This is a genomic window from Ectobacillus sp. JY-23 (genome assembly GCF_023022965.1).
Taxonomy (GTDB): Bacteria; Bacillota; Bacilli; order Bacillales; family Bacillaceae_G; genus Ectobacillus.
Genome location: NZ_CP095462.1, coordinates 400,528 through 458,198, shown reverse-complemented (window position 1 = coordinate 458,198; position 57,671 = coordinate 400,528). Strand labels below are relative to the sequence as shown.

Annotated in this window: 59 protein-coding genes and 1 pseudogene (2 of these 60 only partly in view); 44 read left to right on the top strand and 16 right to left on the bottom strand. The window is 40.1% G+C overall.

Going from position 1 to position 57,671, the window contains the following annotated elements; genetic code table 11:
• The 11 genes and pseudogenes from MUG87_RS02465 to MUG87_RS02415 form a co-directional block, all read left to right on the top strand.
• Window positions 1-301 carry the 3' portion of a site-specific integrase gene (locus tag MUG87_RS02465; protein ID WP_247087457.1) on the top strand. Its footprint begins 242 nt before the window's first position, so the window shows 301 of its 543 coding nt (coding positions 243-543); its start codon lies beyond the left edge, outside the window; the stop codon is at window positions 299-301.
• A gap of 133 nt (window positions 302-434) precedes the next feature.
• The gene (locus tag MUG87_RS02460; protein ID WP_247085208.1) at window positions 435-3,164 is read left to right on the top strand and encodes a GTPase domain-containing protein; all 2,730 of its coding nucleotides are present in this window, start codon (window positions 435-437) and stop codon (window positions 3,162-3,164) included.
• Window positions 3,165-3,303: 139 nt separating this feature from the next.
• Entirely contained in the window at window positions 3,304-4,164 is an 861-nt protein-coding gene (locus MUG87_RS02455; RefSeq protein ID WP_247085206.1) for a DegV family protein, read from the top strand.
• A gap of 123 nt (window positions 4,165-4,287) precedes the next feature.
• Window positions 4,288-4,896, top strand: coding sequence for a sigma-70 family RNA polymerase sigma factor (locus tag MUG87_RS02450; protein WP_247085204.1), 609 nt, complete (start codon window positions 4,288-4,290; stop codon window positions 4,894-4,896).
• Between the two features lie 13 nt (window positions 4,897-4,909).
• Window positions 4,910-5,265 (top strand): annotated as a pseudogene (locus MUG87_RS02445) (ATP-dependent Clp protease proteolytic subunit).
• Between the two features lie 139 nt (window positions 5,266-5,404).
• Window positions 5,405-7,162, top strand: coding sequence for an ATP-binding protein (locus MUG87_RS02440; RefSeq protein ID WP_247085202.1), 1,758 nt, complete (start codon window positions 5,405-5,407; stop codon window positions 7,160-7,162).
• The gene (locus MUG87_RS02435; RefSeq protein WP_247085200.1) at window positions 7,162-7,629 is read left to right on the top strand and encodes a GNAT family N-acetyltransferase; all 468 of its coding nucleotides are present in this window, start codon (window positions 7,162-7,164) and stop codon (window positions 7,627-7,629) included. The genes MUG87_RS02440 and MUG87_RS02435 overlap by 1 nt, the downstream gene beginning before the upstream one ends.
• A gap of 324 nt (window positions 7,630-7,953) precedes the next feature.
• Window positions 7,954-8,127 carry a hypothetical protein gene (locus MUG87_RS02430; RefSeq protein ID WP_247085198.1) on the top strand — a complete coding sequence of 58 codons (174 nt, stop codon included), beginning with the start codon at window positions 7,954-7,956 and terminating at the stop codon, window positions 8,125-8,127.
• Between the two features lie 85 nt (window positions 8,128-8,212).
• Complete coding sequence (gene sleB / locus MUG87_RS02425) at window positions 8,213-8,947, top strand: spore cortex-lytic enzyme (RefSeq protein WP_247085196.1); 735 nt, start codon at window positions 8,213-8,215, stop codon at window positions 8,945-8,947.
• 14 nt (window positions 8,948-8,961) lie between these two features.
• Window positions 8,962-10,305, top strand: coding sequence for a germination protein YpeB (gene ypeB / locus MUG87_RS02420; RefSeq protein WP_247085194.1), 1,344 nt, complete (start codon window positions 8,962-8,964; stop codon window positions 10,303-10,305).
• 15 nt (window positions 10,306-10,320) lie between these two features.
• Window positions 10,321-10,911 carry a YhcN/YlaJ family sporulation lipoprotein gene (locus MUG87_RS02415; protein WP_247085192.1) on the top strand — a complete coding sequence of 197 codons (591 nt, stop codon included), beginning with the start codon at window positions 10,321-10,323 and terminating at the stop codon, window positions 10,909-10,911.
• A 152-nt stretch (window positions 10,912-11,063) separates the two neighbouring features.
• Here the strand turns inward: MUG87_RS02415 and MUG87_RS02410 are convergent, their stop codons facing one another.
• Entirely contained in the window at window positions 11,064-11,204 is a 141-nt protein-coding gene (locus tag MUG87_RS02410) for a hypothetical protein (protein WP_247085190.1), read from the bottom strand.
• Between the two features lie 131 nt (window positions 11,205-11,335).
• Here MUG87_RS02410 and MUG87_RS02405 point away from each other — a divergent pair, with 131 nt between their 5' ends.
• From MUG87_RS02405 to MUG87_RS02380, 6 genes are all read left to right on the top strand, one after another.
• Window positions 11,336-11,701 (top strand): carboxymuconolactone decarboxylase family protein, encoded by a 366-nt coding sequence (locus tag MUG87_RS02405; protein ID WP_247085188.1) that lies wholly within the window; start codon window positions 11,336-11,338, stop codon window positions 11,699-11,701.
• Window positions 11,702-11,771: 70 nt separating this feature from the next.
• The gene (locus MUG87_RS02400; protein WP_247085186.1) at window positions 11,772-12,398 is read left to right on the top strand and encodes an NUDIX hydrolase; all 627 of its coding nucleotides are present in this window, start codon (window positions 11,772-11,774) and stop codon (window positions 12,396-12,398) included.
• Window positions 12,399-12,446: 48 nt separating this feature from the next.
• Window positions 12,447-12,860 (top strand): hypothetical protein, encoded by a 414-nt coding sequence (locus tag MUG87_RS02395; protein WP_247085184.1) that lies wholly within the window; start codon window positions 12,447-12,449, stop codon window positions 12,858-12,860.
• Between the two features lie 244 nt (window positions 12,861-13,104).
• Window positions 13,105-13,734, top strand: a complete 630-nt coding sequence (locus MUG87_RS02390) for a hypothetical protein (protein WP_247085182.1) — start codon at window positions 13,105-13,107, stop codon at window positions 13,732-13,734.
• Between the two features lie 221 nt (window positions 13,735-13,955).
• Window positions 13,956-15,767 (top strand): oligoendopeptidase F, encoded by a 1,812-nt coding sequence (gene pepF, locus MUG87_RS02385; protein WP_247085180.1) that lies wholly within the window; start codon window positions 13,956-13,958, stop codon window positions 15,765-15,767.
• A gap of 117 nt (window positions 15,768-15,884) precedes the next feature.
• Entirely contained in the window at window positions 15,885-16,085 is a 201-nt protein-coding gene (locus tag MUG87_RS02380; RefSeq protein ID WP_124564782.1) for an IDEAL domain-containing protein, read from the top strand.
• A gap of 131 nt (window positions 16,086-16,216) precedes the next feature.
• Here MUG87_RS02380 and MUG87_RS02375 read toward each other — a convergent pair.
• Together MUG87_RS02375 and MUG87_RS02370 are read right to left on the bottom strand one after the other, a co-directional pair.
• A protein-coding gene (locus tag MUG87_RS02375) for an IS1182 family transposase (RefSeq protein WP_247081727.1) occupies window positions 16,217-17,577 on the bottom strand; the annotation gives its coding sequence in 2 pieces (ribosomal slippage) (window positions 16,217-17,016 and window positions 17,016-17,577; 1,362 coding nt in all).
• A 129-nt stretch (window positions 17,578-17,706) separates the two neighbouring features.
• Window positions 17,707-17,865, bottom strand: coding sequence for a hypothetical protein (locus MUG87_RS02370; protein WP_247085178.1), 159 nt, complete (start codon window positions 17,863-17,865; stop codon window positions 17,707-17,709).
• 130 nt (window positions 17,866-17,995) lie between these two features.
• On the opposite strand from MUG87_RS02370, the gene MUG87_RS02365 reads away from it, so the two are divergent.
• From MUG87_RS02365 to MUG87_RS02345, 5 genes are all read left to right on the top strand, one after another.
• Window positions 17,996-18,838: a VOC family protein gene (locus MUG87_RS02365; protein WP_247085176.1), complete on the top strand. Its 843-nt coding sequence runs from the start codon at window positions 17,996-17,998 to the stop codon at window positions 18,836-18,838.
• A gap of 62 nt (window positions 18,839-18,900) precedes the next feature.
• A complete protein-coding gene (locus tag MUG87_RS02360) occupies window positions 18,901-19,212 on the top strand; it encodes an MGMT family protein (RefSeq protein ID WP_247085174.1) in 312 nt (103 codons plus the stop codon).
• Between the two features lie 63 nt (window positions 19,213-19,275).
• Window positions 19,276-19,524, top strand: coding sequence for a glutaredoxin domain-containing protein (locus MUG87_RS02355; protein ID WP_247085172.1), 249 nt, complete (start codon window positions 19,276-19,278; stop codon window positions 19,522-19,524).
• A 147-nt stretch (window positions 19,525-19,671) separates the two neighbouring features.
• A complete protein-coding gene (locus tag MUG87_RS02350) occupies window positions 19,672-21,069 on the top strand; it encodes an FAD-binding oxidoreductase (protein ID WP_247087455.1) in 1,398 nt (465 codons plus the stop codon).
• Entirely contained in the window at window positions 21,066-21,608 is a 543-nt protein-coding gene (locus tag MUG87_RS02345; RefSeq protein ID WP_247085171.1) for an MFS transporter, read from the top strand. The genes MUG87_RS02350 and MUG87_RS02345 overlap by 4 nt, the downstream gene beginning before the upstream one ends.
• A gap of 21 nt (window positions 21,609-21,629) precedes the next feature.
• Here the strand turns inward: MUG87_RS02345 and MUG87_RS02340 are convergent, their stop codons facing one another.
• Window positions 21,630-23,189 carry a flotillin lipid rafts scaffold protein FloT gene (locus MUG87_RS02340; protein WP_247085169.1) on the bottom strand — a complete coding sequence of 520 codons (1,560 nt, stop codon included), beginning with the start codon at window positions 23,187-23,189 and terminating at the stop codon, window positions 21,630-21,632.
• A gap of 1 nt (window position 23,190) precedes the next feature.
• The gene (locus MUG87_RS02335) at window positions 23,191-23,727 is read right to left on the bottom strand and encodes an NfeD family membrane protein (protein WP_247085167.1); all 537 of its coding nucleotides are present in this window, start codon (window positions 23,725-23,727) and stop codon (window positions 23,191-23,193) included.
• Between the two features lie 234 nt (window positions 23,728-23,961).
• Here MUG87_RS02335 and MUG87_RS02330 point away from each other — a divergent pair, with 234 nt between their 5' ends.
• The 6 genes from MUG87_RS02330 to MUG87_RS02305 all read left to right on the top strand — a co-directional run bounded on the left by MUG87_RS02330 (window position 23,962) and on the right by MUG87_RS02305 (window position 28,418).
• Entirely contained in the window at window positions 23,962-24,243 is a 282-nt protein-coding gene (locus MUG87_RS02330) for a hypothetical protein (RefSeq protein WP_247085165.1), read from the top strand.
• 76 nt (window positions 24,244-24,319) lie between these two features.
• Window positions 24,320-25,123: an adenosylmethionine decarboxylase gene (gene speD, locus MUG87_RS02325; RefSeq protein ID WP_247085163.1), complete on the top strand. Its 804-nt coding sequence runs from the start codon at window positions 24,320-24,322 to the stop codon at window positions 25,121-25,123.
• 131 nt (window positions 25,124-25,254) lie between these two features.
• Window positions 25,255-25,596 (top strand): PadR family transcriptional regulator, encoded by a 342-nt coding sequence (locus tag MUG87_RS02320; protein ID WP_124564790.1) that lies wholly within the window; start codon window positions 25,255-25,257, stop codon window positions 25,594-25,596.
• Window positions 25,583-26,227, top strand: a complete 645-nt coding sequence (locus tag MUG87_RS02315) for a hypothetical protein (protein ID WP_247085161.1) — start codon at window positions 25,583-25,585, stop codon at window positions 26,225-26,227. The genes MUG87_RS02320 and MUG87_RS02315 overlap by 14 nt, the downstream gene beginning before the upstream one ends.
• Window positions 26,228-26,289: 62 nt before the next feature.
• Entirely contained in the window at window positions 26,290-27,741 is a 1,452-nt protein-coding gene (locus MUG87_RS02310) for a DUF4153 domain-containing protein (protein WP_247085159.1), read from the top strand.
• A gap of 59 nt (window positions 27,742-27,800) precedes the next feature.
• Window positions 27,801-28,418, top strand: coding sequence for an NUDIX hydrolase (locus tag MUG87_RS02305; RefSeq protein ID WP_247085157.1), 618 nt, complete (start codon window positions 27,801-27,803; stop codon window positions 28,416-28,418).
• A gap of 46 nt (window positions 28,419-28,464) precedes the next feature.
• Here the strand turns inward: MUG87_RS02305 and MUG87_RS02300 are convergent, their stop codons facing one another.
• The 3 genes from MUG87_RS02300 to MUG87_RS02290 all read right to left on the bottom strand — a co-directional run bounded on the left by MUG87_RS02300 (window position 28,465) and on the right by MUG87_RS02290 (window position 31,800).
• Window positions 28,465-28,926, bottom strand: coding sequence for a hypothetical protein (locus MUG87_RS02300; RefSeq protein WP_247085155.1), 462 nt, complete (start codon window positions 28,924-28,926; stop codon window positions 28,465-28,467).
• Window positions 28,927-29,200: 274 nt separating this feature from the next.
• Complete coding sequence (locus tag MUG87_RS02295) at window positions 29,201-30,790, bottom strand: glycoside hydrolase family 55 protein (RefSeq protein ID WP_247085153.1); 1,590 nt, start codon at window positions 30,788-30,790, stop codon at window positions 29,201-29,203.
• 14 nt (window positions 30,791-30,804) lie between these two features.
• Window positions 30,805-31,800 (bottom strand): TetR/AcrR family transcriptional regulator, encoded by a 996-nt coding sequence (locus MUG87_RS02290; protein ID WP_247085152.1) that lies wholly within the window; start codon window positions 31,798-31,800, stop codon window positions 30,805-30,807.
• 135 nt (window positions 31,801-31,935) lie between these two features.
• Between MUG87_RS02290 and MUG87_RS02285 the strand changes: the two genes are divergently transcribed.
• The 3 genes from MUG87_RS02285 (at window position 31,936) to MUG87_RS02275 (ending at window position 36,868) form a co-directional block, all read left to right on the top strand.
• Window positions 31,936-35,022: an efflux RND transporter permease subunit gene (locus MUG87_RS02285; RefSeq protein ID WP_247085150.1), complete on the top strand. Its 3,087-nt coding sequence runs from the start codon at window positions 31,936-31,938 to the stop codon at window positions 35,020-35,022.
• 66 nt (window positions 35,023-35,088) lie between these two features.
• Window positions 35,089-36,015, top strand: coding sequence for a PD-(D/E)XK nuclease family protein (locus tag MUG87_RS02280; RefSeq protein WP_247085148.1), 927 nt, complete (start codon window positions 35,089-35,091; stop codon window positions 36,013-36,015).
• Between the two features lie 100 nt (window positions 36,016-36,115).
• Window positions 36,116-36,868 (top strand): exodeoxyribonuclease III, encoded by a 753-nt coding sequence (locus tag MUG87_RS02275; RefSeq protein ID WP_247085146.1) that lies wholly within the window; start codon window positions 36,116-36,118, stop codon window positions 36,866-36,868.
• Window positions 36,869-36,928: 60 nt separating this feature from the next.
• Here the strand turns inward: MUG87_RS02275 and MUG87_RS02270 are convergent, their stop codons facing one another.
• A complete protein-coding gene (locus MUG87_RS02270; protein ID WP_247085144.1) occupies window positions 36,929-37,480 on the bottom strand; it encodes a GNAT family N-acetyltransferase in 552 nt (183 codons plus the stop codon).
• Window positions 37,481-37,670: 190 nt separating this feature from the next.
• On the opposite strand from MUG87_RS02270, the gene MUG87_RS02265 reads away from it, so the two are divergent.
• A complete protein-coding gene (locus tag MUG87_RS02265) occupies window positions 37,671-38,819 on the top strand; it encodes an MFS transporter (protein ID WP_247085142.1) in 1,149 nt (382 codons plus the stop codon).
• Window positions 38,820-38,927: 108 nt separating this feature from the next.
• Window positions 38,928-39,407 (top strand): DinB family protein, encoded by a 480-nt coding sequence (locus MUG87_RS02260; protein ID WP_247085140.1) that lies wholly within the window; start codon window positions 38,928-38,930, stop codon window positions 39,405-39,407.
• A gap of 17 nt (window positions 39,408-39,424) precedes the next feature.
• Here MUG87_RS02260 and MUG87_RS02255 read toward each other — a convergent pair whose 3' ends face one another.
• Window positions 39,425-40,333, bottom strand: a complete 909-nt coding sequence (locus MUG87_RS02255) for a DMT family transporter (protein ID WP_247085138.1) — start codon at window positions 40,331-40,333, stop codon at window positions 39,425-39,427.
• Between the two features lie 129 nt (window positions 40,334-40,462).
• Between MUG87_RS02255 and MUG87_RS02250 the strand changes: the two genes are divergently transcribed.
• From MUG87_RS02250 to MUG87_RS02225, 6 genes are all read left to right on the top strand, one after another.
• Window positions 40,463-41,089: a peptidylprolyl isomerase gene (locus MUG87_RS02250; RefSeq protein ID WP_247085136.1), complete on the top strand. Its 627-nt coding sequence runs from the start codon at window positions 40,463-40,465 to the stop codon at window positions 41,087-41,089.
• Between the two features lie 119 nt (window positions 41,090-41,208).
• Window positions 41,209-41,904 (top strand): DUF3959 family protein, encoded by a 696-nt coding sequence (locus MUG87_RS02245; protein WP_247085133.1) that lies wholly within the window; start codon window positions 41,209-41,211, stop codon window positions 41,902-41,904.
• A gap of 111 nt (window positions 41,905-42,015) precedes the next feature.
• Window positions 42,016-42,294, top strand: a complete 279-nt coding sequence (locus tag MUG87_RS02240; protein WP_247087453.1) for an ArsR/SmtB family transcription factor — start codon at window positions 42,016-42,018, stop codon at window positions 42,292-42,294.
• Window positions 42,295-42,311: 17 nt separating this feature from the next.
• Window positions 42,312-43,229, top strand: coding sequence for an ABC transporter ATP-binding protein (locus tag MUG87_RS02235; protein ID WP_247085131.1), 918 nt, complete (start codon window positions 42,312-42,314; stop codon window positions 43,227-43,229).
• The gene (locus MUG87_RS02230) at window positions 43,226-44,317 is read left to right on the top strand and encodes an ABC transporter permease (protein WP_247085129.1); all 1,092 of its coding nucleotides are present in this window, start codon (window positions 43,226-43,228) and stop codon (window positions 44,315-44,317) included. Before MUG87_RS02235 ends, MUG87_RS02230 begins: the two co-directional genes overlap by 4 nt.
• Before the next feature lie 12 nt (window positions 44,318-44,329).
• Window positions 44,330-44,764, top strand: a complete 435-nt coding sequence (locus MUG87_RS02225) for a DUF6526 family protein (protein ID WP_247085127.1) — start codon at window positions 44,330-44,332, stop codon at window positions 44,762-44,764.
• A 42-nt stretch (window positions 44,765-44,806) separates the two neighbouring features.
• Here MUG87_RS02225 and MUG87_RS02220 read toward each other — a convergent pair whose 3' ends face one another.
• Window positions 44,807-45,115 (bottom strand): hypothetical protein, encoded by a 309-nt coding sequence (locus tag MUG87_RS02220; protein WP_247085125.1) that lies wholly within the window; start codon window positions 45,113-45,115, stop codon window positions 44,807-44,809.
• Window positions 45,116-45,311: 196 nt separating this feature from the next.
• On the opposite strand from MUG87_RS02220, the gene MUG87_RS02215 reads away from it, so the two are divergent.
• The 3 genes from MUG87_RS02215 to MUG87_RS02205 all read left to right on the top strand — a co-directional run bounded on the left by MUG87_RS02215 (window position 45,312) and on the right by MUG87_RS02205 (window position 48,394).
• The gene (locus tag MUG87_RS02215) at window positions 45,312-46,031 is read left to right on the top strand and encodes a YebC/PmpR family DNA-binding transcriptional regulator (RefSeq protein WP_247085123.1); all 720 of its coding nucleotides are present in this window, start codon (window positions 45,312-45,314) and stop codon (window positions 46,029-46,031) included.
• Between the two features lie 97 nt (window positions 46,032-46,128).
• Window positions 46,129-47,580, top strand: a complete 1,452-nt coding sequence (locus tag MUG87_RS02210) for an aminoacyl-histidine dipeptidase (RefSeq protein WP_247085121.1) — start codon at window positions 46,129-46,131, stop codon at window positions 47,578-47,580.
• 151 nt (window positions 47,581-47,731) lie between these two features.
• Window positions 47,732-48,394, top strand: coding sequence for a hypothetical protein (locus MUG87_RS02205; RefSeq protein ID WP_247085119.1), 663 nt, complete (start codon window positions 47,732-47,734; stop codon window positions 48,392-48,394).
• A 61-nt stretch (window positions 48,395-48,455) separates the two neighbouring features.
• Here MUG87_RS02205 and MUG87_RS02200 read toward each other — a convergent pair whose 3' ends face one another.
• Both MUG87_RS02200 and MUG87_RS02195 read right to left on the bottom strand, forming a co-directional pair.
• Window positions 48,456-48,617, bottom strand: a complete 162-nt coding sequence (locus MUG87_RS02200; RefSeq protein ID WP_247085117.1) for a hypothetical protein — start codon at window positions 48,615-48,617, stop codon at window positions 48,456-48,458.
• Window positions 48,618-48,717: 100 nt separating this feature from the next.
• The gene (locus tag MUG87_RS02195) at window positions 48,718-49,521 is read right to left on the bottom strand and encodes an alpha/beta fold hydrolase (protein ID WP_247085115.1); all 804 of its coding nucleotides are present in this window, start codon (window positions 49,519-49,521) and stop codon (window positions 48,718-48,720) included.
• Window positions 49,522-49,659: 138 nt separating this feature from the next.
• Here MUG87_RS02195 and MUG87_RS02190 point away from each other — a divergent pair, with 138 nt between their 5' ends.
• Window positions 49,660-51,111: a protein adenylyltransferase SelO gene (locus MUG87_RS02190; RefSeq protein ID WP_247085113.1), complete on the top strand. Its 1,452-nt coding sequence runs from the start codon at window positions 49,660-49,662 to the stop codon at window positions 51,109-51,111.
• A 113-nt stretch (window positions 51,112-51,224) separates the two neighbouring features.
• A complete protein-coding gene (locus MUG87_RS02185; protein ID WP_247085111.1) occupies window positions 51,225-52,898 on the top strand; it encodes an acyl-CoA dehydrogenase family protein in 1,674 nt (557 codons plus the stop codon).
• 1,235 nt (window positions 52,899-54,133) lie between these two features.
• Here MUG87_RS02185 and MUG87_RS02180 read toward each other — a convergent pair.
• From MUG87_RS02180 to MUG87_RS02170, 3 genes are all read right to left on the bottom strand, one after another.
• Complete coding sequence (locus tag MUG87_RS02180; RefSeq protein ID WP_124564697.1) at window positions 54,134-54,271, bottom strand: YjcZ family sporulation protein; 138 nt, start codon at window positions 54,269-54,271, stop codon at window positions 54,134-54,136.
• 254 nt (window positions 54,272-54,525) lie between these two features.
• Window positions 54,526-54,723 (bottom strand): hypothetical protein, encoded by a 198-nt coding sequence (locus MUG87_RS02175; RefSeq protein WP_247085109.1) that lies wholly within the window; start codon window positions 54,721-54,723, stop codon window positions 54,526-54,528.
• Between the two features lie 116 nt (window positions 54,724-54,839).
• Window positions 54,840-57,671, bottom strand: partial view of a tetratricopeptide repeat protein gene (locus MUG87_RS02170; protein ID WP_247085107.1) — the 3' portion only. Its footprint extends 1,308 nt past the window's final position; only the last 2,832 of its 4,140 coding nucleotides appear in the window; its start codon lies beyond the right edge, outside the window; the stop codon is at window positions 54,840-54,842.

Genomic DNA, 57,671 nt, shown 5'->3' with positions numbered 1-57,671 from the left:
CCTTGCATACACAAGACATATGGACGAAGAAGATTATTTGTTTCCCTCGCAAAAAACAGATTTGCCCTTACAGCGCGTGCAAGCATATAAAATTTTACGAGCGGCCGCAGAAGAAGTCGGGCTGTCACATATCGGGTCACATACGTGCCGGAAAACGTTTGGTTATTGGCATTATCAGATGTATCAAGACGTAGCACTTTTGCAAAATATATTGAATCACTCTCACCCCAGTATTACCCTTAAATATATTGGGATTAATCAAGAAATGATGGACAAAAGCTTGGAACGCTTTAGTTTATAGTAGGATTGTTTTGAAATTGAAACATAATTGCAATCTATTTGCGAAACTTTCCTGCTAGAATAGGAAGACAACCGATAGTATCATGTGTCGTTCGGTGAAAAAGAGAAAAATAGAAATTGTAGTGGGTGAAAATATGACTGAAAAACATTTTATTAATAAAGCGTTTTATGAAACGTTTATGGTAGATCAAGAAGGGAATCACCCCGTTGCCGTATTAGGGGAAGCATACTTTCATGAAACGGAGCTGGACAGTGAAAACCTGTCGCATATTCGCTATGCGCAGGGCGAAGTCTATTATCATTTTAAAGATTATGAAGCCGCCATTTATAAATGGGAAAAAGTAAATGGGACATTTGTAGCTTGGGCGCAAAAAAATATGGCTGATGCTTATTTTCAACTTGGGAACACAACAAAAGCAGAAGAGTTATACAAAAACGTACAAACTGATTCAGCTTCTTTAACATCAGAAATTGCACTGCAGTTGTTCTCTCTTTACTTAGAGCAAGAGCGGAAAGAACATGCATTTCGTGTAATTAAGGAAGCAGTGATACAAAATCCAGACTATCCGAACGTAACGTCGTTGGCTCGAACATTTTATGAAGAAGAGCAGGATTGGTCCAGTGCGATTGAACTGGCCGTAAATGAGATAATACGCACGAAATCAACCACATGGATGCAAGTGCTCATTGGATACATACAAAAGGGATTTACTAAAGACACAGAGCCAGGTTATTTCTCTGAAGTGCTGCGCGCTATATACGAAACAGATATATCACGTTTTCGTGAAATGGTATCGGCGCACTGGAACAGCTATAGCCAATCGCCGTACGATCTGCAATGGCTACAAGCGGTAAATAATTTATTTGGCGGAATTGGTTATGCAGAAACTGCTTGGGAAGAAATTTCTGACTTATATCGAAGCACATACAAGCGTTTAATCAGCGGTTCTTACTTCATTAAAGAGTTTGAGCACCTTGTGCCAGACTTATTGGGAAACTGGTTGAAAATTGCAAATCGAACGGATGCTTTGTTTGCGGCGGCAGCTGTGTTAGCTTGGGAAGGATTGTTTCCTTCTACCATAGAAGGAAACGATTTACAGCATGCGGAACATATTTTATATGACTACAAAGAGCAAAATACAGGACTTGAAGAAGGTTTGCATTTATTGGACACTGTATTAGAATGGGCTGAGCAAAACGAATTCCCGCTTGATGTTCGTGTGAGATGGATGATGGAGAAGCTTCTACATGCAGATAAGAGTCATGTTCTTGTAGCGTCTATAAGCGGAAGCGGAAAATCCTATTTCATTAATTCCATTCTTGGTGAACAAGTGCTTGGCGCCAACAGCCTAGGTACAGTGATCATTGAAGATGCACCTCACGTAGCTGTACAAGCAGTATCACAAGAGGGGCAAGCAGAAATGAATGTAGAGGAGTTCTATGAAATCACAGCTCACGGCAATGAGCAAGATGCAGCTTTTACATTCCAATTGCCATCTCCTTTTCTACAAAAATATGAGTTAGCTTTTATTGATACACCAGAATTTGCGAATCAACCAATTGAAACTAACCGTTTATTCCGCTACTTGCATTATGGAGATAGCTTGTTATTCGTGTTAAATGCGCATGAGCCCTTCACCGCGCGCGAACAAGAAATCGTATTAACGTTGCAAGAGCAAGCGCCAAACCTACCAATTCATTTCGTATTAAATAAATTGGATGGTATGCGCAGGGAAGATATAGCAAGGTTACTTGAAGATGTGCAAATGCGTGTACAGCCATATTTCCCGAATGCACGTGTATTCACTGCACACGCGAATGAGATTGGGACATACATGCAGGCACTCGCTCGCTCTGTACGTCCAGCAGAGCGCCGTACAAATCAAGTGCTAAGCGCGGTGCGCAACGTCTTAATTGATGTAATGGAACAACGAATCGCAGCAGAAAACAGTTTGATGGAATCCATTCACTGGAATGAAGATATGCTTGTCAAGTTAAACGGCTTTATCAATAATTTGACCGCATTAGAAGCAGAGAAATATAAAGTGATTTCATCCTCTTATCGCGACATCAAAGAAAATATTGCTGTTGATATGCGCCGTGATATTCCGGTGCTCTTACAAGGAGCTACTTCTCTCATCCATGATGAGCTAGATTTCCGCAATATTCATGTTACGTTAAATGACCAAATGAATGATATGGTACAGGATTATGTTACAGAAAAGGTATTACCGAAATTAACAGTTGCCCTTCGCAACTGGCTAGATGAAGTAAAGGAAGAATTGTCACAAAGTCAAACTTACTTATATGAAACAAGTGAAACATTCAATTCATTATATGAAGAAGAAAAAATGCAATTAACCTGTGACTTTAAGGTACTGGAAGATTGGCGCCGTGATACGGAACGTATGTTACGCCGCATCCGTATTGCTGACATTAACATTTTGCTTCGTTTTACACCTGGACAATTTTTGTTAAAGAGCGCTGGTAAACTATTTGGCGGATTCTCACAAAATAAGCAGCTGCTTGAAAACCAGTATCGCAAATATATAGAGAATGAAGATTATACAGAAGTGACACAGGAAGTAATTCGCATGTGCTTTGAGCAATTCACATTGTTTGAGCGCGCACTAGAAGAAGATGTATCTATGTTCTTCGCTGAACCATTCCGTATCTTGAAAGAAACAGTAGAAGAAACACATATGGACATTCAACAGCAACGTGATAAACATAGTGCGATGAAGGCGAATCCAGAAGTGTTCCAAGATCCGCTTAAGTTATTCCATTTGCGTCTGCGTCAGCAGGAAGTGATTCGCAATATGCGCTATGTAGCACAGATGCCGGAAGTAGAACCTATCGGTTAATGCATAAAAAGTCACCAAAAGGTGGCTTTTTATTGTTTAGAATGTTGTTTTTTATCTGCATGTATATAGATGATTTCCCAATTGCCGCATTTGCATATATAATAAAACATAAACATACATAACAAAGGCGGGGAAAGCAATGACAGTACAAATTATTACCGACAGCGGGGCGGATTTGCCAAAGGATTTATTGACGCAATATAATATCGATGTAATTCCGCTTCGCGTATATGATGAGCAAGATAAGGAGTTTCTTGATGGTGTGACGCTGGCACCTAAACAACTATTTGATGGTATGAGAGCTGGACAAGTATATAAAACATCACTTCCGTTTTATGAAACCATTCATCAAACATTTGTAACATATGCTGCGAAGAACATACCATGTCTGTATTTGGCCTTTTCTTCAGAGTTATCAGGTACTTATCAATCTGCAATGCTTGTAAAGCAAGATGTAGAAGAAGAGTATCCGGAAGCAACCATTTCTATTATAGACACAAAATGTGCTTCAACAGGACAAGGGCTTGTTGTACTAGAAGCTGCCAAGCTAGCGCAGCAAGGAAAAACAGTCGAAGAAATTCGTAATCATGTCGCATTTTTAACACAGCATGTAGAGCATATCTTTACAGTAGATGATTTGCAGACACTCGTGCGCGGCGGCCGCGTCAGTAAAGTGGCCGGCTTTATTGGAGGTCTCCTAAACATCAAACCTCTTCTTCATGTAGAGGAGGGCAAGCTTATTCCAATTGAGAAGATTCGCGGACGTAAGAAAGTATTGCAGCGCATGGTTGATGTAATGGCTGAACGAGGAATTGATTTGGAAAAACAAGTAATCGGAATTAGCCATGGCGATGATTTGGAAGCTGCACAAAAACTGCAAGAAATGATTCAAGAACGTTTTGGTTCGCAAACATTTGTCATTAACTCCATCGGAGCGGCAATCGGTGCACATGCAGGGCCGGGAACATTAGCTCTGTTTTTCTTAAATCAAACGAAATAACACGCATTCTCACACTCCAACATGAAGTCGTCTGGAGTGTTTTTTTACTTTTTTTCATATCATCGTAACTTTTTATACGTATCATACGTTTATATATTACAGGTAATAAGGGGAGTTGATAGCATGAATCATCAGCAAGAACAAACAAATGAAGAACGTTTGTTAGAATATTATCCAGCTTTGCACCGTTATTGCTGCCAGATGACCGGCAATGTGTGGGATGGAGAAGATGTATTACAAGATACAATGTCAAAAGCAATGCATACGTATGTACCGCAAGAAAATACCATTACCTTCTCACTGCTTTGCACGATGGCACGAAATACATGGCGTGATCAATTGCGTAAACACAAGAGAGCTGGTGCGTGGGAACAAGAGCCTTCTCATCAACCGTTGTTACAATATGCAGATTTGCAAACAGCCGCTGCTTTATTAGTAACACACTTTACGCCACAGCAAGCAGCTATGTTTGTGCTGAAAGAAAGCTTTCAATACAGCCTGCTTGATATTGCTACTATGTGCGGCACTACAGAAGGTGCAGTAAAATCCACATTGTTTCGTATGAGAAGTAAATTGCAGTTATTACAGAACGAAGAGGTAGTCGCACAAGATGATGCAATGGTAACCATATTCACACAATCGCTACTTCAACAAAACCCAGACCTGCTACGTAATATTGTTTCTCCTGCATTACAGCTCACCACACCAAACGCGCTTATGTGCGCAGCATAATAGGAGGATAGCTATGACAATTCCATATGTGATTGAACAAACAAAGCTAGGTGAACGTTCGTATGATATTTATTCTCGCCTTTTAAAAGACCGTATTATTATGATCAGCCATGAAAAGGTAAACGTATGGCATTGCCAAACAGCGAAATTATGATTCACCAACCGCTTGGGGGCGCAAGGGGGCAGGCGACTGAAATTGAAATCTCAGCCAAGCGTATTGTAAAGTTAAAGGCACACATTAATCAGATGATTGCCGAGCGCACAGGTCAGCCTGTAGAAAAAATTGCTCACGATACGGAGCGCGACTATTTTCTAAGTGCACAGGAAGCATTAGCGTACGGCATTATTGACAAGGTAATTGGAAAATAAAAAAGGCTTAATGGGAAAATCCTATGCACTTGAATAAATACACCTGCATACCGTATGTAGGTGTATTTTTAACTTTTCTCTTATGACATTTTCCCGTACAATCATAGTGAAAACCTATTTTAGAGAAAAGGATACATATATGAGCGAAATTACCAATCCTATTTTAATGTTCATTGCCATCATTTTAACGATCATTGCTTCTTTTACCGCCTTTGATTTATTACTACTAGTTAAAACCACACGACAAAACAAATTATTTTTATTTCTGGGTAGTGTTTTTTCTTTAGCAACAGGTATATGGATTACAAGCTTTTTTGGATTATTGGCGCGTAATATGAATGTGCTGCAATCCTACCACCTTAGTATTGTTGTGCTTTCTTGGTCTGTTGGCTGGGTTTTAACAGCCATTGCTTTGTATGTATTACATGTGCAGCAAACAACAAAGCTACGTATCACACTGATGAGTCTATTCATGACAGCGGCAGTACTTGCTGTTCATCTCATTAGCCTACATGGCATACAAGTACATGTAAGCTACAGTGCACTTATTTTCTTGTTATCAGCATTACTCATTTTAATTGCATTTTCGTTATCATTCTCGCTACTATTTTACGCCAAACTTCCGTATCAACATATTTGGTTAAAGCCATTAGCAGCTTCATTTGTAACAGTAGCAATTACGGAAAGTCATATTTTACTCATGCACACGGTCACTCTGCCTGAAAATGGCGAGCAGTTTATTATGGAAATGAATGCTGATTTATTGATGTATCTCATGCTGGTTGCATCTATTATCATCTTAGGTAGCCTTGTTGTTTCAACAACACTCATTAGCAAACGCCTCTCTACAAGTGATAGTGATTTACAAGATATTAAACTTGCACTCGATCAATCTTCTATTGTTGCCTTTACGAATGGAAAAGGTATCATCACAAGTGTAAATGATAAATTTTGCGAGATTTCCAAATACAGTAGAGAAGAACTTATCGGAAAAGATCATCGTATTTTAAACTCTGGCTATCACAGTAAGGAGTTCTTTCAGGATATGTGGAAAACCATTGGAGCGGGGCAGGTATGGAAGGGAGAAATTAGAAATCGCGCTAAGGATGGTACGTATTACTGGGTAGAAACAACAATCGTTCCTTTCATGAACCGTAAAGGAAAGCCATATCAATATCTGGCTATTCGAAATGATATCACAGAACGAAAGAAAGCAGAAGAGCAAGTAAGGCGACAAGATAAGCTCGCTGCAGTTGGACAAATGGCGGCCGGAATCGCTCATGAAATTCGCAATCCACTTACCTCTATGAAAGGATATGCAGAGTTTTTACAGCTAGATGAAGAAAATGAAGAGCGACGTGAGTATTTATCTATCATCCTAGATGAAGTAGAACGCATTAATGAAATTGTAGAAGATTTTCTTGTGTTAGCCAAACCGAAAGCTGTACAGCTTACAAGACAAAATATAATCCCGATTATTCATGAGGTATTAGCACTTATAGAAATGCAGGCGGAACATAAAGGTGTTGCACTTCATTTTGTATGCGAGCATGCACAAGTTATTGCACAATGTGATCGCACACGACTTAAGCAGGTGTTATTGAATTTGGTGAAAAATGGATTAGAAGCGATGCCAAATGGTGGAGATTTGTATGTGAGTCTACAGGTAGCCAAAGAGATTTGCATATCCATTCAAGATACAGGTATTGGAATGACGTCAGAGCAGCTCCAGCATATGGGCGATCCATTCTTTACGACAAAGAAAAATGGAAATGGACTTGGGCTTATGGTCAGCTTTAAAATTATTGAAAATCATCATGGACGTATTACAGTAACAAGTGAACGTGGGAAGGGTACTACGTTTCAAATTATTTTGCCGCCCGAAAGGAGCATGTGATGATTTGTTCGATGGATGTGTTGCACATAGAAACAGCCAAAGCATTGTGGAATCTGCAGCGCACTTCATATGCAGTAGAAGCAGAGCTCATTGGCTTTGATGAGATTCCATCGCTTCACGAATCACTAGAAGAACTACAAGCCTGCGGTGAAATATTTCTTGGTTACTATATAGAGGCACAACTCACAGGTGCAATTTCTTATACAGTTGAAAACCAAGAGCTTACCATTTGTCGTTTGGTTGTCCATCCTACGTATTTTAAAAAAGGCATTGCAACAAAACTCTTATCAAATCTCATCGAGAAGCAGCCATATCCGGTATATTATGTTTCTACTGCTCGCGATAATATACCGGCAATCTGTTTTTACAAAGCAAATGGATTTTTTTGGATAAACGATATCGAAGTAGCACCTAATTTCTATATTAGTTGTTTTAAAAAGGATGGGTGTGTTAAAATCGAATATTGATCATTTGCACTTGTTGATGGGAGTGAAGGGGGATCGAGCTCTTATTAACTACATATAAAAAGATGGGTCAGCGAATGCTGACCTTTTTTGTGATGCTTTTCCCAAAATTGCACATCCTGAGAGAAATCGCAATAAAATGGAGGCGAACAGGTGAAGGGTTTGGTATAAGAATGAAGCCCTCTGACTTATTAAAGCTAGGCATATTATATTTACAAAAAGGTATATGGAATGGACAGCAGCTTGTATCAAGCAACTGGATAATGCTGCAAACCTTTGTTCACAACATATGAACATATTGGGTCATATGGCTTGCATTGGTGGACGATGCAGAAACCGACATTTGATGTGCGTTACCATATTCACTTCGCGCTTGGATATGCAGGACAGTATATTTTGGTTGTACCAGAGCTTGCGATGACAGCAGTCATTTCTAGTCACATGCCGCGAAAAGGATTGGTCCCGCTCAAACAGTTCGTCGAGTATCTTAACACCATATAAGAGTTATTTTTCAACTACTTACATAAAAATGTCTTTTTTACAAAAACATACTTGTATAACACATGAAATAGTAAGGAGGTCACGTATGCGCAAGTATGCTTATCAAGCGCCTCTTCTCTTTGTATTGATTGTCACTTTGCTAGTGGCAGGTGACGGTCAACGAGAGGCGCGCGCATTTTCCAGTCAAGTGATTCAAAGAGGAGCAGTCGGTGAGGATGTGATTGAACTACAATCACGCTTAAAGTATAACGGCTATTATACAAGTAAAGTAGATGGTGTATTCGGCTGGAATACATACTGGGCTGTCCGCAATTTTCAAGATAAATTTGGTCTTCCTGTTGATGGAATTGTGGGACAAAAAACGAAAGAAAAATTGGTTAAAGCAACGAAATATGAAAAAGGCTCGTCCGGTACAGCCAATAATAAGCCAGCTAAACCACCAAGCAGCAATGTACCAAATGGCTACTCACAAAATGATATTCAGCTGATGGCCAACGCCGTATATGGCGAGTCGCGCGGAGAACCTTATATTGGTCAAGTGGCAGTTGCAGCCGTTATTTTAAATCGCGTTAGCAGTCCCTCATTTCCCAATACGGTATCTGGTGTTATTTTTGAACCGCGTGCTTTCACAGCAGTAGCTGACGGACAAATTTATTTAACACCGAATGAAACAGCGAAAAAAGCTGTATTGGATGCAATTAACGGGTGGGATCCGACAGAAAATGCAATTTACTACTTTAATCCAGACACAGCGACAAGCGGGTGGATCTGGTCACGTCCGCAAATAAAAAAAATCGGCCGCCATATTTTTTGCCGATAGAAAGGAGTTCTACCATGCTTAGAGGTTTGTTAATTATTGCGTTAACCTTTGTTGTAGCGGGAACCGGCTACTGGGGATATTTAGAGCATCAAGAAAAAAATGCAGTGTTAATTCATGCAGAAAACAATTATCAACGCGCGTTTCATGAATTGACTTATGAAATGGATTTATTACATGACAAAATTGGGAACACACTTGCCATGAATTCCAGAACATCTCTTTCACCTGCTTTAGCTGATGTTTGGCGAATTACGTCTGAAGCACGCTCCGATGTAGGACAATTACCCTTAACACTTTTGCCATTTAATAAGACGGAAGAATTTCTAGCCAGTATCGGAGACTTTAGTTACCGAACAGCGGTGCGTGATCTCGAAAAAGAACCGCTAAATGATAAAGAATATGCGACCCTGCAGCAACTGCACCAAAAATCAGCTGATATCCAAAACGAACTGCGTCATGTACAGCATCTTGTGCTAAAAAATAACCTGCGCTGGATGGATGTAGAGCTCGCTCTGGCAGCAGATCGCAAACCGTCTGATAATACGATTATTGACGGGTTCAAAACCGTTGAAAAGAATGTGAACTCTTATACGGAGGCTGATTTTGGTCCTACATTTACAAGCTATAAACAAGCTGAAAAAGGTTTGAATAAAATGGAAGGCCAACCTATCTCAAAACAGCAAGCAAAAGAAATTGCACAAAGCTTTCTCGGTATAAAAACTACTGAAGGCATTAAGGTAGAAGAAACAGGAGAAAAGAAAAAAGATCGTTATTACAGCTTGTCAGTGCAACAGCCTAACACCAAAAGTGAAATTTATATGGATATCACACAAAAAGGTGGTCATCCTGTATGGCTTATTAATAACCGTGAAATCGGTGCGCAAAAGATTGATCTCAATGCTGCTTCTATCAAAGGCGCTACATTCTTGAAGAATAATAAATTTGCGAATATGGAATTGTTTGAAAGCTCACAATACGATTCCGTTGGTGTATTCACATACGTTACTAACTTAAATGGTATAAGAATTTATCCAGAATCGATCAATATGAAGGTTGCACTTGATGATGGTAGTATTGTCGGTTTTTCAGCAAAAGACTATTTAGCAGCCTATCAAGGCAAACGTTCTATCCCGAAGCCAAAGTTATCTGTAGAAGAAGCGCGTAAGAAGGTTAACCCAAACTTAAAAGTGCTTGAAGAGCGAAAAGCGATTATTATTAATGATTTAAATAAAGAGGTATTGTGTTATGAGTTTGTTGGGACGTTAAACAATGACACGTACCAGATCTTTATTAACGCCGATACAGCATTTGAAGAGCAAGTCAAAAAACTAAATAACATAGAGGAAAATTATGATTGATAAGGAGGTGTACATATGAAAATCAGTTCATGGTTGATAATTGTATGTTTACTGTTAACAGCTTGCGGACCGAAGGAAGAAAAAAAAGCATATAGCGGTGATCAAACTGTACGCGTAAAAAATACAACGTACAAACCCGAACGATATAAATCCAACCCTCGTGCGGCGGCACATCTAGAGAAGCTTGCGGCCGATATTCCAAATGTTAAAGCAGCGAAAGCAGTTGTGCTCGGTCCTTATGCTATTGTTGGGATTGACGTCAATAGTAAACTCGACCGAACACGCGTTGAAACCATTAAATATACCGTTGCGGAAAGTATTAAACATGACCCACACGGTGCTAATGCAATTGTGGTAGCAGACCCGGATACGTACCAAAGAGTACAAGCTATGGGGAAACAAATCCAAAAAGGTAATCCGCAGGCGGTAATGGCAGAGTTTGCGGCCATCATCGGTCGTGTTATGCCACAGGTGCCAAAAGATATGCTGGAAAACAAAGATTCTGAGCCTACAAAACGCAATGATAAGCAGTTGCCTGAAGGAGAAAAACAACAACTGAAAAAAGAACAAGATGATCAATCCAACCAGCATATGAACGCAAAGTAGCACACGGAAACATTCCGTGTGCTTTTCTTTCTCCAAACAGGAATTTACATGTTGGATCTAGAATACGAAAGAGAAGAAAGAAAAACGATTTCTTACGAATCAATTCATTTGTATTACTAGATGGTGTTTATCAACAAGTGTTTCATCTCGGATTAGCGATTATCTCGTGCAATCTTTTGTTGCTTAAGCTGCTGTTTAGCGTTTATTTGTTGTTTTTGTTCCTGTTTCTGTGAAACAGGGCCGCTAGTATAGGCATCTATTAAAGCTTCAGACATCCATTGCTCATTATCCATACATTTCACCTCCTGCTCATAATATGGCTCCTTCCGAAGTTGCTATGCGAAATTTTAATACGTAGACATACAATTTCCGTTTCATAGCATACTAAAGCATGAGACATCATTTGGGAAACGGAGTGACAACTATGGAACAGCACTTTCAAAATTCGGTGGAGCAGTCTTTATACCACTACAAAGAAGGATTAGGAAGATTTTTACAAAAAACACCAGAGCTAACACAGGCCTATAACGCGTTCACAGAAGCTTGTTTTAAAGAAGGAGCGCTTACGCAACGTGAAAAGCAATTAATCGCACTTGGTATCAGCTTGGCAACACAAGATGAATACTGTACAATTTATCATACAAAGGGTTGTATAGACCAAGGCTGTACAGAAGAACAGATTTTTGAAGCATGCGGCGTGGCGACAGCTTTTGCGGGCGGCGCTGCGATGAGCCAAGCTGTTACTCTTGTACAAGAATGCATTTCAGAATTACAACAACAAAAGCATTAAGAGAAGCAAGCCCCTTCCTAGAAGGGGCTTTATTTACATAAAAGTGTAGGTATAAAGGAGAGGAGAAGCGATGGACACAAGAAAAATATTAACTGCTCTACAGACTCGAACACCTTCTATTTTGGGTAGTGAACAATTTATGAAATTTGCAATACTATTGCCGCTTATACAAAAAGAAAACGAACTCCATATCTTATTTGAAGTGCGGTCCGCCACCTTACGCAGACAACCGGGAGAAATTTGCTTTCCGGGCGGAAAGATTGATACTTCTGACGAAACGCCGCAGCACGCAGCAATGAGAGAAACAATGGAAGAACTCGGAATTCCTGCAGATGCCATTTCCCAAATTGCGCCGCTTGACTACATGATATCTCCGTTCGGCTCTATCATTTATCCCTATACAGGACTTATAGACCCTTCGTGTGAACTCATACCCAATGCAGCAGAAGTGGCAAACACATTTACAGTTCCTCTCTCACAACTCCTCAGGCAAACACCAGACGTTTATCGCGTTCATTATAAGGTAGAACCGGGCTCAGACTTTCCATTTGAACTCATACCGGGCGGGGAGTCATATAATTGGCAAACAAGAGGAATGGATGAGTATTTTTATCATTACAAAGGACATGTGATTTGGGGATTAACGGCTCGTGTTTTAAAACATTTTCTTGACATTACGCAAAAACTTAACGTATGAAAGCAAGGAAATCTGGCTACAACTGACAGTGAAAAGGAGGCGTTATACATGTACAAATACGCATTATCTCTTATTGCAGCAGTATGCTTACTGTCAGGGTGCCATGCACAGGAGGATAAACAAGCAGCGCCGAAAGCAGCTGAAACAAGCGCGACAGATCGAGCCGCAATTGTTGAAGGTGTACAAAGTGTCTTAACCGAGCTGCAAAGCTTCACAAAATACTTACAAACTGCAGCAGATCAAGAGAAAATCAAATCGTTTGGTAAAACTCTAGCAGAGAAATGGGACAGTTTTGAAGATGAGGTAGAGGAGCAATATCCAGAGCAATACAAACAAATTGAAGATCACCTCTATCCACTCATTGGTGAAACAGGCAAAACAGAGCTTGATATTGATAAGATAAAAGGCCTTTTGCAGCAGGTCCAACAAGATTTAAATACGTTTCTTACAGAATTACAATAAAACTTCAGGGTAACTGCCTGAAGTTTTTTTATTGAGTAATTTCATTCAACAAAATAAAACGGCAATCCGCGACTTTCGATATACAACACACTCGCAAATGTTCGGAAAAACAAAAGAGAGCACAGGAATAAGGAGAATTTGACGATGAAAAGGCAGAGAGGTGAAGTAGGAGAAACAGGGATACTTAGGGAATTTGTATCTCACAGGTAAAATACCTGACGTTTCCGGAAAGGTAGGGGGTAGCATGAGTCACGCGACACTACAAAAAACGCTTCATACAAACATCTTTGTGAGCTTTCCCGGTGTAAAAGAGCATGGTGAGCGAAAAAGAAAAGAAGCCATTGTGTTCCTAGCTTTAAATGAAAAAGGCAGCTTGAAGCAAATCCGAATGATTACCAGAAGTGAAGCCCTTCGCCTAAAGTTTACCTTACAAAAAGAGGAGCAACCCTTCGCAGAGTACGCAATGAAGGCAACTGCAACAGAGTTGGAACTAAGCCATAAACTAAAAATTGTGCAGCAAAAAAATGAGCACGAGCATACATATATGCTTGTCCAAACGGAAAAAGAGCAAACGCCGTTTCGCCGCAAAAAGAAGCGAAAATCGGAGTTAGTTGTCACGGAGCATATGCTCTTTACGGTAATTCAACCAAGCGAGAATAAACCACGTACACATGCTGTAAAAGCAAACGGAACTTCCACAAGAAACCAGGTTCTAAAACAACAACAGCGCGGTTGGTTACGAAAACTCCCAATTCAGCTATTTCAACAAGAAACAATGCCCAATTTCTCGATGAGGTCATTCGAAGAAGTAACGGTCCTACGCCCGATTGTGTGGCCTTTTCTCGGTCCAGGTGACTACATAACAGCAGCTTGATTTGCCGACATCATACCAAATCTATACATAAGGAGGGGCGGCGACTTTTATACGGTAAAGGTGAGAGGCCTTTGATATAGAACATAGAGAACCAATCTGAAAGAAAGGAGCTCATAAACAAGCTGCAGCACATGCTGCAGTTTTTTATTTTTGTCATTACTTTGCTAATACGATTAATAGTATGATACAAAAGAGGTTTATAACGTACAGTTATGCTATTTATGCATAGAAAGGAGATTCAGATGAAAGATGAGATAAGGACTACTGTGCCTGAAAATGAAACATGGAACCTATGCGATATTTATCCTACTTTAGCAGACTGGGAAAATGATTATGCCCATGTAACAGCATTAATTTCGAAACTTAACCAATACGTAAATCGTATTCACAACGCCGCTGATTTGTATGCCTATTTACAAACAAAGGAAGAAGCGACATATCATTATGGGAAACTATATGCGTTTGCCCAGTTGCAGGCTGACTTAGACACACGGATAACAAAGGCGCAAGCTCTACTTGATAAAGTTCGTAGCTTAGGACAGAATTTCAGCAGGGCAACGGCATTTTTCCTGCCTTTTTTACTGGGACTGGAAGAAAGCACACTTCGTTCATACATAAAAGAAGCAGATGGTCTTGCTTATTTTGAAGATGATTTACTGGAAGCTTATCGGTACAAACACCATGTATTAAGCCAGGAAAAGGAAGAGTTGCTATCTCAAATGGGTGAAGCGCTCTCGGCGCCCCGTAATACATTTTCAATGATTAACAACGCAGACATGCGCTTTGGAGACGTAACAGATGAGCAAGGGAAAAAAATTCCACTTACACGAGGGATGTACGCAAGATTGACGGAGCACCCGAATCAATCCGTACGCAAAGAAGCATATGAAGCGTATTATAAGCCGTATGTGCAGCTTGAAAACACGATTGCGTCGACCTTATCAGCAGCCATTAAAAATAATGTATTGCTCGCAAAGCTGCGTAACTATCCATCCGCCCTTGAGAAGGCTTTATTTTCCGATCGTGTGCCAAAGCAAGTTTATGAAAACTTAATTGAAACTGCAAAATCACATTTACAGCCACTTCAAACCTATATGGAAATTCGTAAAGAGCAGCTCAGACTGGAAAATTTGCATGCTTATGACTTAAATGTCCCGTTAACCAAGGGGATAAAGCTTGAGATTTCATATGAAGACGCCTACAAAACCATGCTTGAAAGCTTAACACCACTTGGTGAGGAATATGTGTATATCTTATCTTCTTTTAAAGAAAAACGGTATATTGATGTGCGTGAAACACCAGGAAAACGGTCAGGCGCTTACAATTTAGGTGTATATGGTGTGCATCCATACGTTCTTTTAAATCACCGTGATGATTTAGACAGTATGTTCACACTTACACATGAAATGGGGCATGCGATGCATAGCTATTATTCCGGTAAATTTCAACCACGAATTAAAGCCGGGTACTCTATTTTCGTTGCCGAAGTAGCGTCAACTGTAAATGAAGTATTATTAATTCAGTATTTATTAAAACGAGCGGATACCAAGAGTTTACGGCAACATTTGCTCAATCATTTCATTGACCAATTTAAGGGAACTTTTTTTACACAAGTCATGTTCGCAGAATTTGAGAAAATTACACATGAAAAAGCGGAGCGGAAAGAAGCATTACATGCCGAGAGCTTTAGCCATGTGTATGAAAAACTGTTTGTAACATACAATGCAGATGCAATCATGGTTGATCCGCAAGTCAAATATGGATGGGCAAGAATTCCTCACTTTTATCGGTCATTTTATGTATATAAATACGCCACTGGCTTTGTAGCTGCTATTGACATTGCTGAACGTTTACTAGCTGGTGATGTATATACACAGCATGTGTATTTAGAGTTTTTAAAAAGCGGAAGCAGTGAAGAACCACTTGTATTACTGCAAAACACAGGGGTAAATTTACTGCAGCCAGAACCGATTCAACATGCAATGCAGCTGTTTCAACGACTGGTGACGCAATTACAAAGTAGCTATAATTGACCTGTCGAACAACAGGTCTTTTTTTGTCGGATAAACACTAAAAAATTCCAGAAAATAATATTTGAATTATCAGAAAATTTACTGTATAATCAAAAAAAGGACAAGGAGTTGATTTCTATGAAAAACCATATGCTTAATGCCCCAAAACAGCCTTTAATCACAGATGCGTTGTTTGCTGAAATGGTACTAGATAAAGCCGTCCTTGCGTTTCGTACAGAACAGCTTTGGAAGGAAATCGACCAGTCTCTCGATGTTGGTAATAAAGAACGTTTTTTTGAGTTAACAACAGAACTTCAAGCACTTGAAGCATTACGATAAAAGAAGAGGCTATGCCTCTTCTTTTTTCAGAGTGTTGAGAAACCTAAAAGGTTTCTTAATACTCTGTCCCTAGTTTCAATTTTTATGGAAACTATGTCTGAAATGAAGTAAAAATAAACAGGAATTGCCCTTCATCTGACCTGTTTGGTCAGATGAAGGGCAATTTTTTTCATGTTTTGACAAGCTGCGGTGAGAAAAGCCTGCATTTGGACAGACTCCCGCCCTCGAAAACGTGCATACCGGTAGCCATGAAGTTCTTTCGCATCGGCAAAACTGCGCTCAATTGTAGAACAACGTAGCTTGTACAGACGCTTACCGGCACTTGTCTTTTTGTTGGCGCGAGCCAAGTCCTTATAATCCTCCCAAATATGTCGAGTAATGGTACGCGTTTTTTGTTGTTTAGAAAAACACTTGGGACGAAGAGGACAAGCCGCACAATCATCTGGATTCGATTTATATTGTCGATTTCCATCACGGTCTGTCGTCACATAAGATAAGATACAACCCATCGGGCAAGCAAAGCGATTTGACTCTTTTACATAATGAAAAGAACGTTTTGGTACCTCTTTATTTGTTTTTCCGAATCTACGATATCCCATGACCATAAAAATGTTTTGTTTCGCTAAATTTTTACAAATATGACCTGTAAAGTATCCCGCATCTAGTGCCACAGCTTCTACCTGAAATCCAAAGGTTTTTATTTGCGCTTTAAGACGTGCCAAATACGGCCCAGAATCGGATACATTCCCGGCCGTAATATATGTGTCTGTGATGATATTGTATTTTGCATCGACAGTGCGATGATCGAGGTAGTGAAACCCATTTGGTTTTCCGTCTCTCATTAGAAATCCACTGTCAGGGTCTGTTGTACTAGAACGGATATAAGTAGGTTGTTTGGCTTCGCCTTCCTTTCGAGGTTTTAGTTCTTTTTTCCGTTTGTTTGCCGATCCTCAGTTACAGCCTTTTCTAATTCTTCTAGATAGATTTTGGGCTGTTCTTTTTTTAGCTTTTGTACATACTTATTTTTATTTGCATTCGCCTTTACGTGCGTAGAATCTGTCATTAGAGCGCGACCGCCCACCATGCGGTGGGATTGAGCTTGTCTGACAATCTCTTGAAAGATGTCTTCAAAAATGGTTGTGTGAACAAAGCGAGTACGTCGGTTCCAACTAATAGTAGAGTGATCAGGAACAGGATCTGATAAAGAAAAGCCTAAAAACCACCGATACGCTAGATTCATTTTAATTTCTTTCTCTAACTGACGTTCGGAACGGATTCCATAAAAGTAACCGATAAAAATCATCTTGAATAAAGTGATGGGATGAATGGAAGGACGCCCATTATCTTCGCAGTAATACGGGCGAAGCTTTTCCTCAATAAAAGCAAAATCTATTGTGGCTTCTACAGCTCGTAAAAAGTGATCTTGTGGAACAAGCTCTTCGATTGAAGTCGTAACACGCTCATCTCGGTGATTTTTCAGTGCACCCATCATATCAAATCTCTCCTTCTCTCCTTTTTAATCAGTTTGCACAGTGGAAAGAAGTCATAAACATAAAAAACGGCTGTGGAGAACACTTTCTCCACAGCCTGATAAAAGAAGAGGCTATGCCTCTTCTTTTTTTTACAACCAATCCTCATTTGAATGTGACAACCATGCACCGAGGTCAAGTTGTTCTTGAACTGACGGCTGTAGGATCTCTTCGCGCAATAAGTCTGATGCTTCTTGTACAGAGATGCCTTGTGCACTTAAATATTCAAATAATGCTTGTAACTTATCCATTCCTATCGCCTCCAGTATATAGGGTAGCCAAAAGGAAGGGAAGAATACCTCTTCACTTGACTCCCTTAACTTACTATAATAAACTTACTTACATAAAGTAATTAATTTATATAACGAAGGAGAATAAATTATGAAATTTCATCAAGCTCCCGTTACATTCGTACAGCAAGTTCATTTATTTGTGACCAACATTGAACGTTCACTAGCATTTTATAAAGATGTATTGGGATTCCAGATTTTAAGACGCGAAGAGAAAAAAGTTATATTATCTGCAGATGAACAAACCCCACTTTTTATCATTGAAGAACCAGCCCAAGCAGCACCAAGACAAGGGCGAACGACGGGTTTATACCACGTGGCGTTCTTGCTTCCAACTCGTGCGGACTTAGCGCATATATTAGTACATTTGCTTCATACCTATCCGCTGCAAGGTGCATCTGATCATCTTGTGAGTGAAGCATTATACTTGGCTGATCCAGATGGAAATGGGATTGAAATTTATATAGATCGCGATGCAAATGCATGGAAATGGACAAACAAGCAAGTACACATGACGACACAGCGCCTGGATGCGGAAAATGTTTTGCAAGAGGCCACTAGCGAGTGGAAGGGAATGCCAAAGGGAACTATTATCGGGCATATTCATCTACAAGTCTCTGATTTGCAAGAAGCGGAAGAGTTTTATACAAGACTTGGGCTCGAGGTTGTAAGTCGATATAGTGATGCCGCTATTTTTGTTTCGTCCGGTGGTTATCACCATCATATTGGACTCAACACATGGCAAAGTGCAGGAGCACCGGCACCGCTACCAAATAGCGCTGGCTTGCATTGGTTTTCACTCATGCTTCCAAACGAGGAAACGCGAGCCCAAGTTATTGCGAGGTTACACAAAATAGGAGCGAATGTAAAAAAGGAAGGAGATATTGTAATAACAACAGATCCTGCCGGAAATACAATTCATCTGGTCATCTAAATTTTGTACAATCTGCTATGAGTTGCTACAATGGAGAAAATACAACAAGAGAGGTTTTCCATTTGACAGCATTTACAGCAGCCGTTTTACGAATTATTCAGGATATCCCAAGTGGAAAAGTTATGACATATGGGCAAATTGCACGTTTGGCAGGGAACCCAAGAGCTGCACGTCAGGTGGTGCGCATTTTGCATAGCATGAGCGATGCACATCGTTTACCTTGGCATCGCGTCGTCAATGCCAAGGGGCAAATCATGATTGCTGATGAAGCAAAGGAAATACAAATGCTATCTCTTGAAAGTGAGGGCATAGAACTGCGCGGCCATCTAGTAGACTTGCAGCAATATCAATTTCATCCGGACGAAATCGTATAAGCAAAAAGCTTGTATGTACACTGGAAATAAATGCTATACTACAGGTGAAAAGGAGGAATTACAATGACAGAAAAAGTGATTATTTATACACAAGAAACATGTGGTCCATGTCACGCAGAGAAAGAGTGGCTGACAAGTCATAATATTTCGTTTGAAGACAGAGATATTCGCAAAAACGGTGCTTATATGCAAGAAGTGGTCGACCTTGGTGCAAGCGCAACGCCGGTTACAGTAGTTGAGTTAGACGGGAAGCGAGAAGTTGTAATGGGGTTCGATCGCGAAAAACTCGCGAATATATTGGGTTTAGAATAAAGGTACCACTTTGGTACCTTTTTTTATTGTACAAAATTTTACTACTTTTTCTAATTTTACTATATATATGAAACAACAAGGTATATAATATATATTAAAAGTGTAAAAATACACTTTTAATAGGAGGGGAATATGAAAAGGTGGATTATGTATTCTGCTTGTTTTGTATTATCTGTCAGCATTTACTTAGATCATATTAAAAACCCTACGATTAGTGACCGGGGACGACTATTACCAACAAAAGTGAAGGTTATACATAACACGAGCAGAGAGGAAAACTTACAGAAATGGCTTAGAGAAACAGACAAAACGAGTAAAATCTCCATTGCCGGTATGCAGCATAGTCAAGGCGGACATACCTATTATCCTGGCGGAACCGTTCTGGATATGAAAGGCTACAATAAGATTATAGCCTTCAACCCGGAGGAAAAATGGATTCGCGTACAAAGCGGTGCAACATGGCATGATATACAACGCGTGATTAACTCACATGGTTTGGCACTGCAAGTTACGCAATCGCAAAACATTTTCACCGTAGGTGGCTCACTCAGTGTGAATGTACACGGCCGCGACATTCGTCATGGTTCGTTTATTGAAACAGTACAATCGTTTCGTTTGTTAACAGCAGATGGAACAATTCGTAATGTGAGTCGGACAGAAAACCCCGAATTGTTTTCTTTGGTCATTGGGGGATACGGCTTGTTCGGCATCGTTTTGGATATCACATTGTCTTTGACAAACAATGAGCTATATCAAAAACGAACGCATGTTATGACATACAAAGAATATACATCGTATTTTCGTAGACAGGTAGAAGCTGATGAAAAGGTACGTATGCATATGGCTCGCATTTCAATAGAACCAAATAGCTTTTTGCAGGAAATGTATGCTACAGATTACGTGAAAGTAGATAATCTTGATCATATGAAAGAATACGAGAAACTAAAAGAAGACAGCAATATACTACTACCAAAGTTTTTTCTTGGGTTATCTCGGTACAGTGAGTGGGGAAAAACCCTATTTTGGAATCTCCAAAAAAACTACTTTACTCGCTCACAGGAGTACGAAACACGAAATAATGCTATGCGTTCTGAAACAGCTTTTATGGAATACGAAAGCGCTAGTCACACAGAGATTTTACAGGAATACTTTGTGCCGGTAGACTCCTTTACAGCATACATAGACGAACTTCGCGCTGTTTTGAAACAAGAAGAATTAAATGTTTTGAACATAACAATTCGCTATGTCAAACAGAATGAGGAAGCCGTTCTGTCATATGCAAAGGAGGATATGTTTGCCTTTGTCTTCTTAATTCGTCAGGGACGTTCTTCAAAAGATATAACACATACGCAGCAAGTGATACGCAAAATGATTAACGTCACGCTGTCACACGGTGGTAGCTATTACTTACCATACTACTCGTATCCATCTCAAGCTCAACTTCGTGCGGCCTATCCACGCTCTGACGAATTTTTCCGAAAGAAAAAGGAATACGATCCCAATGAGCGATTTGTTAATCTATTTTATAAGGAGTACGGCTTATGACCTATAAATATTTTATCGCATCACAAAGTTGTATTATGATTGCAGGCAGTATGGTGTTCCCATTTTATATTTTGCTGTTGCGCAGTGTGGGGGACAGTTTTTCTCAGTTCGGCTGGGCGTACGGCTTGTTTGCTTTGACTGCAGCTCTTGTGTACCCTATTGCCGGAAAACTTGCTGATCGGATAGGCGATCAGAAGCTGCTTGTTCTATATGCGTGGGGGATGGCAGCACTAATGCTTTGTTTTCCCATTGCCACCGAGGTATGGCATGTGTATAGTTTACAAATCCTGATGGGGTGCTTAAGCACTTTGCAGCGAAATACAGAAAAAACGGTTTTAGTTCGGCAGTTAAGTCGGGAAAATGCAGGTTATACAGTAGGAAGGTATCATGTATGGACATCCATAGCTGGGGCAATCGCAGTCATTGTTACAGGTTACTTAATTGATTTTTTAACAATTGGGGCTATTTTCTATTTTGCTTCGCTCATTTACGCCGTTAGTGCAATACTACTCAATAAAAAACGTATGATAAATATATAAAAAGCCAAGCATATGCTTGGCTCATTCTGTCCCTTCTTTATGGTTTTTAGAAGCAATTTCGTTTGTCAATGAATCTAGGCTATTTTTCACATTACCTTTTCCGGCGAAGCTTTCAAGTAGCTCCTTAACATCCACACCCGAGGAAGCCTTTAAGGTTTCTTGAACAGTAGCCATTAAATCTGTTGCATAGGCAGCTACTTTGCCAGCACCACTATTTTTTCCGCTACCACCTGTGTCAACAACTGTAATTTTATCAATATTGGCAAGTGGGCTTGCAACTTCTTTCGCATATACAGGCAACATTTTAATAACCATATCCATAATCGCAGCTTGCCCGTATAGTTCAAATGCTTCCGCGATTTTTTGTTTTGCTTCTGCTTCTGCCAAACCTTTTAAGCGAATAATTTCAGCATCGGCACGACCTTGTGCTTCTGCTGCTTGTGCTAACGCAAAACCTTGTGCCTTTTCGATCTCTGCTTTTGCCAAACCTTCAACACGAACTTCTTCTGCACGTCCTCGTGCTTCTGCTTCAATCCTGAATTGATGCGCTTCTGCCTGACGAATTTGGCGGATTTTTTCTGCTTCTGCCGCTTGCTCCGCTGCGTAGCGATCAGCGTCTGCTTTTTTCTTTACTTCCGCGTCATATTGTTTTTCGCGGCGCTGGATTTCTTTTTCTTCAAGCTCGATTTGCTTTTCGCGCTCAATGATTTTGACGCGCATTTGCTCTTCTGTTACACGTTGCTGTGCTTTAGCTTGCTGGAACTGATAAGCCAAGTCTGCTTCTGCTGTTGCTACTTCTTGTTCTTTCTTATATGCTTGAACCTTCAATTCTTTTTCCTTTGTGGCTTCCGCAATTTGCGTGTCACGCTGTAACTCTGCTTCTTGTGCTTCTTTTTCAGCACGAGCACGTTCAATGCGCGCTTCCTTTTCGCGCTCTGCGTTAGCAATGATGGCATCGCGCTTTACAGCTGCGATCTGTGGCTGACCAAGTGCTTCTAAATACCCATTGCGGTCATTAATCTCTTTAATAGTAAACGATACAATGCGAAGGCCCATTTTCATTAAATCACTGGATGCCACCTCATGTACTTTTTGGGCAAATTCCTCGCGATTGCTGTAAGCCGCTTCTACTGTCATGGAAGAAACGATGGCACGCAGGTGACCTTCCAATACTTCACGCGCTTCATTTTCTAAATCTTCTCTCGTTTTACCAAGATACTGCTCTGCTGCTGTGGAGATTTCTTCAATGGTTGACCCGATTTTAATAATAGACACCCCATTGACTGTAACGGGAACCCCTTGCTTTGTGTATGTATCGCGCGTTCCTACTTCTAGCTTATGGTTGAGTAAGCTTAATCGTTCTGCCAATTGCAACACAGGGACAACAAATGTGCCACCGCCTCGAATGATTTTCACCTTTTTACCGTCTTCTGCTGTAACAACATTTGTTCCGTTTCCTAAAAAGCTTCCTGTTACAATAAGTGCTTCATCTGGACCAACTGTACGATAGCGAATAACGAATACTGCAATTAAGATTAGTAAAATAGCAAGAACCACACCGCCTATAATAAATGCTGTCATGTTATTTTCCCCCGTTTCTCATATTCGGTAGTAAATGCTTTGGTACCGGCAGAACCATTACGATGCCGTCTTTCACGTCGCTGACCAACACTTTTGTGCCACTAGGAATATATTCGTTGTTAACACTTTTTGCGGACATATTTTGAATACCAGTACTTCTTGTTAAAATAATCTCTCCCAAGCCTTGTTCTGGAATAGCAGTACTCACTTCACCGAATGTGCCGATAAAGTCATTCATTCGAACAATGTTACTTTGCTCTGCTTTAGAAAGCGGTTTAATAACAAATAACATCATGCATGTAACGAGCACTAGAGCAACAACAGCAGATAGCATGAGAATGAGCTCGGAAGAAAGCATCGTGATAGATTGTAAAATATAACCGCTTCCTGACAAAACAGCGAAAAAGCTGAGCACCGCAATTGGACTGATAGGGTGAACTGCATCCCATATATCACCGAACAGTGCATATAATAATGTGCCACTACCTGCGATGAGAAGTCCATACAAGTATACCGTTTGCCAATCTATCGCAAGCATTTTACACCTCCTTTATGGTTTATATTTACATAAGATGAAAATTCGGGATGTTATAATCATTATACAACGTAATTTTCTGAAAAAATAGAGGTTTTTGTAAAATTTAAGGTTTTTTGAACTCGTTAAAAGACCTTTCAATAGAACCTTTATAATCAATATAATAACAATATTGAACATGAACGTATGTTCTGATAAGGTTGGATAGAGTTTATATAAAAGAAGGGGAATTACTACTTGGAACAGAGAAAACGAAAAACACAGACGCAAAAACAAAAAGGCGCTACGAAAAAAACTGCACCGTCTGTAAAAAAAGCAAAACATCAGGGTAAAGGACGAACGACATTGTTATTTACAATAGCGGTCTTACTGGTAGTCATATATGCTATATTTACTGAAGAAATAAAAATGGTACCAAACACAGTACAAGAAACAATACGGACATTTCTTTTGTTTGGCGGCTTTTATAGTTTTTTGATTGCGATTGGCTACATACTAGGAAGAAAGAGCAAACGATAACATGTATATTCACTCTCGTCATAAGTAAACAATAGATAGGAGAACATCATGTTTACTTAGGCAAGGAGGAAGCATCGTGCATGCACCGCGAATTGAATTACACGGATTTAATAATTTAACAAAAACACTAAGCTTTAATATGTATGATATTTGTTATACAAAAACACCAGAAGAGAGAGAAGCGTACATAAAGTATATTGATGAACAATACAGTGCAGATCGATTAACAGGCATTTTATCTACTGTCACGGATATCATCGATGCACATATTTTAAATATTGCCCAGCAGGATTACGAACCGCAAGGCGCAAGTGTAACCATTCTTGTATCAGAAGGCCCAGTGGGGGAAGCGCCTATTGAATCATTTTCTGAGTCGCCAGGTCCCATCCCCACTGCTGTGGTAGGGCAGCTTGATAAAAGCCACATTACGGTTCATACGTATCCTGAGTACCATCCGACAGACGGTATTAGTTCATTCCGCGCCGATATTGATGTATCTACATGCGGAGAAATTTCTCCTTTAAAAGCGCTCAACTATCTTATTCATTCCTTTGATACAGATATTATGACAATTGATTACCGCGTGCGCGGCTTTACGAGGGATATCACAGGGCATAAGTTGTTTATCGACCATGACATTAATTCGATTCAGAATTATATCCCCGAAGATATACAAGAGCTATACGAAATGATTGATGTGAATGTGTACCAAGAAAATATCTTTCATACAAAATGTAAGCTGCGTGCGTTCGATTTGGACAATTATTTGTTTGGATATACAAAAGAAAAATTGTCTCGTGCAGAGCAAGATGATATTACGAAAAAGCTAAAAATAGAAATGGATGAAATTTTTTATGGGAAAAATATTACGAGACATTAATAGGGATGGCATGTGTAATCAGCATGCCATCTTTATTTTTTTAACAAATTTATGCGAAAGAGACTTGTATTTGGTTTTAACACTATGATAAGATGCATTATATACCTCATAATTCTAGGTAGGTGAAGCAATTGTTTAATCGAGAATTAGTAAAAGGCAGTACATCTCTTCTTGTGTTACAGCTTTTACAAGAGTGTGATCGATATGGCTACGAACTCGTAAAAGAACTTGAAAGAAGAAGCGATCAGTACATGCAAATTAAAGAAGGCACGTTATACCCAGCATTGCACAAGCTAGAAAAACAGGGCTATATTACGTACTACTGGCAGGAGCAAGAAAAAGGACCAGCGCGTAAGTATTATCGAATTACAGAAGAAGGTACACGAATGCTGCAGGAGAAAACGTCAGAGTGGGAGCAATTCGTACGCGTAATGAATAAGGTCATGAGAGGACCTGAGCATGATCCATCTTAAGGCAAAAGAAGCATACCTAAAGCAATTACAAAAAGAATTGCACAAGCATACTGAGCTCGAAACGATATTATTTGACTACGATGTTCATCTATCTGAAATCATTCTAGAAGAAAGTGATAAAGAAACGGTAGAAGAGTGGATGATCTGCTTTACAAATCGCATTGGTAGCCCGAAAGAAGTGGCAGATTTGTGGCGTGAAGAGCTTTCTGTTACTCATCATACAACCTTGTTGCACTTTTTTCTGCTAAATGTTTGCTTCTTTTTGCTTGGAGGGTTTTTTACCTTTTTACATCTCTTTCATCAAGCGCAGTGGCTACAGCATATATGGAATATATTAACGGCTATTCCTACCATGATTATGGTACTCTATATGTTATTTTGGGGTCTTCTTGGCTATGAAATCGGCAAAAGCTTTGGGGCAGAAGGAAAACAACTGATGCGCAAAACATTTGCTATCTCACTGCTTCCCAACCTTACTTTGATGTTGCTTGTATTGTTTCGCGTCATCCCACACGAATGGTTTCATCCTTTGCTTTCTAGGACTTTTATTATTCTTTGTATCGCTGCAACTGCTCTATTGTATCCTATTTGTTGTGTGGGCTATTACTTTGGCAAAAACCAGTCGATATAATTTTTTTGCATATATACATAGAATTACTATGTATATATAATATCTATGTATAGGAGGATATTATGGAACACGCTCATTTTAAGCAAAATATTGTGTTTTTTCTACTCTGTATCGTACTTGGTGTGTTATACGAGCAAGCCTTTTTTCACAGCATGATTGGTATTTCCTATCTTGTATATGTGGTTGTATTTTATTGGATTTTCTTTTGGCACTTTCGTTCATTTCCATTCGTAAATAAGCGGATTGGCTTGTTACTGCTTGGATCTATATGGTTACTGGCCGCAAGTTACTTTTTGTACGACAGCCCGGTGTTTTACGGATTAAATCTTCTCATTATTCCGGTGCTGATGGTGGTACATAGCGTGATTGTGACACGACACGTTTCATGGCATCGTCCTGTGGTTGTCCTATTTATACTGACTAAATTCTTTGAGGCTTTTAGTTATTTCGCTAGTACTGTATCGTATAGTAGGAGAGCGATGAGACAACGGATGAGAGGAAATACTTCTCACGTTGGCTTTCGTATACTCATGGGTTTGTTATTGTCGTTGCCGCTTTTATTCGTTGTCATCCTGCTGCTTTCTTCAGCAGATATGCGCTTTAGTGAAACACTTGGTCGTTTTCCTCACTGGTTACGTACATTGGACATAGAAATTGGCATTGCACGTTCTCTTGTCATTTGCGTATACGTCTGTGTGGTATTCAGCTTTTTACAAACCCTTCGTAAGCCAGAAGAAGTGCAGGCTGCCCAAGGGAAAATAATCGAAAAAAAGTGGGATGCTGTTATTGTTTCTACTATATTAGTAAGTATGAATACTATCTATATTTTATTTGTGACATTGCAATTTTCCTACTTTTTTAGCGGGACCTTACAAGGTGATCTCACGTATGCCGAGTACGCACGCCGCGGTTTTTTTGAATTGGTTGTGGTTGCATTAATTAATTTACTTGTTGTAACAAGCGTAGTGACCTGGACAAAGCTGATTGGCAAGCTTAAGCGATTTATTCAGAGCATGCTTACACTGTTTATCTTAATGACTGGAGTTATGCTAATATCAGCATTTTGGCGTCTTGCTTTATATGAAGAAGCATATGGATTTACTGTATTGCGTGTTTTGCCGCACACGTTCATGATTTTTCTGGGAGTTATTTTTGCTTATACGTTGGCAAAAGTTTGGTTAGAGCGTATTTCTCTACTTCATTTCTATCTCATTGCATCTTTGGTATATTATGTGTTACTAAACGTTGTGAATATAAATGGATTCATTGTAGAGAAAAATCTGCAGCGGTTTGAACAGACGGGAAAATTGGATATTGCCTATTTGTCAACTGTATCTGATGAAGGGATAAGCGCATTGATTTCTGTCTATGAATCAAACCCTGATTATCCAGGTTTGCGAGATATACTTCTAGAATTGCAAACGCAAACTGTTTCTAAACCAGGCACATGGCAATCATTCCATCTTTCTAAGACAGATGTATTCGAACGATTAAAAAACCTACATGTAAAGTAAGGTGAAGCAGCAAGTATTTGTTTTATATATATTATGCTACCGAGAAAGGGGGATACATCATGAAAGAGCACCTTGCTATATTCAACGAACAGCAGCAAAAAATAGGAACGGCCACAAGAGAAGAGGTACATCGCCTTGGTCATTGGCATGAAACCTTTCACTGCTGGTTTTTAAGAAAAGAAGAGGGCGAATATTACATTACTTTTCAAATGCGAAGCTCTCTCAAGCAAGATTATCCGAACTTATTAGATATTACAGCAGCCGGTCATCTGCTGGCACACGAAACTGTCCAAGACGGCTTGCGTGAGGTAGAAGAGGAGCTCGGAATCACACTATCCTTTGAAGAACTTCATTCTCTAGGAGTCATTCTATACAATGTGACAACAGATGCGTTCATAGATAGAGAAATTTGTCATGTGTTTTTATATCTTTACGAAGGTATGCCTCGTTATGAGTTACAGCGCGAAGAAGTAAGCGGTCTATTAGAAGCAAAGTTTACCGATTTTTACGCATTTTGTCGCGGTACACAAGAAATCCTTATCCTATCTGGTTTTCTAGAAGATACGGAAGGGATACGAACAGAAGTAAACATACCTGCAAATAAACCAGCGTTTGTTCCGCATGAAGACACTTATTTGCTACAAGTCGCTTCGCGCATCGCAGATTTTATAAAATAGAAAAACAGGCATGACTGTATAGTCGTGCCTGTTTTTCTACGGAAGATTAGCGCTTTAAATAGGTTAATAGCTCGTCGACAGGCGCGAGGTTTCCGTAAGGCGTGACGTTTTTACCATCAACATTTGCCACCCAATTAGCAAAGTTGTTATCAGGAGATGACATCAAGTGAAAATACACAGATTCATAACGATTGTTTTCATACTCGTAAATCAAATAATCTCCCTGTTTCGCAACAGTAGCAGAATCAATTGCAAGTTTTAATGCCTCTAGTGTACTTGTTTGGCGCACAGCATTCATCTCTATGATATTTTGAAATTTGGGATTTTCGTTTGTGTAAGTTGTCCGAATTCCATTATGTACATACACAACTTTGTTCGGAACGGCTAGTGATGTAATGTTTGAAAGGTCTTGTGCTTTTGCTGTTTCTTGTGTATGAGAAGAAGCTACCGAGCTAGAAGGAACGCTTTTTGATACAGGTGTATTACAAGCCGATAAAGAGAGGAACAAAAGACTTACACCAGTTACATAGGCTATTTTTTCATTGCTATTCCTCCTTATGAAATAGGCTCTGTTAAAGGGTATTGTTGATTTCCGTTACGGGGGATAGCCATAAATAACCGCAAAAAACTCTCTTAAATTTCCTTTTGTGGTTCATTATACCACCACTCTCTTATGATGTATATATTTATCAAGCGGTTGAGATAGCAGAAATTATAACCCATCTTGTAGCTTAGAAAGCCGCTCGTTGTAAAAGCGGCTTCTGTAGTGATTTTTATATATGTTAATCTACAAAAATATGTTGCTTATATCCACGAGCATATACATCTTTCATGAAAATAGGCGTGTATGAACGCACCGCATATTTCCCGTTTTCACGAATGACATTGATAGCCTCTAACTTCACATCCTCTACAGCTTCACCTACGTATACCGCACTAAGAGCAGAATTACGACTTCTCATATGCTGCACCGTCACCCGATCTGCACGCTGCAGCCCGCCAAATATTTTAAGGTCTGTACTAGCACTCTTGAAATTTTCGATATATATATTGCTTAAAACAATGTCCCGCGCTCGATACTGAACAGCAATGATCGGTTGGTTTTGATAATCATATGCGGGATTTCCAAGCAGTGTAAAGTTATGAACAACTACGTTTTGGTAGGCCGAAATGACCATTCCGCGCTGTTTTGAATTCTTGTAAAGAGGGGTACGAACAGGCTCAATCGCAACCAGATTTACTGCCTTAATGTAATACGCTGTTTTTGATGGTGGATCTGTGCTGACATGATGCCCGATGTGACGAAAGTTGTATGAACGGTTGTCATGCAGTGAGATATGCCCAGCAATGACGACATCAGATGCTGCGGACGAATTGTGGTGTGCTTTGACTTCCACACCGCCAAAGCAGCGCGCGGTAGAGTTGTGTAACAGCAATACATGTCGGGAGCCGTCGTCCACTTCAATACCATTCGAATTAGAAAAGCCGCTTTCATGTGAACGTCCACTCGGATCGCACATATGACAATTCGAAATACAAACATAATCACTGTGATGTGTCGTAATACCATCATCACCAAAACCATATCCATTCAAGCCGTCTAGCCATATATAACGACTGCCGCCACGCGCGCGCTTGCCATCTCCTTCGTAATTATAGCGAGTGGACGACACATCAAAGCAATGCAGGCCTGGATTAATTGCCTCTACATCCTTTATCCATCCGTACTTTACATGTGCCAACGTCACACAGCTGGACTGGTTGTTGCCGCTGCTTGTTTTCTCATCGCTGCTAAGTCGTTCTATATTCCAGTCTAAGGTCATATTTCCAATATAGATATTTCGATTTCCTCGTCTATGATGCATATTCGTTACGAGGCGCATATCTTTTGAAGCTTTATTATGAAGTTTTATTATCGTGATCCCTTTTCCTTCTCCTACCAAATACGTCCAAGAGGGAAGCTGAATCCCTTTTGTAACAAATATTCCCTCTGGTACGATGACCTTTACACGACCGTTTCCGATCGCCTGTTGAAATGCTTTCGTACTATCTGTTATACCGTCTCCAATTGCCCCAAAGTCTGTAACATGAACTGTAGGCATATTTGTAAATGCCTGATATTCGCGATCGAGCTCATTCATCCAGCTTGGCCGGGTAGAGGAAGTAAGTGCTGTCACAGGCTGTGCGTTCGTTGTAAAAGGAGAACAATAGCTGTACATTTTATCCCATGTGGAGAGAATAGGGTTTTTATCTGGCAAAGCATCAAATAAGACATTTGCCTGGTCAAGTGCTTGCTCTGTTGTCTGGCTTTGATACAAAAGCTTTGCAAGAAGCTCTCGATTGTTATATGGATTATGATACGTATCGAGCATTCCATCACATCCTGTTATATATTGGCTTCTAAAAGCTGTGATATGGTTTGTAGGTGCGGGTTTAATTCAGGTATATTAGGCTGCTTCATATATAACAGAAGACCTTGGACAATATATTCACGCGGCTCTTGCTGCAAGTTCGCGAACTCATTTTCAAGTGCATCTAATGAAGAAAGCATCCCATCACGTTGTTTTTTGTTCATTTCAATATCCTGCAATATATTGCGCATACAGGAAATAGTAGAGAGAAGCTGTTGTTGCTGTTCTTGTTTTTCTGACACCTCTGCATATACAAAGTCCGCCATCATATCTTCGTGTAAAAGGGGCTCTTCGCCCGGAGTAAAGCTTTCGACGATAGCATCTAATCGCCTCATTAAAAACATAACAATATCTTCTGGTGCGAGCTGCTTTTGATCAAATACGACATAAAATAAGTATTCCTTCATCATCCCGCTTAATAATGTGACGCAGTCGAGTGCATAAGGAGAAATATGCTCTCCGTACACTGCAATTAGTCTTTTGCATAACCAATTTAGTGACTGTGCCCTTACCTTAAAAAGAAGCTGATGAATCTCTTCATTCATCGGAAGTGTCCGCTCTTGCAACTGCATTTGAATGAGATCTTTATGTTCGTACACATAATAAAGTTGTACTTGTAGTTGCTGCATAAAAGTCTCACGTTCGTTTAAAAAGGGATCTACAGTAGTCATGTTCTCCATAAGCACTCTATGATGATACTTGATAATAGAAAGAACAAGCTCTTCCTTAGAGCTAAAATGGTTATAAAACGAACCTTTTGCCATCCCACTTCGTTCTACGATATCTTGAATCGAAGTGGCGTGATAGCCTTTTTGTCCAAACAGTCTTGTCGCTTCTTCAATTAATCTTTTTTTACGTTCATTCATCATAATCACCTTTATCATCAAATTCACTAAGCATCTATACATATATTCATCTTTTACTGAATCATTGGTCATTTTATCATAGCGGAAACCAAACGCTGTTGGCAAGTCAGGTCTTATCCTACCTTCGTGGCAGCCTATTCTTTTATACTTGCTAAAGTGATAGAAATCATCTATAGTACAAAAATAGAGTGACCAATCAGTCATTTTTGAAAAAACTAACAGTCATAGAGGTGAAACCGATTGAACAGCATTATTAATTTTTCCCTCCGCAACAAGCTGGCAATTTGGCTCTTAACCATCATCATAACAGTAGCCGGGTTGTATGCCGGAACCAACATGAAGATGGAAACATTGCCAAATATTAATACGCCGCTTATTACAATTACAACCATTTACCCGGGGGCAACACCGGATGAAGTTGCAGACAAGGTTACAGAACCTATTGAACAACGCGTAAAAAATTTAAAGGGCACAGATGTTGTTAGCTCTACTTCGTTTGCGAATGCTTCTTCCATACAAATCGAGTATAGTTACAGTACAGATATGGACGAAGCGCTTGCAGAAGCAAAGGAAGCGGTAGATAAAATTAAACTACCAGACGGCGTGCAAGAGCCGGCTATTTCTCGTCTTAGCTTAAATGCATTTCCTGTTATTAGCTTAAGTGCTTCTGCCAAAGGACAATCTCTCGCTGACCTTACAAAACTGGTTGAAAAAGAACTCGTTCCGGTCTTAGAAGGTATAGAAGGTGTATCTTCCGTGACAATTGCAGGACAACAGGTTGAAGAAGTTCAGCTTACCTTTGATGAAGCCAAACTAAAGGAGTATGGTCTCACACAAGAAACCGTTACAAACATCATTAAAGGATCTGCGGTTCATATGCCGCTTGGTCTGTATACAATTGATAAAGAAGAAAAGTCCGTTGTATTAGATGGAAACATTTTGAAACTAACCGATTTGCAAAACCTCTCTATCCCGCTTATCCCCGCACAGGGACAAGCACCTGCAGCAGCTGTTAAACCAACAGCAACTGGACTGCCAACTGTGCAGCTTAAAGATATCGCTACTGTAGAAGTGTTAAGCAAAGCAGAATCGATTTCCCGTACAAATGGGGAACAATCCATTGGCATTCAGGTTGTAAAAGGCGCTGATGATAATACAGTCGATGTTGTAAACGCTGTAAAAAAAGAAATGAAGCAATTTGAAAAAGATTATAAAGATGTCACACTTGTTACTATGTTTGACCAAGGTGAGCCAATTGAAGAGTCTGTAAACACGATGCTGAACAAAGCAATGGTTGGTGCAATCTTTGCTGTGGTGATTATCTTGCTGTTCCTTCGTGATATTAAATCAACAATTATCTCGATTGTTTCAATTCCCTTATCACTATTAATCGCGGTCCTATTCCTAAAGCAAATGGATATTTCTCTTAACATTATGACGCTAGGTGCCATGACGGTGGCAATTGGACGGGTTGTGGATGACTCCATCGTAGTAATTGAAAACATTTACCGACGTCTATCACTCAAAGAAGAAAAACTGCGCGGGATGGATTTGATCCGAGAGGCAACGCGTGAAATGTTTATTCCAATTTTGTCGTCAACCGTGGTAACCATTGCTGTATTTTTACCACTTGGTTTGGTCAGCGGTCCGGTAGGCGAATTGTTCCTGCCATTTGCTTTGACAGTGGTATTTGCATTGTCGGCTTCACTTATTGTGGCAGTTACAGTCGTTCCGATGCTGGCGCACTCGTTATTTAAAAAGGAAATGAAAGAAGGGGCAAAACAACATGATAAGCCAAGTCGCATTGCAATGTTCTATCGCGGCGTGCTAGCATGGTCTCTTCGCCATAAAGTCATTTCCTTTGGCATGGCAGTTCTTCTTCTAGTTGGCAGCTTATTCTTAGTACCAAGCATTGGCGTAAGCTTCCTTGGTTCTGAGGAAGAAAAAACAATCATTGCAACGTATAACCCAGCACCTGGTGAAACAGAAGAAGATGTACAAAGCATGGCACTGAATGCTGAAAAGTACTTCCAAGATAAAAAGGACGTAAAAACCTTGCAATATTCCGTTGGTGGCAGCAATCCAATGAATCCAGCTGCAACAAAACAAGCACTGTTTTACGTTATGTATAAAGACGATACAAAAGAGTTTTCAAAAGAAAAAGAAACTGTTCTCAAAGATTTGCAACACATAGCAGATAAAGGACAGTGGGGCTATCAAGATATGGGAAGTGGCGGTGCGAGCAATAAGCTATCGTTGTTTGTATATGGTGAATCCCGTGCCGTTATCGAACCGGTTGTTAGTAAGATTACAGAGATTATGAAAAAAGATGCTACCTTTACAAATGTGGATTCTAGCCTGGCAGAAGCATACGATGAATATACACTTGTAGCAAATCAAGATAAACTCAGCAAATTAGGATTAACAGCTGGTCAAATTGGAATGTCTTTATTACAGACGGGACAACAACCTGTCCTGACAACCATTCAAAAAGATGGCAAAGAATTAAATGTGTATGTATCTGTTAAGAAAGAAGACTTTGGCAGTATTACAGACGTAACAAACCAAACCATACTATCACCGCTAGGTATTGAAGTACCATTAAAAGAAGTGGTAGACGTAAAAGAAGGAAAAACTTCCAACACCATTACAAAACGTGATGGAAGAATCTATGCAGAGATTTCTGCTGACATCACTACAAAGGATGTTGCTAAAGCATCAGCTGATTTACAAAAGGATGTTGATGCGTTAGAAAAACCAAAAACAGTTGATGTTTCCTTTGGAGGCGTAACAGAGCAAATTAATGAATCCTTTAAGCAGCTTGGTCTTGCAATGCTAGCCGCTATTGCGATCGTTTATTTCGTACTTGTGATTACATTCGGAGGCGGACTGGCACCGTTTGCTATTTTATTCTCACTGCCGTTCACTGTCATTGGTGCACTTGTTGCCTTACTGATTGCTGGTGAGACCATCAGTGTTTCTGCTCTAATTGGTGCACTCATGCTCATTGGTATTGTCGTAACAAATGCAATTGTTTTAATTGACCGTGTGATTCAAAAAGAAAAAGAAGGCCTATCCACACGTGAGGCACTGCTGGAAGCGGCCGTTACACGAGTGCGTCCTATTTTAATGACCGCAATTGCTACTGTGGGCGCTTTGATTCCACTCGCGATTGGTGCAGAAGGCGGCGGTTTGATTTCAAAAGGTCTTGGTGTTACCGTTATCGGTGGACTTATTAGCTCTACACTATTAACACTTATCATCGTACCTGTTGTGTATGAAGTACTCATGAAAATTCGCAATCGTAAACGAAAACAAACTGCATAAGGAAAGAGCCGCACATAAGCGGCTCTTTTTGTTATTTGCTATAATGTAAGAAAGGGAGTGATGTACGTGTTTGAAGTAAAGCCCTATCCAGAGTTTTCATGGTCAATGAGCCGACATAAAACCTTTTTTACGTGTAGACGTAAGTATGCTTATCAGTATTATGTTTCCCATAACGGTTGGCGTTTTGATGCGCCGCCAAGCGCACAAGAAGCGTACTTTCTGAAAAAACTGAGCAACCTCCACATGTATGTCGGAGATGTGCTTCACCAGGTGATACATGCATTAATAACAAACTATCGCGGCAAACCACTGCCCCCTCTTCCAAATATAGAAAAGCATGTTCGTGACAAGTTGAATCAAGCTTATAGGTATTCACAAAATCAGCACCTTTGGCACCAAAAGCCGAAAGATGTACCACTTTTACGTGAGCTGGTGTATGGAGAGACACCAGAAGCTTCCGCTATTTCTGACATCACTGCCCGCTTACAAGCTTGTTTGGAGCATCTCTACCAAAGTACGAGCTTTCAAGATATTATGCAAGGGAAGCATATCCATCTGTACGAATCGGAGCAATTCCATTCGTTTCGATTAAACGACATTAAGGTTTTCGTGGTAATGGATGTCTTATATGAAAATGAAGCACGCAATATCTGGACCATTACAGATTGGAAAACAGGAAAAGAAACAGAGGAAGATCGCAATCAGCTTGCTTTGTATGCAATGTACCTGCATGATACCTACCATATTCCGCACAACAAAATTGAAATTCGGAATGAATACTTGGCAACCGGATGCAGCCGAACGCATGCAGTGGAGGTTGAGGATTTAGATCAGGTGCATGATATGATGCTGCTAAGTGTTGGGCAAATGCTTCAGTATGTAGAGGATGTAGAACGCAATAAACCGATTGATTTATCTTTATTTGAAAAGCAGGAGCACCCGCAAAAGTGTGCGTCTTGTAATTTTTTAAAGATTTGCCAACCATCACTTTAAGTTATATTGAAATAATTTAAAAATTGTATAACACCGTTATTTTTTTCATAACAAACATAATTTACTATACTAAAAAATAATCACATGAGGATACATAGCAATGAAATTGATTTCTTGGAACGTAAACGGTCTGCGCGCTTGTGTGCGCAAAGGCTTTTTAGACTATTTTTATGAAATGGATGCAGATATATTTTGTATCCAAGAAACAAAGCTACAGGAGGGACAAATCCATCTGGAATTAGATGGATACTACCAATACTGGAATTACGCTGAGAAAAAGGGGTATTCAGGTGTTGCGGTGTTCACAAAACAAAAGCCGCTTTCAATTTTCTATGGGCTCAATGCAGATTCTGAACCAGAAGGGCGGATTCTAACACTCGAATTTCACGATTTCTACCTTATCAACGTCTATACACCAAACGCACAGCGGGATTTAGCCAGATTGCCATACCGGCTAGCTTGGGAAGATCGGATGCGCGCTTATTTACAAAAGCTACATACTGTGAAGCCAGTCATTATGTGCGGCGATTTAAATGTCGCTCATCAGGAAATTGATTTGCGCAATCCAAAGCCGAATAAAGGGAATTCTGGTTTCACTGATGAGGAACGTAACAAGTTGACAGAGTTGTTAGCAAGTGGGTTTGTCGACAGCTTCCGTTATTTACAACCACACCAAGAAGGCGCTTATACATGGTGGTCGTATATGAACGGTGTACGGGCACGAAATATCGGATGGCGTATCGACTACTTCCTTGTTTCCCTGCAGCTGGCAAGTAATATAAGAGAGGCTGCCATACATGCACATATTTTGGGAAGTGATCACTGTCCAGTTATACTAAGATTGAATATATAAAAACCAAACGCTCTACACAGAGCGTTTGGTTTTTATATCAGCACACCCATTGTTTCATTGTCATACTTGTTGTTCATATCCAAGCCACAGACCCATTGCGATAGCATCAATATAGACGCCATTGATATAAGCATCATGTTTCAATATCCCTTCTTGCTGAAAACCTAGCTCACGATATAAAGAAATAGCACGCGTATTTGGTTCACTCACAATAAGGTTAATTTTCTTCGTAATGCCATTTTCCCGCGCCCATTGAATGAGCATTTGCAACAGGTATCGCCCAATGCCCATTCCCGTATATGCCTGAGCCACCACAATGCCTAATGTACCATTGTGTTTGTTTCGGGCCTTTTGACCTGATGTAATAGAAGCAATACCTGCAAGATGATCGTTAATGAATGCAAGTAAAATAATGGAGCTTTGCGCAGCTTTCGTAGCTGACACGAACTCTTGATAATCCGCTAATGATTTATTAAACTCATTAGATCCGAATGATAGAAAGTCGCTTTCGCCGCCTACCACATTGTAAAAGTCAATCATATTTTGTGCGTCTTCACGAACAGCTTCGCGAATATATACGTTTACCCCATTTTTAGCTGTATATGTTTGCAATGTTTCCCACTTCTTTCATCAATATTTTGTTTATCATAATACGATTGATGCTATTTGAAAAGCTGTTTGTATACAGTAAGGAGTAGTGATGTTACAATGAATACAATCTAAATAGAAGGGCAGGAGTCCAATGTAAGGAGCCAAACGAAATGTTAACCTCAAAATTGAATAAAAGAGGAGGCGTCTAGAAATGAGACGTTTATTTCGTTTGCTACTTATTAATCAAATCCTTGCCAATGCGGGAGATGCTTTATACATCGTTGCACTAATTGCAATGGTATATAAACACACACAGCAAGCTTCGGCAGCTGCCGCTGTACCTGTTGTGATTACACTGTCTTTATTTATCAGTGGCTTCTGTCTGCCTTATGCATTACATCGTGTAAAACATGGACAGATCCTGCTGGTCACACAATTGCTGAAAACCTTGGTGTTAAGTTTCATTTGCTATCAGGGATATCCGCTGTACGTCTTGTTTGCTCTTGTAGCTATAATTGCGTTTTTAGATGGATTTGCAAGACCAGTACAAACTTCATTTATTCCCAAGTTGTCAACTGATGTATTAAAGGCAAATAGCATTGTGCAAATTTCTAACCAAGTCATTCAGCTTATGAGCTGGCCACTCGGTAGTACACTTGTCGTACTATACTCTCCTAAACATGTCTTGTTATTGGCACTGCTGTTATATGCTTTTTCCTTAGTGGCCGGAGGTGTTTTTCAATCCTTGCTTCATGAAGAGAAACCGGAAGCACTAACTACATCAACTTGGAAAGAAATGCTTGTCGGCTGGCAGGTCGTGCTATCACAGCGCTTTGTACGTATCATCACAATACTGTTGGCACTGGAAAGTATGAGTAGTGCTGTCTGGATTTCTGCCATTCTACTGGTTTACGTACATGCGCTCGGAGTTAGCGAAATATGGTGGGGATACATTAACAGTACTTTCTTTATTGGTTTGCTTGTCGGAGGCATTGCGATTTTACGCTTACATTCCTATGTAAATCCAAGAGCCTTACTGATGTTTACAGCTGCTATTACCAGCGCTACAACCATCGGCTTTTCTATTAACCGTTCTATCATGATAGCTTTGTTGCTCACGTTTCTATTTGGTATAGCAGATCAAATGAAACAAATTCACCTTCACACCATGTTACAACAGAAAATTTCTCAAACCAAATTACCATTTGTTTATGCAACTCACCAGTCTGTCACTTCACTTTCCTTTAGTATGGGTACCTTGCTTTTCGGTAGTATCGCAGATGAAATGAATGTGTTTGCCGCGTTCGTTGTAGCCGGAGGAATATACATGTTAGGGGTTTTGATGATAAAGAAAATGTAGTTACAAGCAATACCAAAAGAAGGAAAATAAATCATGAACAAGAACTACATAAAATAAAGTATCGTCATCTGACCTATCCTTGATCAGAAATAAGAAACGGAGGCAACTATGGAAAATCTTTTGTTTACACATATGAAAACAGTAAGAACCATCACTGAAAATCTCATGGAGAAAATACCTGAAAGCTTAGCTGATAGTGTACCGGAAGGCTTTAACAACAGCATCCGCTGGAATCTTGGTCATATCCTCTTTGTGCAAGAACGTCTTGTTTTTGGAGCAGCTGGTGAAATACTTCAAGTGCCTTTGCAATATGAGAGATTATTCGCAGCTGGTACAAAGCCAGCGGATTGGCAAGAAACACCGCCTTCCTTTGCGCAATTGCTTACCGAAAGTAAGTTGCAACAAGAACGTATTCAAACCTTTATACCAGAGCGTCTCGAGGCAAGGCTTCCTGGACCGTTTACAAATCGTTCCGGCATGACATTTCATACCATTGGTGAAACATTTTTATTTAGTTTCTATCATGAGGCACTGCATGTTGAAACGATTAAAAGATTATATCGTACGATTCAAGAACGTAACGATTAACAGAAAAACACACGCTATTACAGCGTGTGTTTTTCGCATTCTATCTCAGCTTCTGTCTGATGTCCTCGTACGATAATGACAAGTAAAGCGCCGGAAAGAACGCACATTCCGCCAAGCATTTGCCATTGTGATAAACGCTCTCCCAAAAATGCGGCCGATAAACCGATGGTAACAAGCGGCTCAATCATAGAAATAATGGAGGACTTGGTAGAACCAATGAGCGACAACCCCTTAAAGAATGTAAGCATGGTCATAACAGTTGAGATGAAAACAATTGCCGCTACAGGAAGCCAAACCCTCCAGGAGAAGTCTATAGAAAGGGTACCTTGCCAGATACTCACCCCAAACAAAGAGGCGGCTGCAAATAAAGCGATGTAACCACTTGTTACAATAGGCGATACTGTCTGAAGAACACGGTTGCTGTAAACAATGTATAAAGAATATACGACCGCGGCCGCTATCGCATATATAACACCGCTCATCTTTAGTACGTCAAAGGAAGCACCGAGTACTAGCACAAGTCCGCCCAATGATAACACGATCGCTGAAACCGTTTTTCTTGTAACGGCTTCTCCTTCTAATACAAAAGATAACAGCGTAACAAAAATAGGAAACATGTATAAAAGTAGTGCTGCAAGCGAAGAAGGTATGTACTGGATAGATGAAAAATACGTTAATGATTGAATTGTATACAGTCCGCCTCCCAATACAATCAGGCTTGTACATTCCTTTCTCCCTACCCTTACACGAAGCTTCTTCATCATACTGTATAAGAAAAAGAGAAGGGCCGCGAATAAAAAGCGAAAAAATAACAGAGCCGTCACGTTAATGCCGCCTTCATACGCATACAGCGCAAAAATGGGCATCATGCCAAACCCAATCGCAGACAAGATAATACATATCACACCAACATAATAACGATCCATGCTTACACCCCTTGTCATTACATGATTTTTCCATATAGTATATCATTACGGCATGCCTGATATATACATCTGTTTTGAAAAAGAGTACAATAAAAGCGTTGTAAGCATACATAGAAAGGAACGAACACAATGAAACTAAAAGCATTTCTGTATTCACTTTGCCTCATGTTGTTACTCGTGGGCTGTTCAGACGGGGACAAGCCTAAGACAGAAACCGTCAAGAAAATAAAGGTGGATAAAAATCCAGTAGTAACAATTGTCATGGAAAACGATAAACAAATAAAAGCAGAGCTATATCCGGATATTGCCCCAAATACAGTCTTAAACTTTATCTCACTGGTACAAAAAGGGTTTTATGACGGTACAACGTTTCATCGCGTCATCCCAGGTTTTATGATTCAAGGCGGTGATCCTACTGGAACAGGAACTGGTGGTCCTGGTCACACCATCAAAGGGGAATTTACAGCTAACGGTTTTAAAAATAATTTAAAGCATCAAACAGGTGTGCTTTCTATGGCGAGAGCAAACGATCCAAACTCGGCAGGTTCGCAGTTTTTCATTATGGTGGCAGATGCCTCGCAGCTTGATGGAGAATATGCGGCATTTGGGAAAGTCATTGCAGGTATGGATGTTGTCAATGAAATTGTTAATGTGAAGCGTAATAGTGTAGATAAACCCCTAACCGAACAAAAGATGAAAAAGGTCACAGTTGAGACATTTGGATTTAACTACGATAAACCCGTAATTAACGAATAAAAAACGCAGGAGCATTATCCTGCGTTTTTTATTCGTTATGTCATATTTTGATAAAGAAATGAATTGCGTTCCGGTGTACTTCATACTACAATATGATTTTGCAGAAAGGAGCGAAAGTGATGAAATTATTTGATATATTCCTTATCCTACTGAGCTTTCTTCTTCCCATTGCAGGCTATATAAAACAATTTCCAGTGATGTTATCTATTTTTCTTGGCGGTCTGTTATTTGTAACGAGCGTAGCAAGCTACATGACAAAGCGCACTTCTTCTCGTTTCTGGAGCTGGATCACATACAGTGCGTTTTTTACGAATATATGGGTACTTTATGATACGTTTGTGACGGTAGATACGCTTATATCTCATGCGAAAATTGCTGCCTGTGTCGCAATCATTCCATTTGTGTTCAAGTTCCGCACGTACGCCATCACAGGTGCTTTGCTTGGTTTATGGGGAGCCGTTCTGTGGGATATCAAGGAAACACAGTCATTACTTACATTGCAAAACATGTTAAATACGTTTACAACAGAAAGACTGTATCTATTACTTATGATTGGCGGTTTTTTGATTGGTGGCTTATTAAGCCCTCGCAGAGACGAAGAACCAAAAAAAGAAAGGCGAAAAAAGAAACGGAAACGCCCGAGCTATCGTATTTCCTTACCTCGCTTGCCTAGATTGCCAAACGTTCATTTACGCAAAAAGAAGGCTCTTAACCGGCAGAAACAAGAGCCGAAAGAAATGGATTTTACTATCAATACTGTAGATAAACCAGTAGAAGGACAAACACGTATGGAGAGAAGAAAATATCGCTCTTAAAAAGAACGCAACTGTTGCGTTCTTTTTATATTTATTATTATTTGACAGTACAACCTAATCATCACTATACTTAACCATATGGTTAAGTATAGTGATGATTATTTGGATGATGTGTTTTCGGTATTAGCAGATCCCACTAGAAGAAGCATTCTTGAGATGCTTGCAGATGGAGAGAGGAGTGTTACAGAACTGGCAGCTCCGTTTGACATGTCGCTTCCAGCAGTGTCTAAACACTTAAAGGTGCTAGAGCAAGCTAAACTCGTTTCGCAGCGCAAAGAAGGCAGAACTCGCTATTACTGCTTGCGTGAACATGCATTGAATCCAGCGTGTGAATGGATGAATCGCTTTCAAAAGTTATGTACGTGGAAGCGGCTATTTAAACGGAAATAGAATGAGAGGTGCATACGATGGAACCCATCATACGGGTACAAGGTCTTGTTAAAACATATGGTGACTTTCAGGCGGTCAAAGGCAATACGTTTGAAGTACAAAAAGGAGAAATTTTTGGCTTGTTGGGTCCAAACGGCGCTGGGAAAACAACGACGCTGGAAATGCTCGTTGGACTAAGAAAGCCAGATGGTGGTACAGCCACTATTGCAGATTATGATATTGTTACAGACTTGCAAAAAGTAAAAGAAGTGATTGGTGTACAGCTACAATCTACCACGTTATTTGAATTATTAACTGTTGAAGAAATTTTACATCTGTACGCCAGCTTTTATCCAAAGCATGTTTCTATTCCGGATTTAATTGAAGATATGCTGCTGACAGATAAGCGAAACAACAGGATTAAAGGCCTATCAGGCGGTCAAAAACAACGCCTTGCTATTGCTTTAGCACTGGTTCACGATCCGCTGGTTATCTTTCTAGATGAGCCAACAACAGGACTTGATCCCCAAGCAAGACGTACATTATGGGATATTGTTTTGCGCTTAAAAGAGCGGGGCAAAACAGTTATGCTGACTACCCACTATATGGATGAAGCTCATGTGTTATGCGACCGCATTGCCATTATGGATCAAGGTACATTGATTGCTCTAGATACACCAAATGAGCTCGTCAAGCAATTACAATCCAGTAGTGCAGTGCAATTTCGTTTTGGTGAAGAACATACAGTGGACCTTGCTGCTATAGATGGTGTAAAACAAATAGGTTCACAAAAAGATTTTCATATTCTATATACAGATGATTTACAAGCAACACTTACAAGTCTCATTGCTTTTGCTGCGCAGCATGACCTGCAGCTCCTTGACTTACAAACAAGAACAGCGACACTTGAAGATGTGTTTATACATATGACAGGAAGGAGCTTGCGAGAAGCATGAGAGCATATTGGCAATTAACTCTAACGCAGCTGCGCATTTTTATGCGCAATCGACAAGTGTTATTTTGGACGCTTGCTTTTCCGATTTTTTTAATGGTTATGCTCGGATCTTTTTTAGGGAATGGCAACGGAATGAGTGTAACGCTAGGGATAGTAGACCAAGATCAATCCGCACAATCAAGCGATATGCAAAAAGCACTAAAATCCTACAAAGCCATCGATGTCCAAACATTAGAGAAAGAATCTACAGCCTTGCAGCAATTAAAAAAGGGCGATATTCAGCTTGTTGTTGTCATACCAAGAGGATATGGACAAACAATCTCAGCCGGTTCTAATCCTGCTTCCATTCCGGTATATTATAACGAAACCAATATGGCTGTCTCACAGGTCGGCTTGCAATTGGTCAACAATGTCGTGGACGGCATCAGTAAAGAAAAAACGGCGTACCAGCCTGTGGTTGTTACGGATGCCAAAGGTGTAGAAACACTAAATTTACAGTATATTGATTTTTTAGTTCCAGGTATTGTAGCCATGATGATTATGAGCAACAACATGAATGGGGTGGCCGGCCAAATTGCCGCTTGGCGAGAAAGAGGCATTCTAAGACGTATGCAAGGAACAACACTTAAAGCCTCTACCTTCATCGCCGCTCAAATCTCAGCTCGGCTCGTACTTAACGGGCTTCAAGCTTTGATTGTCCTCGGCGTCGCACGTCTTATTTTTAATGTAGAGGTAAGAGGTTCCTGGTTCACGTTAGTGAGCTTTGTTATTTTAGGGACACTGGCATTTATGGCGATTGGCTTTATTATTGCCGGTATTGCGAAAACACCGGAAAGCGCTGCACCAATTGCGGGATTTTTATCGTTTCCGATGCTGTTTCTTGGCGGTGTCTTTTTCCCAATTAAAAATATGCCAGAATTTTTACAGCCTATCGTCCATGTGCTTCCCATCGCCCATCTCAGTCATGCATTGCGTGAGACAATGAATGTTGGGGCATCCTTTGCAAGTCTTGGTATGGAAGCCGCCATTTTAGGCGGATGGTTAATCGGAGCATTTATTATCGCTAGTTACACATTCAAGTGGGAATAAGGGGGAAAAGTGATGAAGGAACAAAATTATCAAAATCATACACGCATGCATCCGCTTTATCATTATGTATTATCTGTATTAGTGTTAGGGGCATTGGTCACTGCTATTGTTAATTTGTTTCGCGCAATAAATAGTGATGAGCAAGTGCTTACAGCTACTACTTTAGTTCTTTTGGCAGCGGCACTCTTAATCACGATGGCGTTGGTACGTTTGTATGCCTTAAAAGCCCAAGATCGTGCGATTCGTGCAGAAGAAAGCTTACGCCATTATGTTTTAACCGGAAAGCTGCCAAATCCATCACTTACAATGGGGCAAATTGTCGCGTTACGATTTGCGTCCGACAGCGAGCTTCCCGCATTGTGCGAGAAGGCGGCAGCCGAAGGAATGAAGCCTGATGACATCAAAAAAGCGATTGAACAGTGGAAAGCTGACTATAATCGTATTTAACAAAAACGCGCCTACTCCGGCGCGTTTTTGTTATGGTGTTTTTTATGAATAACGCATCCACCCCTCCTTGGTACGTACTGCTTTATACTTACCATATGAAAGTAGCTTTAATGCGGCACGTATAGCTGTATAAAACACTAGCATTTTCTGCTCTTCCTCTGTATCTGGGGGATAATCAGCTGATTGATACGCGTAATATGCTGCCATAATGCACGGTACAATCTCTTCTGGCTGAAACTCATAAGAAGTAGCTTCCGTTACGATTGCATCCAATAGACGCTTATCTCCGTATTTTTGTTGCAGCAGTATTTTTACTGCAGACGGCACGATCTCTAATAGTGACTCTTTCATTTCCTTCACCTCATGATGTAGCATATCCTATACGACTTTGCTTATACAAAAGAGGCGGTTTCCATCTATGAAACTCGCAAATTCCCGTTACATTGCGCTATAATAGAAGATAGTAAGCGAATAAATGTTGAATCGTACGCTTATTTTATACTATTATAATTTTGTGTATATATAATGTTGAAAGCGAGTGTTCAGTATGGGTCGTAAGTGGAACAATATCAAGGAAAAGAAAGCATCAAAGGATGCAAACACAGCTCGTGTTTATGCTAAATTTGGACGTGAAGTGTATGTGGCGGCAAAGCAAGGGGAGCCAGATCCAGAGTCTAACCAAGCTTTGAAAGTAGTATTAGAGCGTGCTAAAACATACAGTGTACCAAAAGCAATCATCGATCGCGCGATTGAAAAAGCAAAAGGTGGTTCGGAAGAGAATTATGATGAACTTCGTTATGAAGGCTTCGGACCAAGCGGCGCTATGGTAATTGTTGATACATTAACAAACAATGTAAACCGCACAGCGGCTGAAGTTCGTTCTGCTTTCAATAAAAACGGTGGTAACATGGGTGTGAGCGGATCTGTAACGTATATGTTCGATGCGACTGCGGTTATTGGTATGGAAGGAAAGTCTGCTGATGAGGTACTTGAGCTCTTAATGGAAGCAGATGTAGATGTACGTGATGTGTTAGAAGAAGATGAGGCTGTTATCGTGTATGCAGAGCCAGATCAATTTCATGCCGTCCAAAACGCGTTTAAAGAAGCGGGCATCACAGAATTTACAGTGGCAGAACTAACTATGCTGCCACAAAATGAGGTTGAACTTCCTTCAGATGCGCAAGCACAATTTGAGAAGTTAATTGATGCATTAGAAGATTTAGAAGATGTACAACAAGTATACCACAATGTAGATTTAGGAGAGTAATTCTTTACAAAACGCCTTTCTTACTTATAGAAAGGCGTTTTGCATTTGCTATCCAAACGCTATAATGGAGAGAGCAAAACAAGGAAGGATGGTACATATGTTTCAATTAGAAGAATTAACACAACATGCCGTATTTGCATTTTTTAAAGAAATCTCTGATATTCCGCGCGAATCCGGAAATGAAAAGCAAGTTAGTGATTATTTAGTTGCATTTGCCAATGAACGTGGTCTCACTGTCGTACAAGATGACGCATTAAACGTTATCATAAAAAAAGCAGCCACACCAGGGTATGAACATGCACCTACGGTTATTTTGCAAGGTCATATGGATATGGTATGCGAGCTAAACAAAGGAACTGTACATAACTTTAAGAGCGATCCCATTTCTTGGCGTATTGATGGTGATATGCTCTATGCGAATGGTACTACTCTTGGGGCGGATAACGGGATTGCGGTCGCATATGCTCTAGCGCTTTTAGATGCGAAGGATATCCCTCATCCAGCACTTGAGGTTATCATTACGACAGAAGAAGAAACGACGATGGGCGGCGCTATCGCGGTAGAGCCAAGCCATTTTACGGGGAAGATTTTCATCAATTTGGACACAGAAGAAGAAGGTAAGCTTCTTGTCAGCAGCGCTGGCGGTGTAAAAGGAAAATTGAACCTTCCGATTGTTTGGGAACATTCACCGTATGCAGAAGCATACCGTATCATTATCGGCGGTTTGCGCGGCGGCCACTCCGGTATGGAAATCAATAAGGAACGCGGCAATGCTAATAAGTTGCTAGGTCGTATTTTACATGATTTGTCGCATTCAGTTTCTTATACATTAGGCGAAATCAATGGTGGATTAAAATCAAATGCCATCCCAAGAGAAGCTGAAGCTGTTGTGGTCGTAGAAAAACAAGACGTAGCAGTTCTAACAAAAAAAGTCGATGAATGGCACACGGTGTTCCAAAATGAATTGCGTGCTTCAGACCCAGGTATATATGTAAAGCTTGAGAAAACAAAAGCAGAGCGCGTATTCTCAAAAGAAACAACAAAAGCGGTCGTACAAGCCATTATGCTAACACCAAATGGCGTTCAAAGTATGAGTTTGGATATTGATGAATTAGTTGTTTCCTCCACAAACCTAGGGGTTATCACAACATCTGATACAGAAGTAAGTATGCAAAATGAAATTCGCAGTTCTGTAAAAAGTTTAAAAGAGCAAACACTTCAGCAAATAAAGGTCATTGCCGAACTACTGGGCGGTACGCTAGAAACGAAAGGCGACTATCCAGAATGGGGGTACAATCCAGATTCCCCCATCCGCGAACTATGTAAAAAGGTATATCAAGCGAAATACGGCAAAGAAGCCGAAATTATTGCGATTCATGCAGGTATCGAATGCGGTATTTTTACAGAAAAAATGTCCGGTCTTGATGCCATTTCATTAGGACCTGATATGTATGATGTGCATACACCAAATGAGCATCTCGACATCCCATCTACAATCCGTACCTGGGAATACTTACTGGCCATCCTTGAAGAAATGAATCATATGTAAAAAGCCTTCATACGAAGGCTTTTTTTCTATAGAAGACTTTTTTGTGTTCAGTTTTTTTTCTAAATTGGTCAAGTGTCTCATACATTGTCCACACTCCATACATATCATGCAATAGCGATACATGCTATAAATTTTATGGGAGGGTTTTATTTTGGAAAAACTACAAAATATGAAGGAAATGAAACGATTAGTGGGGTCTGAAGTGCAAATCAATTTTGCCGGTCCTGAAAAAAGCAAAGGAACATTACGTGCTGTCAAACGTGATTACTGTGCACTAGAATCTAAAGAAGGTATCTATTATTATTCCATGCATCATATCAAAAGCATGAGTATGTTTAATGAAGTAGACAATGCTGAAGAGAATGAAAATAAAGAAAACCAAAAAGAAGAAAACCAAAAAGAAGAAAGCAAAAACGAACAAAAATCTACTTGTTCTGATCAATTATTTAGGGGTTTAAGCTTTGCAACGCTATTGGATAGCATGAAAGGACACCCTATCCAAATCAATCGTAAACTGAAAGGAACTTTGCAAGGAAGATCAGGAAACACATTAATTCTTGAATCTAAGGGCGAGACCATCTTTGTTCCGATGTTTCATATTCAAAGTGTAAAAGTGGATCATAAAAACAAGCAAGAGCAAGGTGAAAACAAAGAGCAGGATGATCAAACAAAGCAAGATAAAGATGGTAACAAAGAACAAGAAGATAAAACAACAAAAAGCAAAAATGAAGACACAAAGAAAAGTTACAAAAATGAAAAAGAAGATAGACGCTACGACTATAAATACAAAAGATCTAGAGGAAGAAGATACTAATTTTATCTACTACACACAAAAAAGCACCTTAATAGGTGCTTTTTTGTGTCGTAACAATCATTTAATTAGCAAATGTAAAAAGTTTAATAATCCCGTGTATCACATACCGCAATAGACGGAATGCATATAACAATAATTCTGGAACACACGCGAATACATTCCAGATAAAATCTCTCCACGTATAGGTATCGTCTATTTTCTTTTGTTTTCGATTTGTAGGCATGTATTCCTCCAAACAGTTTTCTCATATAATCATACGATAAAATCAAAGTGATTTATAGAAAAATAAAAAGAAAGCCTATAACAGCTTTCTTTCTTATCATTCACAAGCTACGTATAAATGTATCTAGCTTTGTGTTAAATAATGCCGGTTCCTCTAAGAAGGGGCAGTGACAACTTTCATTAAAAATCTCTAGTTCGACGTTCGCCAGTGCGTCACGAATTTGTTCTCCAGCAGCAACTGGAATTAATTTTTCCTCGCGTCCGAAACAAAGTAGGGTTTTGCTTTGGAAATCTTGGAAGTCATTGCGATAGTCGACAACAGATTGATCAAATAAAATGGCGCTGGCGATGTTTTCTGGCATAGCCATTGTTTCCTTGAGCATCCAAGTCAAATCTGCTTCATCCACCTCACGTTTAAACATAAGCGGTAAGAATCCTCTTAATAATGCCTCCCGGTCTGTTTGGATACCTCTCATAAAATGAATAAGTGTTGCCATATCGAACGCACCTAGAGGGAAGTCAGGCCATTTAAAATCTGATGCCATTTCATCTACAATAACAGTACCTTTTATATTTTCCTCGCCGAATTGTTTTAAGTATTCCCATACAACGAAAGCACCCATTGACCATCCTACTAATACAACTTCTTTCAGTTGCTTTTTTTCAATAAATGTATACAAATCCTTTGCATATTGCGCAATAGTATGGCCGCTAGTGGTCATTGAGGATTGACCATGACCTCTAAAATCCAGCAGGAAGGTTTGATAATGCTTAGAGAAGTATGGTAATTGCTTTTTGAAGAAGCGACTGCTCATCCACACACCGTGAAGAAAAATAACGGGAGTTCCTGTGCCTTGTTCTGTATAAAACAGCTCTACATCACGATCAATTTTTATATAAGGCATTGTGCACACTCCTTTCGTTTATAATGAATGTATGCGGACATAGGAAAGATATTCTTAGAGGCAAAGTAATAGGGAAAGAATGTATATTTTGTTATACTGAAGGCAATGACCTATCAATATGAATGAAAGAGGCGGACTATGAATCAAGAAATGGGATGGAATCTAGAGCATAGCTATACAAACTTGCCAGAGACATTTTTCACCGTACAAAAACCTACTCCTGTACGCACACCAGCACTTGTGATATTAAATGAACCTTTGGCTGCTTCTCTTGGTTTACATACGGAAGTGCTGCAAAAAGAGGGAGCTGCAATTTTTTCCGGAAACGACTTACCAAAAGGGGCATTACCGATTGCACAGGCCTATGCTGGTCATCAATTCGGACATTTCACCATGTTAGGAGACGGACGAGCTGTTTTATTAGGGGAACAAATTACACCTGAAGGAGCACGCTTTGACATCCAGCTAAAAGGGCCGGGAAGAACACCATACTCACGCAGCGGTGATGGACGCGCTGCACTTGGACCAATGCTTCGTGAATATATCATCAGCGAAGCAGTGCATGCGCTTGGTATTCCTACGACTCGCAGTCTAGCTGTCGTTACAACAGGTGAAGCTGTCATTCGCGAAACCACTCTTCCCGGTGCTGTATTAGCACGGGTCGCTTCCAGTCACTTACGTGTCGGTACCTTTGCTTATGCAGCAAACTTTTGTACACTCGAAGAATTAAAAGAGCTTGCAGATTATGCAATCTGGCGCCATTACCCTGAATCCGCAAAGCAAGAGAATCCCTATGTCTCTTTCTTGCAGGAAGTTGTTAATCGCCAAGCTGCATTGATTGCTAAGTGGCAGCTTGTTGGATTTATCCATGGGGTAATGAATACGGATAATATGACAATTAGCGGAGAAACCATTGACTATGGCCCGTGTGCTTTCCTGGATACCTATGACCGCGGAACGGTGTTTAGCTCTATCGATAGAGAAGGTCGATATGCATATGGCAATCAGCCTTATATTGGCGGCTGGAATTTGACAAGGTTTGCTGAAACACTTTTACCGCTCCTGCATCACGAACAGGATCGAGCCGTGGAACTTGCACAAGATGCACTTTCCGCGTACGCAACCGAATTTGAACGTCATTGGCAAACGGGGATGCGGGCAAAACTCGGACTGTTTCAGGAGGAAAAAGAAGATAAGAAACTTATTGGCGATTTGCTTGTACTCATGGAGGAGCATGAAGCAGATTATACCAACACATTTCGTGCCCTTACCTATCATACCTGTGACAAATCACCTTTGTTTCGCACAGAGGCGTTTACAGAATGGCAACAACGCTGGCAGTCTAGACGAGACAAGCAACCAAACACAAAAGATGAGATACAACAATTGATGCAAGCGAGCAATCCCACTGTAATACCGCGGAATCATCGCGTAGAGGAAGCGCTGACAGCAGCGACAGAAGGGGACTACAGTGTGACGAAGAATCTTTTAGACGCGCTGCAAAATCCATACGTACATCCAAATGACGATACATATACAGCACCACCCCCGCCGTCAAATATTCCTTACCGAACATTTTGCGGGACGTAAAACAGCAGGAAGCATATTCCTGCTGTTTTTATTCATGTGTGACCAACTCGCTTTAAAAGGAAAAATGATGTCGCACGTCAAATGAATAGAAAGTAGAAAAGAGGGGGGATTTGATGAACGCTTCGGAATTAGTAGCGCAGCAGCTTCGTAATTTTTATACGGAAGACACGGTTTTGCAGACGCTTTTGAAAGAATATGTAGATATAGAATTGTTTACCTATACACATGAAGTATTAACACGTTTCGGCGCACGTGTCGCAAATGAAATAGATGAACGTGCGCGGTATACCGACCGTGAAGGGCAGCCGCAGTTGATGAAGTACAACAAAATGGGATATGATATCTCAGAAGTATGGGTAAATGAGGGATACAAGCAAACCGTAGCAGAAACATACGCAACTGGTATTGTTGGTTATGTACATAAGGATATCCCCAGACTTGGTCGAAAAGGAGATTATACGTATAGCTTTGCACTTGGCTATGTGCTGTCACAAGCAGAAGCCGGATTTTACTGTCCGGTTACCTTAACGATGGCTACAGCCTACTTATTGGATCATTATGCATCAGATGCTGTGAAGGAACAATTTTTAGGTCATGTGTGCGCTACAGGAGATCTACCTTTATACGAAGGGGCAACCTTTTTAACAGAAAGACAAGGAGGGTCGGACGTTGGGGCAAATATAGTAAAGGCCGTGCAGAAGGAAGGGGTTTTTCACTTGTACGGAGAAAAATACTTTGCTTCCAATGCTGGTATGTGCGGCGTTGCGATGGTTTTGGCACGAATGGAGGGAGCATCAACAGGATCTAAAGGCTTAACACTCTTTGCTGTGCCATGGCGTAGAGAAGACGGGTCATTAAATGGCATCCGCATTCGTCGTCTCAAAGACAAGCTAGGGGTAAGAGCCGTTCCATCCGGGGAAGTCGAATTTGACGGTGCTAAAGCCTATGTTGTTGGTGATCCTGCCAAAGGATTTTATTATATGCTGGAAGCGCTTAATTTATCACGTATTTGCAATGCTGTTGCATCGGTAGGGATTATGCGGCGTGCACTTGCAGAAGCAAAAGAATATGCCAGTAAACGAACCGCATTTGGTCAACCCTTACTTGCGTTTCCTATGGTGCAGCATACAATCAGCAAGCTAACAGCTAAACACGCGGTCGAGCTCGCTGCTGTTTTTGATATGATTCAGCTTTACCAAAAGGTGACAGATGAAAAAGCATCTGGACAAGAACGCATCTTAAACCGCTTATTTATCGCACTTATGAAGAAAGAAACCGCGGAACAAGCCATTCATTTCGCGCATGAAGCCATTGAAATGCACGGCGGTAATGGCTATATTGAAGATTTTGTCACGCCAAGACTTCTCCGTGATGCCCAGGTGCTTACCGTTTGGGAAGGAACCTCCAATATTTTAGGTCTCGAACTCATAAGACTTGTGAACAAGTTTAATGCTCACACATTGTTTATAGAAAATATGAAACAGCGCATGCATGACTTGCCTGAAGAGGAAATGAAAGAAATTGTGAATTGTAAATTGCAGGAGTTAGAAACAAAACTCCATATTTTCGCTCAATTAGATCATGACAGACAAACACTAGAAGCAAAACAGCTCGCTAAAGAAATGGCAAATCTATATGAAAGTGCCGTTGCATTGCAGCTAGCCAGCAAATACGTGGATGTATACAGCAAAATTGCAGAGATTTTTATAGAAGAAACGTGGGGACTGCACAGCATCGGTGAGGAACCAAAAGCGATTCGTTATTTTAGAGATGTAGAGAATGTTTAAAAGAAATACAAACAATGAAATAATTAAGTGATGGAGCAAACCATAAAGGGCCAAAAAGTTTGTACATCTGGATAACAAAATATTAATTTAATGCTATGTGTAATTGAATTTACACATATTTTTTTGTCTTCATTTACGGACAAGAAATTTTGTACATTTTATACTAAGAACAATTTGATAAATCGGTCATTCAATATGAATAAGTTCTTAATGAAGTACTTTAAAGAGGTAAGTCTGCCATCACACAATCATCACACAAATCTGATAATACTTTTAAAAAGGTGTAATGAAAGTTTCAGGGCGCAAATTTCTCGTGAAGTAGATAAACTTCCAGATGAGTATAGATTCAAAATCACCGATATCTTGAAATGAAAAGGGGCAGCTTTTGTAGCTGCTCCTTTTCATTTAGTTAATGCACTAATTCGTGCAGCAAGGCATAATCAATAACAAAAATAGGCAGCACTGAGAGTCATATATACAGAATGTTGTATAAATCGTCTGCACAGGGAAGGGGGTATATCAGTCAAATTGGTAGAACGCGCATTGGTATGCAGAAAGTTCATGAGACACTTGAAATCGTGTGAATAACTGTCAATCGTCCGTATGGATTAGTTTTTCTCAATCTGGATATATAAGATGAATTCATCAAACGCTTGTGTTAATCGCATACATAAAACCTCCTGTAAGAAACATGGTGAAATCTACACAATAGCGCTCGTTATGGTCAACAAACATTATCGTCAACAAATGCCGCGACGTGTTGACCATAGTAAAAACTATGTCAACTTGGAGAAGGGAAGCCTTCTGCTAATTGAGTTTTTTTGTCAGTTTACATAATACAAATTATAGGAAGTGATTGATTTGTAAATATTCCTGTCTCTCAAAAGAAGAATACTCTTATTTTTGAGACAGAAGAGATTTGTAACGATTATTCGTATTAGCTTTTGATTAACCATTCGGTTCATTTGTTTGATGTTTTTATCTTACCTCAATATCACTTAGCAAATTTTGATTCTCTTAAGTTTCTCTTTCTCAGTATCTTCACATTCCAAAACAACGATTTATAGAGTGCTCTAACACCCCTTTTTAATCATTTTCCTGAAGACCAGCTGTCTGTCTCTTTTTTACTGGCGTATGATATTCCGTTTCCTCTTAGTAGCTATAAACAAGATTTCATCATGTTAAAGATGAAAAATAAAAACCCCAGTAACTGGTACAAGGGTTTTTAAAAGTGTTTAGCAATCACGATGACAGAAGCTTGCTCCAATAATGATGAGTAGGATAAACAATACAACGATGATTGCGAAACCGCTGCCGCCTCTTTGATAGCCGCAATATCCGTAAGTTGGTGCAACATATGTTGGTGCACACATGGATGGAGCAGTGTAAGACGGAGCTACATACGTTGGAGGAGCCATATTGGCACCTGCTACAAGTGGTGCATTGTTATTACTATACATATTAAACATCATCCCTTCTTTTGTAAGGGAGGTAAATGCAGGATACGTTATATCATACGCCTATCTACGTATTTGGAGCACGTCTAATTCAAAAATAATCTATCGGGTTCTCAGCACCTTATTTACCTGATAAATAAAAAAGATCCATGAAGGATCTTTTTCTTTCATTAAAATTTGCGCGGTGTTGGCAACATATTCGGTTGATTTGCTTGTGCACCCATGACGCTTGTATTTGGCATCATATTCGGTGTCATTGGCATAGTCATAGCTGGTTGCACATAAGTTGGTGTTGGATAAAATGTTGTGCAGCAAATTTGTTGCGGACGCGGCTGACATGGTAAACAGTAAGGATTTGGATAATACATGTTTGATAACCCCCTTGGTTTGTCTCATTACTGTATATGTTCACAGATGGACAAACGAGCCTGTCCCTTAGCCTAGCATGAAAATTGTGTGTTTGTCCTTTCCAATTTAAGTAGTTTTACATCTGCTGTATAGACAGGACATGCAATTCCGGATCATGCTCGGCAAGAGATTCGAAATAACCGCTCTCATCGTCCGCCAAAACCCTAGCAAGCTCTTCCCTTGCCTCTTCTACCCTATGCAATGCTGCTAAATAACGAGCACGATGATAACGTCCCATTAGATCATCCGCATCTACGGAGAGCAATTGATCCATTTGTTTTAATGCTTCAAGCGTAAAACCTAATTGATGCTGCGCGATACTCATTTCTACATGCAGTAGGCCGTCTGCCGCATGCTGCTTTAGCCCTTTTCTTATTAATGTAACTGCTTCCTCATATCGTTCGTTCTCATTATACAACCTTGCAAGTGCAAGGTAATGTTCACTCGTTGGAATTTGCTCCACCAGGCGTAAAAAGATGTGTTCTGCCTCTTCTCTATCTAAATCCGCCAATATATACGCATGCAGGCGCCATAGTAGTGAATCTACAGGCTGTTCCTGTAGTAACTGCTGTGATAAGTGTAATGCTTCCTCTAGCATATCCTCACTATTTGCATGATGTAACAGCAATGCAGCGAGCTGGTAGCCCGTTTCATAATTCCAACTCTTTTGTAATGCTTGCCGAAGCGTGTTTGCTGCGTCATCGGTCAGATTGGCATTCTCATAAAAGTTCGCAAACCGCTGCGCTGCATCATGATTGTTAGGATATAGCTTCAATGCAGTTTCATATAAATCAATCACTGTTCCTACCGACAGTAAGTGTTTGGTAAATGATGCAATCTTTTTCAACGCTTTCTTCCAGCCAGATGTATCTCCTTCCTGTTGCTGCATAAGAAAAGGCTCCATTGCTGTTGCCGCATACATAAACGCATAACTTTTATCTTCCGCAGAAAGAGATAATTTCTGCAGCATACTAGACACATATAAGAAGCCTTTACCTTGCTTCATCGCTTGTAGATACGGTGTATAAAGACCTTCATGATGGACTTGTGTTTTTATGAGTTCAGCGATAATGTTACTTGCCTTTTTGTGTTGCTTTTGCACAAGAAACATTGCGTAATGCTGCATGACTTCAGCTTGTTGTTCATCAAGCGCAAACGCTTGTTGTAGGTAACTCTCTTCTTGTGCCGCATTACCGATTGCACCGTATAGATATGCCAAACTGTCCATTCGCCAATTTTCAGGTACATTGTCCATCGTTTGCAGTACGTCCAGTAGTTCTTTATGCCTCCTGGACGTGGTAGCCATAGAAGCCAAATATTCCATATTCATACGAAGCGGATCTTGCTTTACCGCTTGCAACATATGGTGCCATTCCCTTTCCTCATTCTCCTCTAAATGATACAATTCTGCCAGCTTTACATGAACTGTAGAAACGTCATCAAATGCTAAGCATTTCTCATAATACGTACGAGCGCGTTCCCACTCATGCATCGCTTCATATGTTTCTCCGAGTCGATAATATGGAAGAAAGTCTTCTTTTATATGTAAAGCCGTCTCGTACTGTGCAATTGCTTTTGTATACTGTGTTTGCTGCTCATATAAAACACCTATAGAACAAAGGAGTATGATATGATCAGGTTCTTTATCCAATAGTTTATGAAGAAACTGTATCCCTCTTTGTATATACCATGTGTTTTGGATACAACTCACATACATATCTATCGCTTCTTTTGTTGAAATGAAGCACATCCCCCGCTCTATCATTGACAATGCTTCCTCTGCTTCGTCCTCTTGCGTAGCATAATCCCAAAGTGTCTTTCCTGCATTGAGTAAGAAGTCACCCTCTGTTTTAAATTGCGGATAGATTGCAAAGAGATATTCCTTTCCCTTACGTGCGTTTTTTCTCATATATACATTGACTAAACCTACATGAGAAAACATATGATTGGGGTTGTGTGTGAGAGCAGCTTGATACATGTCTTCGGCCGCTTCCAATTGATTTCGTTCATAATAAAAGTCAGCAAGACGTTCGCATAGAAGGAGATCTTCCTTCTTCGCTATACCTTCTTTAAGGATGGATACAGCCTTTTCCTCATCACCATACTCAAGTTCATAAAGTTCCGATAATTGTAGGTACGAATAAGGCATCATCGGTTCTAATTCTTTTACAACCGTGAATCCTCGAACAGCTAAATGAAGCTTTCCTATGTTTCTGGCACAGCGCGCTCTTTCGTACCATACATAAGCATCACGGCGATCTTCTTGTACAAGTTTATCAAATATATCATACGCTTCCTGAAAACATTCCATGTCCATTAGAACCAGACCGTGGTTGACCAGTACAAATCTGGTTTCTGCCCGTTCTCTCGCAATCGTAGAGCAAAGCAAGGCTTTATCATGCTGTTCTTGATACAAATAACTGAGCGCCATGTAGCTCCACGCCGCTGGTTGATCTGGATCCAATTGTAACGATGTACGAAAATGAGTCACAGCTTCTTCATAACGCTCTTCATCCAAACGAATACGCCCTAAAACAAAATGATACATGGGGCTATGGGTCTTTTTCGTAACACGCTTAAGCATATGGTAAGCGCGCTCTTTTTCATCTATGCGCACAAGACAATGCGCAGCATGCATATTGATATAATTTACATTCGGGTAGGCTGTAGTAGCACGGTCTATACAATATTCGATAAGTATTTTATCATCATCAGCACCAAATACCTTTAATACATATAGCCATGTATATGGTATGTCACGATGCCGATTTAAAAACAAAACGAGTTCTGAAAAGGTAAGTGGATGTTTTTCAACATCATCGAGAATCGAAAATAGTTGTCTAAAATACGAATCATCAGAGCTTGGCAATATATCCGCAATTTGTTTTTGATGACACGGTATACACAC

Excerpts from the sequence above, each read along its gene's own strand:
- MUG87_RS02195 (WP_247085115.1), bottom strand. The coding sequence starts at position 49,521 with ATGCCTTATATAAAAATTGATCGTGATGTAGAGCTGTTTTATACAGAA.
- MUG87_RS02335 (WP_247085167.1), bottom strand. The coding sequence starts at position 23,727 with ATGCTTGCGATAGATTGGCAAACGGTATACTTGTATGGACTTCTCATC.
- MUG87_RS02250 (WP_247085136.1), top strand. The coding sequence starts at position 40,463 with ATGAAACTAAAAGCATTTCTGTATTCACTTTGCCTCATGTTGTTACTC.
- MUG87_RS02305 (WP_247085157.1), top strand. The coding sequence starts at position 27,801 with ATGAAAGAGCACCTTGCTATATTCAACGAACAGCAGCAAAAAATAGGA.
- MUG87_RS02275 (WP_247085146.1), top strand. The coding sequence starts at position 36,116 with ATGAAATTGATTTCTTGGAACGTAAACGGTCTGCGCGCTTGTGTGCGC.
- MUG87_RS02315 (WP_247085161.1), top strand. The coding sequence starts at position 25,583 with ATGATCCATCTTAAGGCAAAAGAAGCATACCTAAAGCAATTACAAAAA.
- MUG87_RS02460 (WP_247085208.1), top strand. The coding sequence starts at position 435 with ATGACTGAAAAACATTTTATTAATAAAGCGTTTTATGAAACGTTTATG.
- MUG87_RS02450 (WP_247085204.1), top strand. The coding sequence starts at position 4,288 with ATGAATCATCAGCAAGAACAAACAAATGAAGAACGTTTGTTAGAATAT.
- MUG87_RS02405 (WP_247085188.1), top strand. The coding sequence starts at position 11,336 with ATGGAACAGCACTTTCAAAATTCGGTGGAGCAGTCTTTATACCACTAC.
- MUG87_RS02370 (WP_247085178.1), bottom strand. The coding sequence starts at position 17,865 with ATGGATAAGTTACAAGCATTATTTGAATATTTAAGTGCACAAGGCATC.
- MUG87_RS02260 (WP_247085140.1), top strand. The coding sequence starts at position 38,928 with ATGGAAAATCTTTTGTTTACACATATGAAAACAGTAAGAACCATCACT.
- MUG87_RS02380 (WP_124564782.1), top strand. The coding sequence starts at position 15,885 with ATGAAAAACCATATGCTTAATGCCCCAAAACAGCCTTTAATCACAGAT.
- MUG87_RS02190 (WP_247085113.1), top strand. The coding sequence starts at position 49,660 with ATGAATCAAGAAATGGGATGGAATCTAGAGCATAGCTATACAAACTTG.
- MUG87_RS02230 (WP_247085129.1), top strand. The coding sequence starts at position 43,226 with ATGAGAGCATATTGGCAATTAACTCTAACGCAGCTGCGCATTTTTATG.
- MUG87_RS02215 (WP_247085123.1), top strand. The coding sequence starts at position 45,312 with ATGGGTCGTAAGTGGAACAATATCAAGGAAAAGAAAGCATCAAAGGAT.
- MUG87_RS02440 (WP_247085202.1), top strand. The coding sequence starts at position 5,405 with ATGAGCGAAATTACCAATCCTATTTTAATGTTCATTGCCATCATTTTA.
- MUG87_RS02225 (WP_247085127.1), top strand. The coding sequence starts at position 44,330 with ATGAAGGAACAAAATTATCAAAATCATACACGCATGCATCCGCTTTAT.
- MUG87_RS02295 (WP_247085153.1), bottom strand. The coding sequence starts at position 30,790 with ATGCTCGATACGTATCATAATCCATATAACAATCGAGAGCTTCTTGCA.
- MUG87_RS02245 (WP_247085133.1), top strand. The coding sequence starts at position 41,209 with ATGAAATTATTTGATATATTCCTTATCCTACTGAGCTTTCTTCTTCCC.
- MUG87_RS02340 (WP_247085169.1), bottom strand. The coding sequence starts at position 23,189 with ATGACAGCATTTATTATAGGCGGTGTGGTTCTTGCTATTTTACTAATC.
- MUG87_RS02390 (WP_247085182.1), top strand. The coding sequence starts at position 13,105 with ATGAGTCACGCGACACTACAAAAAACGCTTCATACAAACATCTTTGTG.
- MUG87_RS02345 (WP_247085171.1), top strand. The coding sequence starts at position 21,066 with ATGACCTATAAATATTTTATCGCATCACAAAGTTGTATTATGATTGCA.
- ypeB (WP_247085194.1), top strand. The coding sequence starts at position 8,962 with ATGCTTAGAGGTTTGTTAATTATTGCGTTAACCTTTGTTGTAGCGGGA.
- MUG87_RS02430 (WP_247085198.1), top strand. The coding sequence starts at position 7,954 with ATGCAGAAACCGACATTTGATGTGCGTTACCATATTCACTTCGCGCTT.
- MUG87_RS02365 (WP_247085176.1), top strand. The coding sequence starts at position 17,996 with ATGAAATTTCATCAAGCTCCCGTTACATTCGTACAGCAAGTTCATTTA.
- pepF (WP_247085180.1), top strand. The coding sequence starts at position 13,956 with ATGCATAGAAAGGAGATTCAGATGAAAGATGAGATAAGGACTACTGTG.
- MUG87_RS02400 (WP_247085186.1), top strand. The coding sequence starts at position 11,772 with ATGGACACAAGAAAAATATTAACTGCTCTACAGACTCGAACACCTTCT.
- MUG87_RS02265 (WP_247085142.1), top strand. The coding sequence starts at position 37,671 with ATGAGACGTTTATTTCGTTTGCTACTTATTAATCAAATCCTTGCCAAT.
- MUG87_RS02410 (WP_247085190.1), bottom strand. The coding sequence starts at position 11,204 with ATGGATAATGAGCAATGGATGTCTGAAGCTTTAATAGATGCCTATACT.
- MUG87_RS02310 (WP_247085159.1), top strand. The coding sequence starts at position 26,290 with ATGGAACACGCTCATTTTAAGCAAAATATTGTGTTTTTTCTACTCTGT.
- MUG87_RS02350 (WP_247087455.1), top strand. The coding sequence starts at position 19,672 with ATGTATTCTGCTTGTTTTGTATTATCTGTCAGCATTTACTTAGATCAT.
- MUG87_RS02180 (WP_124564697.1), bottom strand. The coding sequence starts at position 54,271 with ATGTGTGCACCAACATATGTTGCACCAACTTACGGATATTGCGGCTAT.
- MUG87_RS02220 (WP_247085125.1), bottom strand. The coding sequence starts at position 45,115 with ATGAAAGAGTCACTATTAGAGATCGTGCCGTCTGCAGTAAAAATACTG.
- MUG87_RS02235 (WP_247085131.1), top strand. The coding sequence starts at position 42,312 with ATGGAACCCATCATACGGGTACAAGGTCTTGTTAAAACATATGGTGAC.
- MUG87_RS02175 (WP_247085109.1), bottom strand. The coding sequence starts at position 54,723 with ATGTATTATCCAAATCCTTACTGTTTACCATGTCAGCCGCGTCCGCAA.
- MUG87_RS02435 (WP_247085200.1), top strand. The coding sequence starts at position 7,162 with ATGATTTGTTCGATGGATGTGTTGCACATAGAAACAGCCAAAGCATTG.
- MUG87_RS02185 (WP_247085111.1), top strand. The coding sequence starts at position 51,225 with ATGAACGCTTCGGAATTAGTAGCGCAGCAGCTTCGTAATTTTTATACG.
- MUG87_RS02355 (WP_247085172.1), top strand. The coding sequence starts at position 19,276 with ATGACAGAAAAAGTGATTATTTATACACAAGAAACATGTGGTCCATGT.
- MUG87_RS02255 (WP_247085138.1), bottom strand. The coding sequence starts at position 40,333 with ATGGATCGTTATTATGTTGGTGTGATATGTATTATCTTGTCTGCGATT.
- MUG87_RS02395 (WP_247085184.1), top strand. The coding sequence starts at position 12,447 with ATGTACAAATACGCATTATCTCTTATTGCAGCAGTATGCTTACTGTCA.
- MUG87_RS02455 (WP_247085206.1), top strand. The coding sequence starts at position 3,304 with ATGACAGTACAAATTATTACCGACAGCGGGGCGGATTTGCCAAAGGAT.
- MUG87_RS02210 (WP_247085121.1), top strand. The coding sequence starts at position 46,129 with ATGTTTCAATTAGAAGAATTAACACAACATGCCGTATTTGCATTTTTT.
- MUG87_RS02200 (WP_247085117.1), bottom strand. The coding sequence starts at position 48,617 with ATGCCTACAAATCGAAAACAAAAGAAAATAGACGATACCTATACGTGG.
- MUG87_RS02415 (WP_247085192.1), top strand. The coding sequence starts at position 10,321 with ATGAAAATCAGTTCATGGTTGATAATTGTATGTTTACTGTTAACAGCT.
- sleB (WP_247085196.1), top strand. The coding sequence starts at position 8,213 with ATGCGCAAGTATGCTTATCAAGCGCCTCTTCTCTTTGTATTGATTGTC.